57 protein-coding genes and 2 riboswitches (1 of these 59 only partly in view) are annotated in these 55,659 nt (G+C 73.7%); of the genes, 44 read left to right on the top strand and 13 right to left on the bottom strand.

The genetic code is table 11. The annotated features are described in order from the left end of the window. The 5 genes from QQZ14_RS05890 to QQZ14_RS05870 form a co-directional block, all read left to right on the top strand. On the top strand, positions 1–2,535 hold the 3' portion of the coding sequence (locus tag QQZ14_RS05890) for a bifunctional [glutamine synthetase] adenylyltransferase/[glutamine synthetase]-adenylyl-L-tyrosine phosphorylase (RefSeq protein WP_284533295.1). The gene continues 453 nt to the left of window position 1, outside the view; only the last 2,535 of its 2,988 coding nucleotides appear in the window; the start codon falls outside the window, past its left edge; the stop codon is at positions 2,533–2,535. Positions 2,536–2,551: 16 nt separating this feature from the next. Beyond that, on the top strand, positions 2,552–3,334 hold the full coding sequence (locus tag QQZ14_RS05885; protein ID WP_284533294.1) for an isocitrate lyase/PEP mutase family protein: 783 nt from the start codon (positions 2,552–2,554) through the stop codon (positions 3,332–3,334). 152 nt (positions 3,335–3,486) lie between these two features. Further along, the gene (locus QQZ14_RS05880; protein WP_284533293.1) at positions 3,487–4,101 is read left to right on the top strand and encodes a TasA family protein; all 615 of its coding nucleotides are present in this window, start codon (positions 3,487–3,489) and stop codon (positions 4,099–4,101) included. Positions 4,102–4,183: 82 nt separating this feature from the next. After that, positions 4,184–4,798: a signal peptidase I gene (locus QQZ14_RS05875; RefSeq protein ID WP_284533292.1), complete on the top strand. Its 615-nt coding sequence runs from the start codon at positions 4,184–4,186 to the stop codon at positions 4,796–4,798. Then, positions 4,795–5,160 carry an Hpt domain-containing protein gene (locus QQZ14_RS05870; protein WP_284533291.1) on the top strand — a complete coding sequence of 122 codons (366 nt, stop codon included), beginning with the start codon at positions 4,795–4,797 and terminating at the stop codon, positions 5,158–5,160. The genes QQZ14_RS05875 and QQZ14_RS05870 overlap by 4 nt, the downstream gene beginning before the upstream one ends. Before the next feature lie 20 nt (positions 5,161–5,180). Here QQZ14_RS05870 and QQZ14_RS05865 read toward each other — a convergent pair whose 3' ends face one another. Next, complete coding sequence (locus QQZ14_RS05865) at positions 5,181–5,927, bottom strand: response regulator transcription factor (RefSeq protein WP_284533290.1); 747 nt, start codon at positions 5,925–5,927, stop codon at positions 5,181–5,183. A gap of 111 nt (positions 5,928–6,038) precedes the next feature. Between QQZ14_RS05865 and QQZ14_RS05860 the strand changes: the two genes are divergently transcribed. From QQZ14_RS05860 to QQZ14_RS05770, 19 genes are all read left to right on the top strand, one after another. Further along, on the top strand, positions 6,039–6,497 hold the full coding sequence (locus tag QQZ14_RS05860) for a hypothetical protein (RefSeq protein ID WP_284533289.1): 459 nt from the start codon (positions 6,039–6,041) through the stop codon (positions 6,495–6,497). Between the two features lie 111 nt (positions 6,498–6,608). Then, complete coding sequence (locus QQZ14_RS05855) at positions 6,609–7,778, top strand: 4Fe-4S dicluster domain-containing protein (protein WP_284533288.1); 1,170 nt, start codon at positions 6,609–6,611, stop codon at positions 7,776–7,778. Continuing rightward, entirely contained in the window at positions 7,775–8,239 is a 465-nt protein-coding gene (locus tag QQZ14_RS05850; RefSeq protein ID WP_284533287.1) for a cyclic nucleotide-binding domain-containing protein, read from the top strand. Before QQZ14_RS05855 ends, QQZ14_RS05850 begins: the two co-directional genes overlap by 4 nt. Beyond that, positions 8,236–9,072 (top strand): FAD/NAD(P)-binding protein, encoded by an 837-nt coding sequence (locus QQZ14_RS05845; RefSeq protein WP_284533286.1) that lies wholly within the window; start codon positions 8,236–8,238, stop codon positions 9,070–9,072. The genes QQZ14_RS05850 and QQZ14_RS05845 overlap by 4 nt, the downstream gene beginning before the upstream one ends. Position 9,073: 1 nt before the next feature. Next, entirely contained in the window at positions 9,074–9,904 is an 831-nt protein-coding gene (locus QQZ14_RS05840) for an NADH-quinone oxidoreductase subunit B family protein (RefSeq protein ID WP_284533285.1), read from the top strand. Further along, on the top strand, positions 9,901–11,211 hold the full coding sequence (locus QQZ14_RS05835; protein WP_284533284.1) for a Ni/Fe hydrogenase subunit alpha: 1,311 nt from the start codon (positions 9,901–9,903) through the stop codon (positions 11,209–11,211). The genes QQZ14_RS05840 and QQZ14_RS05835 overlap by 4 nt, the downstream gene beginning before the upstream one ends. Further along, positions 11,208–11,693, top strand: a complete 486-nt coding sequence (locus QQZ14_RS05830) for a hydrogenase maturation protease (protein WP_284533283.1) — start codon at positions 11,208–11,210, stop codon at positions 11,691–11,693. Before QQZ14_RS05835 ends, QQZ14_RS05830 begins: the two co-directional genes overlap by 4 nt. Next, the gene (locus tag QQZ14_RS05825; RefSeq protein WP_284533282.1) at positions 11,680–11,904 is read left to right on the top strand and encodes a HypC/HybG/HupF family hydrogenase formation chaperone; all 225 of its coding nucleotides are present in this window, start codon (positions 11,680–11,682) and stop codon (positions 11,902–11,904) included. The genes QQZ14_RS05830 and QQZ14_RS05825 overlap by 14 nt, the downstream gene beginning before the upstream one ends. Next, positions 11,901–12,806 (top strand): DMT family transporter, encoded by a 906-nt coding sequence (locus tag QQZ14_RS05820; protein WP_284533281.1) that lies wholly within the window; start codon positions 11,901–11,903, stop codon positions 12,804–12,806. Before QQZ14_RS05825 ends, QQZ14_RS05820 begins: the two co-directional genes overlap by 4 nt. After that, positions 12,799–13,578 carry a DUF6390 family protein gene (locus QQZ14_RS05815; protein WP_284533280.1) on the top strand — a complete coding sequence of 260 codons (780 nt, stop codon included), beginning with the start codon at positions 12,799–12,801 and terminating at the stop codon, positions 13,576–13,578. Before QQZ14_RS05820 ends, QQZ14_RS05815 begins: the two co-directional genes overlap by 8 nt. A gap of 118 nt (positions 13,579–13,696) precedes the next feature. Then, positions 13,697–14,311: a phosphatase PAP2 family protein gene (locus QQZ14_RS05810; RefSeq protein ID WP_284533279.1), complete on the top strand. Its 615-nt coding sequence runs from the start codon at positions 13,697–13,699 to the stop codon at positions 14,309–14,311. Next, complete coding sequence (locus QQZ14_RS05805; protein WP_284533278.1) at positions 14,308–15,018, top strand: DedA family protein; 711 nt, start codon at positions 14,308–14,310, stop codon at positions 15,016–15,018. The genes QQZ14_RS05810 and QQZ14_RS05805 overlap by 4 nt, the downstream gene beginning before the upstream one ends. Then, positions 14,951–16,483 (top strand): hypothetical protein, encoded by a 1,533-nt coding sequence (locus QQZ14_RS05800; RefSeq protein WP_284533277.1) that lies wholly within the window; start codon positions 14,951–14,953, stop codon positions 16,481–16,483. The genes QQZ14_RS05805 and QQZ14_RS05800 overlap by 68 nt, the downstream gene beginning before the upstream one ends. Further along, positions 16,480–17,166 (top strand): response regulator transcription factor, encoded by a 687-nt coding sequence (locus QQZ14_RS05795; protein WP_284533276.1) that lies wholly within the window; start codon positions 16,480–16,482, stop codon positions 17,164–17,166. The genes QQZ14_RS05800 and QQZ14_RS05795 overlap by 4 nt, the downstream gene beginning before the upstream one ends. Further along, positions 17,163–18,605, top strand: a complete 1,443-nt coding sequence (locus QQZ14_RS05790; RefSeq protein ID WP_284533275.1) for a sensor histidine kinase — start codon at positions 17,163–17,165, stop codon at positions 18,603–18,605. The genes QQZ14_RS05795 and QQZ14_RS05790 overlap by 4 nt, the downstream gene beginning before the upstream one ends. Before the next feature lie 66 nt (positions 18,606–18,671). After that, positions 18,672–19,742, top strand: a complete 1,071-nt coding sequence (locus QQZ14_RS05785) for a phosphatase PAP2 family protein (protein ID WP_284533274.1) — start codon at positions 18,672–18,674, stop codon at positions 19,740–19,742. A 32-nt stretch (positions 19,743–19,774) separates the two neighbouring features. After that, positions 19,775–21,949, top strand: coding sequence for a glycosyltransferase (locus QQZ14_RS05780; protein ID WP_284533273.1), 2,175 nt, complete (start codon positions 19,775–19,777; stop codon positions 21,947–21,949). 4 nt (positions 21,950–21,953) lie between these two features. After that, complete coding sequence (locus QQZ14_RS05775) at positions 21,954–22,706, top strand: PIG-L family deacetylase (RefSeq protein ID WP_284533272.1); 753 nt, start codon at positions 21,954–21,956, stop codon at positions 22,704–22,706. Between the two features lie 97 nt (positions 22,707–22,803). Then, positions 22,804–23,550: a hypothetical protein gene (locus QQZ14_RS05770; RefSeq protein ID WP_284533271.1), complete on the top strand. Its 747-nt coding sequence runs from the start codon at positions 22,804–22,806 to the stop codon at positions 23,548–23,550. Positions 23,551–23,613: 63 nt separating this feature from the next. On the opposite strand, the gene QQZ14_RS05765 is transcribed toward QQZ14_RS05770, so the two are convergent. The 4 genes from QQZ14_RS05765 to QQZ14_RS05750 all read right to left on the bottom strand — a co-directional run bounded on the left by QQZ14_RS05765 (position 23,614) and on the right by QQZ14_RS05750 (position 28,497). Further along, positions 23,614–23,850 carry a DUF2249 domain-containing protein gene (locus tag QQZ14_RS05765; protein WP_284533270.1) on the bottom strand — a complete coding sequence of 79 codons (237 nt, stop codon included), beginning with the start codon at positions 23,848–23,850 and terminating at the stop codon, positions 23,614–23,616. Between the two features lie 63 nt (positions 23,851–23,913). Then, positions 23,914–26,658, bottom strand: a complete 2,745-nt coding sequence (locus QQZ14_RS05760; protein WP_284533269.1) for a multicopper oxidase domain-containing protein — start codon at positions 26,656–26,658, stop codon at positions 23,914–23,916. Beyond that, positions 26,655–27,779 carry a hypothetical protein gene (locus QQZ14_RS05755; RefSeq protein WP_284533268.1) on the bottom strand — a complete coding sequence of 375 codons (1,125 nt, stop codon included), beginning with the start codon at positions 27,777–27,779 and terminating at the stop codon, positions 26,655–26,657. The genes QQZ14_RS05760 and QQZ14_RS05755 overlap by 4 nt, the downstream gene beginning before the upstream one ends. A gap of 37 nt (positions 27,780–27,816) precedes the next feature. Next, entirely contained in the window at positions 27,817–28,497 is a 681-nt protein-coding gene (locus QQZ14_RS05750) for a helix-turn-helix transcriptional regulator (RefSeq protein WP_284533267.1), read from the bottom strand. Positions 28,498–28,635: 138 nt separating this feature from the next. On the opposite strand from QQZ14_RS05750, the gene QQZ14_RS05745 reads away from it, so the two are divergent. The 8 genes from QQZ14_RS05745 (at position 28,636) to bluB (ending at position 37,284) form a co-directional block, all read left to right on the top strand. Further along, positions 28,636–29,766, top strand: a complete 1,131-nt coding sequence (locus QQZ14_RS05745) for a TIGR04053 family radical SAM/SPASM domain-containing protein (protein ID WP_284533266.1) — start codon at positions 28,636–28,638, stop codon at positions 29,764–29,766. A 30-nt stretch (positions 29,767–29,796) separates the two neighbouring features. Then, positions 29,797–30,282: a VOC family protein gene (locus tag QQZ14_RS05740; RefSeq protein ID WP_284533265.1), complete on the top strand. Its 486-nt coding sequence runs from the start codon at positions 29,797–29,799 to the stop codon at positions 30,280–30,282. A gap of 123 nt (positions 30,283–30,405) precedes the next feature. Further along, positions 30,406–32,637, top strand: a complete 2,232-nt coding sequence (locus QQZ14_RS05735) for a glycoside hydrolase family 3 C-terminal domain-containing protein (protein WP_284533264.1) — start codon at positions 30,406–30,408, stop codon at positions 32,635–32,637. A gap of 12 nt (positions 32,638–32,649) precedes the next feature. Then, positions 32,650–32,843: riboswitch (cobalamin riboswitch) on the top strand. Positions 32,844–32,900: 57 nt separating this feature from the next. Further along, the gene (locus tag QQZ14_RS05730; protein WP_284533263.1) at positions 32,901–33,749 is read left to right on the top strand and encodes a nitrite reductase; all 849 of its coding nucleotides are present in this window, start codon (positions 32,901–32,903) and stop codon (positions 33,747–33,749) included. Further along, the gene (locus tag QQZ14_RS05725; protein WP_284533262.1) at positions 33,746–34,411 is read left to right on the top strand and encodes a precorrin-8X methylmutase; all 666 of its coding nucleotides are present in this window, start codon (positions 33,746–33,748) and stop codon (positions 34,409–34,411) included. The genes QQZ14_RS05730 and QQZ14_RS05725 overlap by 4 nt, the downstream gene beginning before the upstream one ends. Continuing rightward, positions 34,408–35,913 carry a precorrin-2 C(20)-methyltransferase gene (locus QQZ14_RS05720; RefSeq protein ID WP_284533261.1) on the top strand — a complete coding sequence of 502 codons (1,506 nt, stop codon included), beginning with the start codon at positions 34,408–34,410 and terminating at the stop codon, positions 35,911–35,913. Before QQZ14_RS05725 ends, QQZ14_RS05720 begins: the two co-directional genes overlap by 4 nt. Next, positions 35,910–36,656: a cobalt-precorrin-4/precorrin-4 C(11)-methyltransferase gene (locus QQZ14_RS05715; protein WP_284533260.1), complete on the top strand. Its 747-nt coding sequence runs from the start codon at positions 35,910–35,912 to the stop codon at positions 36,654–36,656. The genes QQZ14_RS05720 and QQZ14_RS05715 overlap by 4 nt, the downstream gene beginning before the upstream one ends. Before the next feature lie 7 nt (positions 36,657–36,663). Beyond that, positions 36,664–37,284, top strand: coding sequence for a 5,6-dimethylbenzimidazole synthase (gene bluB / locus QQZ14_RS05710; RefSeq protein WP_284533259.1), 621 nt, complete (start codon positions 36,664–36,666; stop codon positions 37,282–37,284). A gap of 30 nt (positions 37,285–37,314) precedes the next feature. Here bluB and QQZ14_RS05705 read toward each other — a convergent pair whose 3' ends face one another. The 3 genes from QQZ14_RS05705 to cbiE form a co-directional block, all read right to left on the bottom strand. Beyond that, the gene (locus QQZ14_RS05705) at positions 37,315–37,932 is read right to left on the bottom strand and encodes a hypothetical protein (protein ID WP_284533258.1); all 618 of its coding nucleotides are present in this window, start codon (positions 37,930–37,932) and stop codon (positions 37,315–37,317) included. Next, the gene (locus QQZ14_RS05700) at positions 37,920–38,951 is read right to left on the bottom strand and encodes a hypothetical protein (RefSeq protein ID WP_284533257.1); all 1,032 of its coding nucleotides are present in this window, start codon (positions 38,949–38,951) and stop codon (positions 37,920–37,922) included. Before QQZ14_RS05700 ends, QQZ14_RS05705 begins: the two co-directional genes overlap by 13 nt. A gap of 299 nt (positions 38,952–39,250) precedes the next feature. Further along, positions 39,251–40,486 (bottom strand): precorrin-6y C5,15-methyltransferase (decarboxylating) subunit CbiE, encoded by a 1,236-nt coding sequence (gene cbiE / locus QQZ14_RS05695; protein WP_284533256.1) that lies wholly within the window; start codon positions 40,484–40,486, stop codon positions 39,251–39,253. A gap of 27 nt (positions 40,487–40,513) precedes the next feature. Further along, a riboswitch (cobalamin riboswitch) is annotated at positions 40,514–40,668 on the top strand. A gap of 103 nt (positions 40,669–40,771) precedes the next feature. Between cbiE and QQZ14_RS05690 the strand changes: the two genes are divergently transcribed. The 5 genes from QQZ14_RS05690 to QQZ14_RS05670 are packed head-to-tail and all read left to right on the top strand — an operon-like array spanning position 40,772 to position 47,418. Then, positions 40,772–42,721, top strand: coding sequence for a VWA domain-containing protein (locus tag QQZ14_RS05690; protein WP_284533255.1), 1,950 nt, complete (start codon positions 40,772–40,774; stop codon positions 42,719–42,721). After that, positions 42,721–43,488, top strand: coding sequence for a uroporphyrinogen-III C-methyltransferase (cobA, locus tag QQZ14_RS05685; protein WP_284533254.1), 768 nt, complete (start codon positions 42,721–42,723; stop codon positions 43,486–43,488). The genes QQZ14_RS05690 and cobA overlap by 1 nt, the downstream gene beginning before the upstream one ends. Further along, positions 43,488–44,102 (top strand): cob(I)yrinic acid a,c-diamide adenosyltransferase, encoded by a 615-nt coding sequence (cobO, locus tag QQZ14_RS05680; RefSeq protein ID WP_284533253.1) that lies wholly within the window; start codon positions 43,488–43,490, stop codon positions 44,100–44,102. Before cobA ends, cobO begins: the two co-directional genes overlap by 1 nt. Further along, positions 44,099–46,495, top strand: coding sequence for a cobyrinate a,c-diamide synthase (locus tag QQZ14_RS05675; RefSeq protein ID WP_284533252.1), 2,397 nt, complete (start codon positions 44,099–44,101; stop codon positions 46,493–46,495). Before cobO ends, QQZ14_RS05675 begins: the two co-directional genes overlap by 4 nt. Then, positions 46,492–47,418: a cobalamin biosynthesis protein gene (locus QQZ14_RS05670; protein ID WP_284533251.1), complete on the top strand. Its 927-nt coding sequence runs from the start codon at positions 46,492–46,494 to the stop codon at positions 47,416–47,418. The genes QQZ14_RS05675 and QQZ14_RS05670 overlap by 4 nt, the downstream gene beginning before the upstream one ends. 126 nt (positions 47,419–47,544) lie before the next feature. On the opposite strand, the gene QQZ14_RS05665 is transcribed toward QQZ14_RS05670, so the two are convergent. Continuing rightward, positions 47,545–47,823: a hypothetical protein gene (locus QQZ14_RS05665; protein ID WP_284533250.1), complete on the bottom strand. Its 279-nt coding sequence runs from the start codon at positions 47,821–47,823 to the stop codon at positions 47,545–47,547. Positions 47,824–48,117: 294 nt separating this feature from the next. Between QQZ14_RS05665 and QQZ14_RS05660 the strand changes: the two genes are divergently transcribed. Continuing rightward, on the top strand, positions 48,118–49,188 hold the full coding sequence (locus QQZ14_RS05660) for an alkene reductase (protein WP_284533249.1): 1,071 nt from the start codon (positions 48,118–48,120) through the stop codon (positions 49,186–49,188). A gap of 515 nt (positions 49,189–49,703) precedes the next feature. Then, positions 49,704–50,270 carry a hypothetical protein gene (locus QQZ14_RS05655; RefSeq protein ID WP_284533248.1) on the top strand — a complete coding sequence of 189 codons (567 nt, stop codon included), beginning with the start codon at positions 49,704–49,706 and terminating at the stop codon, positions 50,268–50,270. A gap of 38 nt (positions 50,271–50,308) precedes the next feature. Here the strand turns inward: QQZ14_RS05655 and QQZ14_RS05650 are convergent, their stop codons facing one another. Beyond that, complete coding sequence (locus QQZ14_RS05650; protein WP_284533247.1) at positions 50,309–51,226, bottom strand: DUF427 domain-containing protein; 918 nt, start codon at positions 51,224–51,226, stop codon at positions 50,309–50,311. Positions 51,227–51,302: 76 nt separating this feature from the next. Here QQZ14_RS05650 and QQZ14_RS05645 point away from each other — a divergent pair, with 76 nt between their 5' ends. Next, positions 51,303–51,707, top strand: a complete 405-nt coding sequence (locus tag QQZ14_RS05645) for a hypothetical protein (RefSeq protein ID WP_284533246.1) — start codon at positions 51,303–51,305, stop codon at positions 51,705–51,707. Positions 51,708–51,720: 13 nt separating this feature from the next. Here the strand turns inward: QQZ14_RS05645 and QQZ14_RS05640 are convergent, their stop codons facing one another. Further along, complete coding sequence (locus QQZ14_RS05640; protein WP_284533245.1) at positions 51,721–52,413, bottom strand: (2Fe-2S) ferredoxin domain-containing protein; 693 nt, start codon at positions 52,411–52,413, stop codon at positions 51,721–51,723. A 462-nt stretch (positions 52,414–52,875) separates the two neighbouring features. Here QQZ14_RS05640 and QQZ14_RS05635 point away from each other — a divergent pair, with 462 nt between their 5' ends. From QQZ14_RS05635 to QQZ14_RS05625, 3 genes are all read left to right on the top strand, one after another. Next, a complete protein-coding gene (locus QQZ14_RS05635; RefSeq protein WP_284533244.1) occupies positions 52,876–53,094 on the top strand; it encodes a CbtB domain-containing protein in 219 nt (72 codons plus the stop codon). A gap of 10 nt (positions 53,095–53,104) precedes the next feature. Beyond that, positions 53,105–53,869: a CbtA family protein gene (locus QQZ14_RS05630; protein ID WP_284533243.1), complete on the top strand. Its 765-nt coding sequence runs from the start codon at positions 53,105–53,107 to the stop codon at positions 53,867–53,869. 134 nt (positions 53,870–54,003) lie between these two features. Beyond that, the gene (locus tag QQZ14_RS05625) at positions 54,004–54,390 is read left to right on the top strand and encodes a VOC family protein (protein ID WP_284533242.1); all 387 of its coding nucleotides are present in this window, start codon (positions 54,004–54,006) and stop codon (positions 54,388–54,390) included. Positions 54,391–54,444: 54 nt separating this feature from the next. On the opposite strand, the gene QQZ14_RS05620 is transcribed toward QQZ14_RS05625, so the two are convergent. Next, the gene (locus QQZ14_RS05620; protein WP_284533240.1) at positions 54,445–54,636 is read right to left on the bottom strand and encodes a hypothetical protein; all 192 of its coding nucleotides are present in this window, start codon (positions 54,634–54,636) and stop codon (positions 54,445–54,447) included. Positions 54,637–54,777: 141 nt separating this feature from the next. Between QQZ14_RS05620 and QQZ14_RS05615 the strand changes: the two genes are divergently transcribed. Next, positions 54,778–54,981, top strand: coding sequence for a hypothetical protein (locus QQZ14_RS05615; protein ID WP_284533239.1), 204 nt, complete (start codon positions 54,778–54,780; stop codon positions 54,979–54,981). Here the strand turns inward: QQZ14_RS05615 and QQZ14_RS05610 are convergent. After that, on the bottom strand, positions 54,978–55,658 hold the full coding sequence (locus tag QQZ14_RS05610) for a cobalt-precorrin-6A reductase (protein ID WP_284533238.1): 681 nt from the start codon (positions 55,656–55,658) through the stop codon (positions 54,978–54,980). The genes QQZ14_RS05615 and QQZ14_RS05610 overlap by 4 nt on opposite strands. Position 55,659: the final 1 nt, after the last annotated feature.

The raw sequence follows: 55,659 nt of genomic DNA, 5'->3' as shown, positions 1-55,659 counted from the left end.
GAGTACCGCCGGGTGCTGCTGCGCCTGGCCGCCCGCGACCTCTCCCACCACCTCGGCGTCGACGACGTCGCCGCCGAGCTGTCCGACCTCGCGGCCGGCACCCTCGACGCCGCACTCGCCGTGGCCCGCGCGCGGGTCGGCGCCGACGCCGCCCTGGCCCGGCTCGCGGTCATCGCCATGGGCAAGTGCGGCGGCCACGAGCTCAACTACGTCTCCGACGTCGACGTGATCTTCGCGTGGGCGCCGGCCGACGGCGTGCCCGACACCGCCGTCGAGAACACCGCGCTCCGCGCGGCGACCCAGCTCGCCAGCCACCTCATCCGGGTCTGCTCCGACCACACCGGCGAGGGCACCATCTGGCCCGTCGACGCGGCGCTGCGGCCCGAGGGCAAGGCCGGCCCGCTGGTCCGCACGCTCGCCAGCCACCGCGGCTACTACGAGCGCTGGGCCAGCACGTGGGAGTACCAGGCGCTGCTCAAGGCCCGCCCGGTCGCGGGCGACCTCGCGCTCGGCCGCGAGTTCGTCGAGCTGACCCGGCCGATGGTGTGGAGCGCCGCCGAGCGCGACGGCTTCGTCGAGGACACCCAGGCGATGCGCCGCCGGGTGGTCGACCACATCCCCGCCCGCGAGGCCGAGCGGCAGCTCAAGCTCGGCTCCGGTGGGCTGCGCGACGTCGAGTTCGCCGTGCAGCTCATGCAGCTGGTGCACGGGCGCGCCGACGAGAACGTGCGCGCGCCCGCCACGCTGAGCGCGCTCGACGAGCTCACCCGTGGTGGGTACGTCGGCCGCGACGACGGTGTCTCGCTGCACGAGGCCTACGCGTTCCTGCGCACCCTCGAGCACCGCATCCAGCTGCACCGGCTGCGGCGTACCCACGTCGTGCCGGACGACGAGGCGTCGCTGCGCCGGCTCGGCCGGAGCATGGGGTTCCTCAAGGACCCGGTCGGCATCCTCGACAAGACCTGGCAGCACCACCGGCTCGAGGTGCGCCGCCTGCACGAGAAGCTGTTCTACCGCCCGCTGCTCACGGCGGTCGCCAAGATCCCCGGCGACGAGGCGCGCCTCTCGCCCGAGGCCGCCGTCAAGCGGCTGGCGGCGCTCGGCTTCGTCGACCCGCAGGCGGCGCTGCGCCACCTCGAGGCGCTCACCTCGGGGGTCACCCGGGCGGCGCAGATCCAGCGCACGCTGCTGCCGGTGATGCTCGGCTGGTTCGCCGACGCCCCCGACCCCGACGCCGGCCTGTTCGGCTTCCGCCGGATCAGCGAGTCGCTGGGCGCCACGCCGTGGTACCTCTCCACGCTGCGCGACGAGGGCGAGGTCGCCGAGCGGCTGGCCCGGATCCTCGCGACCTCCCGCTACGCCACCGGCCTGCTCGAGCGCGAGCCGCAGGGCGTCCGGATGCTCGGCGGCGACCTCACCCCGCTCTCCTCGGAGGTGCTCACCGAGGAGATGCTGTCCCTCGCCGGGCGGCACGAGCAGCCCGAGTCCGCGGTGCTCGCGATCCGGGGCGTCCGCCGCCGCGAGCTGCTGCGGATCGCCGCCGGGGACCTGCTGGGCCTCACCGACGTCGCCGTCGTGGGCGCCGGGCTGTCCCGGCTCACCGACGCCACCCTCGAGGCGACGCTCGACGTCGCGGGCCGCGCGGTGCGTCGGCAGCGCGGGCTCGACGTCGCACCGACCCGGATGGCGATGGTGGCGATGGGCCGGTACGGCGGCTTCGAGCTCTCCTACGGCAGCGACGCCGACGTGCTGTTCGTGCACGAGCCGGAGCCCGGTGCCGACCCGCAGGCGGCGTCGTCGTACGCCCAGGCGGTCGCCAACGAGCTGCGCCGGCTGCTCGCGCTGCCCGGGCCTGACCCGGCCCTGGAGGTCGACGCCGACCTGCGCCCCGAGGGCAAGCAGGGTGCGCTGGTGCGCACGCTCGACTCCTACGCCGCCTACTACGCCCGCTGGTCGAAGGTCTGGGAGGCGCAGGCGCTGCTGCGCGCCGACGCCGTCGTCGGCGACCCGGACCTGCGCCGTCGCTTCGAGGAGCTCATCGACCCGCTGCGCTACCCGGCCGACGGGCTCAGCGACGACGACGTGGTCGAGGTACGCCGCATCAAGGCCCGCGTCGACGAGGAGCGGCTGCCACGCGGCGCCGACCCGCACACCCACCTCAAGCTCGGCCGCGGTGGCCTCGCCGACATCGAGTGGACCGTGCAGCTGCTGCAGATGAGGTACGCCGGTGCGGTGCCCGCCCTGCGCACCTCGCGCACCCTCGAGGCGCTCGCCGCCGCCCGCGAGGCCGGCCTGGTGTCCGAGGAGGACGCCGCGGTCCTCCAGCAGACCTGGCGGCGGGTCAGCCGGGTCCGCAACGCGGTGACGCTCGTGCGCGGCAAGCCCGCCGAGGAGCTGCCCCGCGACATCCGGGAGCGCGCGGCGGTCGCCGCGGTGCTCGGCTACCCGGCCGGGTCCTCCGACGCGATGGTCAACGACCAGCTGCGCTACACCCGGCTCGCGAGGGCGGTCGTCGACCGGGTCTTCTGGGAGTGACCCCTAGGCTCGCTCCATGAGTGACGACCAGACCACGGCCAAGGCCAGCACCCTCCTCCGCCTCCACCAGGACCCCGAGCTGCTCACGGTGGTGAACGTCTGGGACGTGATCTCGGCCACGGTGGTCGCCGACGTCCCCGGCACCCTCGCGCTCGCCACGGCCAGCCACTCGATCGCGGCGTCGTACGGCTACCCCGACGGCGAGCAGATCCCGGTCGACCTGATGCTCGAGGCCGCGGGCCGGATTGCGGCGTCGACCGAGCTGCCGGTCACCGCCGACCTCGAGGGCGGGTACGGCGACCCCGCCGAGACCGTGCGCCGCGCGATCGGTCTGGGCATCGTCGGCGCCAACATCGAGGACCAGATGCGTCCCGTGGCGGAGGCCGCCGCCAACGTCGAGAAGATCATGCGCGTGGCCGAGCAGGAGGGCGTGGACTTCGTGCTCAACGCCCGCACGGACGCCTTCGTGAGGGGCCGCGACCGCGACCAGGGCGAGGTGCTCGCCGACGCCGTCGAGCGCGGCCGTGCCTTCCTCGACGCGGGCGCCCCGGTGGTGTTCGTCCCCGCCAAGCTCGACGAGGAGCAGGTCCGCACGCTCGTCGAGGCCTACGGCCCCCAGCGGCTGACGATGATCGGCATCCCCGGCGTCCCCTCACTGGCCCGGCTCGAGGAGCTCGGCGTGGCCCGCGTGTCCTACGGGCCGATGTCCCAGAACGTCGCGCTCACCGCGCTCCAGGAGCTCGTCGAGGAGGTGCACCGCGGCGGGGGAGTCCCGTCGACGATGCGCATGCTCAACTGAACGCGCGCCGCTCAGGATCCTTGCTGGTTCCTTGAGCAAACCTCGCGCCTTGCCTGGTAGTGGCTTGAACCTGGCGGAGCAGAGTGCTGGTCATCGAAGCAATCGACCAGCAGCGAGACCCGCGGAGCTGGTCCTCAGCAAAGGATGCAGCAATGCGTATCGGTACCCGCAAGACCACCGGCAAGATCCTGGCCTCCGTCGTCCTGGTCGGCGCCGCTGCATCGGTCGCGGGGCTCGGCACCTACGGTTCGTTCACGTCCTCCACCACAGCCAGCGAGGACGTCAGCAGCGGCAAGGTGGTCCTGTCGGCCGCCGAGGGTTCCCACGGACTCTCCATCGACGCCACCAACCTGGTGCCCGGCGACACCGTGCAGCGCTCGATCGTGCTCACCCGCTCCGGCGACTCCGAGCGCTTCGGCTCGGTCACGCTCACCACGACCGGGTCCGCCGCGAACCTGCTGACCTCCGACGTCGCCAACGGCCTCCAGCTCAAGCTCGACCAGTGCTCTGTCCCGTGGACCCAGGGCGCCACGGCCCACGACCTGAAGTGCACGGGCACCACCGCGACGGTGCTCGCCCAGCGTGCGGTGATCGGCGCCGACCTCGATCTCCCGGTCGCGACGACCGCTCTCAACAGTGACGCGGCGACCTCGAACCTCCGGGCGACGGTGACCCTGCCGACGTCGGCCGACAACGACTTCCAGGGCCTGTCGAACACCGTGTCGTTCGCGTTCCTGGCCACCCAGCGCGCCGCCGAGTCCCGCTGACCCAGACACCGCTGCGGCCGCTCGCGGAGCGAGCGGCCGCAGCGGTTCACCACGACAGGCCGCAGCACAGAAGGGCACCGCGATGAGCAGCATCGACGTCGGCCGGCACCGGGCGGTCGCCGTGACAGCGCCGCCGGCGGCGGCCCGGCCCCGCGCTCGGCGGGTCGTCGCGGTGCTGGCCGACCTGGTGCTGGTCCTCTGTCTGCTCGCGTTCGCGCTGATCGCGGTCGGCCCGCACCTGCTGGGCTACCGCACCTCGACGATGCTCACCGGCAGCATGGAGCCCGGCATCTCGCCCGGTGACGTCGTGGTGACCGCGGCCAAGCCGGTCTCCGAGGTCGAGGTCGGCGACGTGATCACCTACCAGATCCCGGTCGAGGACCACCGGGTCGAGACCCACCGGGTGATCGAGGTGCTGCACCAGCGCGACGGATCGGTCGCGGTCCGCACCCAGGGCGACAACAACGCCGACCCGGACCCGTGGACCGCGACCCTGCAAGGCGACCAGGTCTGGGAGATGCAGGCGGTCGTGCCGGAGCTCGGCTCCGTCATTCGCGCCTTCCGGGCTCCGGCGGTCCAGCACGGTATCTTCTGGGTGGCCCTCGCGGGCCTGCTGCTGCTCGGCCTCAGCACGATCTGGGCCAAGGACCGGGACGGCGACGTGCCGTCCGAGCAGGAGGGGACCCCCCCGTCATGAGCGACGTCATCGAGACGCCACCCGTGTTCGACCCGGCAGTGCTCGTCAGCCTGACGGGGCACGCGAGCGACGACGAGTTCGCGCTCGTCCTGGCTGGCCGCTACCGCCGACTGCTGCCGGGGCGGGTACGCCGGGTCCTCACGGCGCTCCACGGCGAGGACCGGGACGAGGCGATGGACGCCGTGCTCAGCCTCAAGGCCTCCTCCCACACCCTGGGCGCCCGCGAGATCGCCACGCTGGGCGCCGCGATCGAGCGGCACCTGCGGATGTCAGACCTGTCGGCCGCGCACCGCGTCGCCGGCGGCCTCGCCCCCGCGGCCGAGCGGCTCGAGAGCGAGCTCGCGGCGTACCTCGAGGTCTGAGCCGAACGCACCGCGGAGGGCTACGCCGGCAGCTCCATGCGGTAGCCGACGCCCCGCACGGTCCGGATGAACCGGGTGGCGCCGTCGGTGCCGTCGGCGAGCTTGCGGCGCAGGTTGCCGACGTGGACCTCGACCAGGTGGGTGTCCGAGGCCCAGTCGGTGCCCCACACGGTGCGCAGCAGCGCCTCCCGGGTCCAGACCCGCGACGGCGTGCGCATCAGCTCGGTCAGCAGGTCGAACTCCGTCCGGGTCAGCACCAGCTCGTCGTCCCCGCGGAACGCACGGCGGCTCTCGACGTCGACGCGCAGCGGCCCGAGGACGAGCACCTCGTGCCGGTCCTCGGCCGCGTGCTCCGGCACGTGCACCCCGCCGACGGTGCGCGGGCGGCGGAACATCGCGTTCACGCGGGCCTTGAGCTCGCGTGCGCTGAACGGCTTGGCGATGAAGTCGTCGGCGCCGGTCTCCAGGCCCAGCAGTCGGTCGATCTCGTCGTCGCGGGCGGTGATCATGACGATGTAGGCGTCGCTGATCTCACGGATCCGCCGGCAGGCCTCGATGCCGTCGATGCCGGGGAGACCCAGGTCGAGCGTGATCAGGTCGGGATGTCGCTCCCGCACCGCCTCGACCCCGTCGAGACCGGAGGCGGCCGCGACGACCTCGAAGCCCTGGGTCTCGAGCGTGAACTCGATGAGGGCCCGGATGTCCTCGTCGTCCTCGACCACGAGCGCGAGCCGCCCCTCCGAGACGGGTCCCGCGTGGGTGTCCATGGGGCCGATGATGTCATTTCTTGAGGGAGTCTTGAGACGGGTCGGCGGTCGCCTTGAACCCCCCGCGGCATCGTCAGTGGTGCAGGACCCACTCATGCACCGGAGCAGCTCATGAACACGCTCGACCACGGCCGCCGCCTCTCGGTGCTGCTGCTCGTGGTCGCCACGCTGCTGCTGGTGCCGTCGGTGGCGACCGCGCGGTTCACCGCCACCCGGTCGCCCACCCTCGCGGTCGGCACCGACCGGATGGAGACCCCGGCCGCCGTGACCGGCACCTACCGGTGCGCGCTGCCCGTCTTCACCGAGGGGATCGATGTCACGATCACCTCCTTCGCGGACGGCGGACCGGCCGGCGCGGTCTACGACTACCGGCTCACGGGACCACAGGTCGACAAGACCGCCTCCTCGGCCGGACACAGCGTGTCGATGACGTCCGGGGGCATCCTCAACGACCGGAAGGCCACCCACTGGACGTTGACGATCCAGTCGCGGCTCGGCTCCTGGACCGGGACGCCGTACACCCGCACGATCACCTGCCCCGCCAAGTGGTCGAGCTCCGGGCAGCTCTGACCTGACGCCCCAGGTCCCAAAGGGCCCGAGTCTTGTGACCTGCGCCCCTGGTGGCCGAGGGAGTCGGGTCACGAGACTGACCTCGAGGCCCGTAGGCCCCGAGGAGACCCGATGGACACCCGGATCCTGACTACGGATGGACTGCAGGCGCTGGTCGACGCCCTGCAAACCCGCGGCTTCCACGTGCTCGGGCCCGCGGTCCGCGACGGTGCGATCGGCTTCGGACCGGTCCGCGAGGTCGCCGACCTGCCGGCGGGCTGGGGCGACGAGCAGGAGGCCGGGCACTACCGCCTCCGCCGGCGTGACGACCCGCTGCTGTTCGCCTACGCCGCGGGCGCCCAGTCCGCCAAGCCGTTGTTCTTCCCGGCCCAGGAGGTGCTCTGGCGGGCGCGACACGACGCCAACGGTGTGCACCCGACGCCGCCCGACCCCGAGGCCGGCGCGGACGGTCCGGTCGCGGTCCTGGGCGTGCGCTCCTGCGACCTGGCCGCGGTCGGCATCCAGGACGAGGTGCTCCTCGGCCGTCGGTACGGCGACGCCGCCTACGCGCTGCGCCGGGAGGGCACGTTCGTGGTCGCCGTGACCTGCAGCCACCCGGCGGCCACCTGCTTCTGCGGGTCCATGGGCACCGGGCCCCGCCCGGGCGCCGGGACCGCCCCGGCCGCGCCGTACGACCTGGCGATGACCGAGGTGCTCGACGAGCACGGCCACCGGTTCGTCGTCGAGGTGGCGACCGAGCGCGGCGGACATGTGCTCGACGAGGCGGTGCGCGCCGGGGCCGCCGTGCCCGCGGCCGGGCCGGAGGACCTCGCGGCCGCAGACGACGTGGCCGCGCGGGCCGCGCAGGCGATGGGGCGGCAGCTGGACACCAGCGGCCTGAAGGAGCTCCTCTACGCCTCGGCGGAGAGCCCGGTCTGGGACGAGGTCGCCACCCGCTGCCTGGCCTGCGCCAACTGCACCCAGGTCTGCCCGACCTGCTTCTGCACGGACGTCCGTGACGTCACCGACCTGACGGGGGCGCTGGTCGAGCGCGACCGGGTCTGGGACTCCTGCTTCGGCGCCGAGTACTCCTACATCCACGGCGGCTCCGTGCGGGCGTCCACCCGGGCCCGCTACCGCCAGTGGCTGACGCACAAGCTCGCCTCGTGGGAGGACCAGTTCGGGATGTCCGGCTGCGTCGGGTGCGGCCGCTGCATCACCTGGTGCCCCGCCGCCATCGACCTCACCGCCGAGGTCGCGGCCCTGCGACACGACGGAGGGGGGAGGAGGGATGGGCCATGACCCGGCTCACGATCGAGCAGTACCTGCCGCACCACCCGTTCTTCGCCGGGCTCGACGAGGACGACCTGGCGTTCGTGGCGAGGTGCGCAACGCTCGTGCACTTCCATCCGGGGGAGTACCTCTTCCGCGAGGGTGAGCCCGCCGACGCGTTCTACGTCCTGCGCACGGGACGGGTCGCGCTCGAGACCCGGCTCGGCACCGGCTCGCAGGTCCTCGACACCGCCGACGCCGACGACGTGGTCGGCTGGTCCTGGCTGGTGCCGCCGTACCGCTGGACGTTCGACGCCCGCGCCGTCGCCGAGACCAGCGCGGTCGCCTTCGACGGCGCGTGCCTGCGGGAGCGGTGCGAGAACGACCCCGGCCTCGGCTACCTCCTGCTGCGCCGCGTCGTCGACGTGATGGCGACCCGGCTGCACTCGGCCCGGGTGCGGCTGCTCGACCTCTACGGCGGCCAGTCGTGAGCGCCGCGCCGAGCTTCCCGATGCTGCCGCGGCGGTTCCGGGTCGCGAGCACGCGGCACGACAACCACGACACGCTGACCGTCCACCTCGAGCCGTGCGACGGCGCGCCTCTCGCGTTCGCGGCCGGCCAGTTCACGATGCTGCAGGTGTTCGGCGTCGGCGAGGTACCGATCTCGATCAGCGGGGACCCGCGTGGCTCGGGCCCGCTCCAGCACACGATCCGCGACGTCGGGTCGGTCTCCCACGCGTTGGCGTTCGCCGCGCCCGGCGAGGTGCTCGGCGTCCGGGGGCCGTTCGGCACCGGCTGGGACGTCGCCGACGGCAAGGGCGGCGACGTGGTGCTGGTCGCCGGCGGCATCGGGCTCGCCCCGCTCCGGCCCGCGCTGCTGGAGATCTGCGCGGAGCGCGACGACTACCAGCGGGTCTCGCTGCTGTACGGCGCGCGCACCCCCTCCGACGTGCTGTTCGGCGACGACCTGCGCACCTGGGCCGAGCGGCACCGGATCACCGTCGAGGTGATCGTGGACCGCGGCGAGGCGGGTTGGACGGGCCGGATCGGGCTGGTCACCCAGCTGATCGGGAAGGTCGCCTTCGGTGCCGACCGGCGGCTGGCGCTGGTCTGCGGGCCCGAGGTGATGATGCGCCAGTCGGCGGTGGCCCTCGTCGCCCGCGGGGTCGACCCCTCCCGCATCCGGCTGTCGATGGAGCGCAACATGAAGTGCGGCATCGGCCTGTGCGGCCACTGCCAGCTGCGCGAGCTGTTCCTGTGCCTGGACGGCCCGGTGCTCGCGTTCGACCGGCTGGAGCCCCTCATGGCCCGAGCGGAGCTGTGACATGACCGCCCGGCCCAAGCTCGCCGTGTGGAAGTTCGCGTCCTGCGACGGCTGCCAGCTCACGCTGCTCAACTGCGAGGACGAGCTGGTCCCGCTCGCCGGCGAGATCGAGATCGCCTACTTCCCCGAGGCCACGCGGGCCGTGGTCGAGGGGCCGTACGACGTGTCGCTCGTCGAGGGGTCGATCACCACACCGGGCGACCTCGAGCGGATCCACCAGGTGCGGGCGGTGTCCCGGCGGCTGGTCACGATCGGGGCGTGCGCGACCAGCGGCGGCATCCAGGCGCTGCGCAACTTCGCCGACGTCGCGGAGTTCCGCTCCGTGGTCTACGCCCACCCGGAGTACCTCTCCACGCTGGACCGGTCCACGCCGATCGCGGCCCACGTGACCGTGGACTTCGAGCTGCGCGGCTGCCCGATCGACCGCCGCCAGCTGCTCGAGCTGCTGGCCGCCGAGCTCACCGGGCGCCGGCCCCGGATCCCGACGTACAGCGTCTGCGTGGAGTGCAAGCGGCGCGGCTCGGTGTGCGTGATGGTCGCCGACGGCACCCCGTGCCTCGGCCCGGTCACCCAGGCGGGGTGCGGCGCGCTGTGCCCGGCGTTCTCCCGCGGCTGCTACGGCTGCTTCGGCCCGCAGGACACCCCGAACACCCGGTCCGAGGCCGACCGCCTGCGTGCGCTGGGCATGGGCGAGGACCAGGTGCTGCGGGTGTTCCGCACGTTCAACGCCGGCTCCGAGCCGTTCCGGCAGGAGAGCCGGCGCCACGAACCCCAGGAGCAGCCCCAGGAGCAGCCCCAGGAGCAGCCCCAGGAGCAGGAGGTGACCTCGTGACGCACAAGCTCACCGACGGCGGCCGGGTGCTGCAGGTCGGCACCCTGGCCCGGGTCGAGGGCGAGGGGGCGATGCGGATCGCCTTCGAGGGCGGCGACGTGGCCGACGTGCACCTGCGCATCTACGAGCCGCCCCGGTTCTACGAGGCGTTCCTGCGCGGTCGCGCCCACACCGAGCCGCCGGACATCACCGCCCGCATCTGCGGCATCTGTCCGGTCGCCTACCAGACGAGCGCGTGCTGGGCGATCGAGGACGCGTGCGGGGTGGTCGTGCCCGAGGAGGTCCGGCTGATGCGCCGGCTCCTCTACTGCGGTGAGTGGATCGAGAGCCACGCCCTGCATGTGTTCCTGCTGCACGCGCCGGACTTCCTCGGCTACGACGGTGCCATCGAGATGGCGACCGACCACCCCGACGTGGTCGAGCTCGGGCTCCGGTTGAAGAAGGCCGGCAACGCGCTGATGGAGCTCGTGGGCGGGCGCTCCGTGCACCCCGTCAACGTCCGGGTCGGCGGTTTCTACCGGTTCCCGGCGGCCGCCGAGCTGCGCGCGTTCCGCCCGGAGCTCGAACGGGCCCTCGCCGACGCGCTCACCGCGGTGTCGGTGGTGTCGGGCTTCGAGTTCCCCGAGTTCGAGCAGCCCTACGAGTACGTCTCGCTGCGGGCCGAGACGGGCTACCCGATCGAGGTGGGGTCCGTGGTGACGTCCGCCGGCACGGCGTTCCCGGTCTCGGAGTTCGCGGAGCGGATCGAGGAGCGGCACGTGCCGCACAGCAACGCGCTGCACGCCCGGCTCGTCGGGGGCGACGCGCCGTACGCCGTGGGGCCGCTGGCCCGCTACAGCCTGAACTCCGACCGGCTCTCCGCGGTGGCGCGCGAGGCGGCGCGGGACGCCGGGCTCGGCGACACCTGCCGCAACCCGTTCCGGTCGATCGTGGTGCGGGCGGTCGAGCTCGTGGAGGCCTGCCACGAGGCGCTGCGGATCATCGACGGCTGGACCGACGGCACCGCGCCGAGCGTCGAGGTCCCGCCCCGGGCGGGGGAGGGGTACGGCGCCAGCGAAGCCCCACGCGGCACGCTCTTCCACCGCTACGTGCTCGACGCCGCCGGCATCATCCGCGACGCGCAGATCGTGCCGCCGACATCGCAGAACCAGGCGAGCGTGGAGGCCGACCTGCGGGCGATGGCCGCGACCTGGTCGGACCTCGACGACCACGCACTCCAGCACCGGTGCGAGCACGCGATCCGCAACTACGACCCGTGCATCTCCTGCGCCACCCACTTCCTCGACCTGACCGTGGAGCGGTCGTGACCGCCCTGGTCGTCGGGCTGGGCGACCCGGCACGCGGCGACGACGGGGTCGGGTTCGCGATCGCGCGGGCGGTGGCCGCCCGGGCGCTGCCGGGGGTGTCGGTCCTCGTGCGTCGGGACCCGGCGACCCTCCTCGACCTGTGGTGCGGGCACGCGCCGGTCGTCGTGGTCGACGCGGTCCGGTCCGGTGCGGCCCCCGGCACGACGCACCGGCTGGTCGTCGGCCCCGGGCAGCCACCGCTGCCGGCCGGGTCGTGGGCGTCGAGCGGCCGCGGCACCCACGCCTTCGGGCTCGCCGCCGTGGTCGAGCTGGCCCGTGCCCTGCACCGGCTGCCGGAGCAGCTCGTGGTGATCGGCGTCGAGGCCGCGTCGTTCGGCCACGGTGACCCGCTGTCCGACCCGGTGCGGCAGGCCGTGCCCGCCGTCGCCGACCTGGTGGTCGAGCTGCTGTCGGAGGAGGTGCCCAGCCATGTGCCTCGGTGAGCTCGGCGTGGTGCAGCGGGTGCTGGCGTCCGGGGTGGTCGAGGTGCGCGTCGGCCCCCGGACCCTGACCGCGTCCCTGCTGACGCTGACCGGACCCGAGCCGCTCGCGCCGGGGGACTGGCTGCTCGTGCACTGCGGTTACGCCCTGGCTCGCCTCACCCCACAGGAGGCGGCCGACGCCCGACGGATCAGGGAAGGGAGTCCATCATGACCACGAGGAGGCTCGGCATGCTGCTCGCGCTGGGGACCGCCCTGGTGAGCGGCGTCTCGGTCTGGGTGAACGCCTCCGGCGTCCGCGAGTTCGGCGACCCGGGCGCCTACACGACGGCGAAGAACCTGGTCGCCGCCGCCGTCCTGGTCACGATCGTCGCGGCCGGACGGCGGACCGGGGCCCGGCTGACCAGGCCGGAGGGAGCGCGACAGTGGCTGGGGCTCGCGGTCGTCGGCGTCGTCGGCGGCAGCGTCCCGTTCCTGCTGTTCTTCGAGGGGCTGTCCCGGGCCGGGTCGACGCAGGCGGCGTTCCTGCACAAGACACTCGTGCTGTGGGTCGCGCTGCTCGCGGTCGCGCTGCTGCACGAGCGGCTCCAGTGGGGCCACTGGCTCGCGATCGCCGTGATCCTGGTCGGCCAGGTCGGGGTGCAAGGTGGCCTCCCCGGGTCGCTCGGCAGCCCCGAGCTGCTGATCCTCGGCGCCACGCTCCTGTGGTCGGTCGAGGTCGTGGTGGCCAAGCGGCTGCTGTCGTCGCTCTCGTCGTGGACGGTCGGGGTGGCCCGGATGACGGTCGGTTCCGTCGTCCTCGTGGGCTGGCTCGCGGTGCGCGGCGAGCTCGGCGTGCTCGGCTCGCTGAGCCGCGTCCAGGTCGGGTGGGTGCTGCTGACCGGCCTGCTGCTCTCGGCGTACGTCGCGACCTGGCTGGCCGCCCTGGCCCGCGCCAAGGCGGTCGACGTGACCGCGGTGCTGGTCCTCGCCGCCCCGGTGACGGCCGTCCTCGGGGCGGTCGTGGACGGTGCGGCCCTGGGCACCCAGGACGGCTGGCAGCTGCTGCTGGTCGCCGGCGGCGCGCTGGTGTGCTGGCTGGGCATGCGGCCGCGGGCGGTCACGGCTCGTGCCTGACCGGGGCGTGGGGACGGCGGCCGACAGCGGACCGCTGCGGTTCGCCCGCTACGCCTACCCGCCGAACGCGCTCGGGTACTGCGGCCCGGACGCGGCACCGCTGCTCCTCGAGCACACCGCCCGCGGCGCCGACGACGCCGACCTGCGCCGGCTGCTCCGGGGCTTCGAGGGAGCGTGGCCCTACCTCGAGCTGATCGCGACCGCGAACGGGCTGCGGGACCCGCTCGACGCCCGGGTCGTCGAGGCCTACTGGGTCGGCAACGTGCTGCTCGACCGGGTCGGACCCCGGCTGATGGGCGACTCGGTGGAGAGCCGGTTCCGGGGCCGGACCTCCCTGCGGTCGTGGTCCCGCCTCGCCGAGGTCCTCCCGACGGGCGCCGTGCCGCACCACTCGTTCCACGTGCTCGCGGTGTACCCGTGGGTCGGGCTGCTGCGCGGCGGCCACGCCGGCGACGAGCCGCTGCGGGTGATGGACCGGTGCCGGGTGCGCTGGGGGCAGGTGCTGACGATCGCCGGACCGGTCGCGGTGGTGCGCTCCCGGCCGCTGGCCTGGGACGGCCGGCGCCTCACGCTGGCCGCGCCGGTCGACGAGCCGGCGGTGCTGCGGGTCGGCGACCGCGGCCTGGCCGGTGCCCTCCGTCCGGGGGACTGGTGCTCGCTGCACTGGGACTGGGTCTGCGAGCGGCTCGACGGCTGGCAGGTGGCCACGCTGCGACGCCGTACCCTCGACCAGCTCGCGGCCGTGAACGGGACGGCCGACTGCCCCGTGTGAGCCCGCGGCCGGGCACGCGGTCAGCGACGGTGACGCCGGCGCCTTCATCCGGGGTTCATCCGCGGCGGCCTACGGTCCGCTCGAGGCGGGTGCGTCACCCGTCCGGCGAGGAGGACCCGTGGGATCCGTGGTGTGGCCGCAGCTGCAGGTGGACTGGTTCACCGACGTCAACCGGTTCTCCGGCGAGACGCCGTGGCTGCACGCGCCGCTGCGGCTCTTCACCGAGTACGGCGTCGTGCTGTTCGCGGCGCTGCTGGTGCTGTCCTGGTGGCTGGCCCGGGGCGAGCGCGACCTGTCGCGGACCGCGATCACGCTCTGGGCGCCGGTCGGGGCGCTGCTGGCCATCGGCGTGAACCAGTTGGTGGCGGGCGACGTCGCGGAGCCCCGTCCCTACGCGGTGCTCCCGCACGTGCTGCTGCTGGTGCCGCGCACCCAGGACTACGCGTTCCCCAGCGACCACGCGGTGCTGGCCGGTGCGGTGGCCGCCGGCGTCGTGCTGGCGCACCGCAGGCTCGGACTGGTCGCGGTCGCGCTCGCCTGCCTGATGGCCTTCAGCCGCGTCTACGTCGGCGCGCACTTCCCGCTCGACGTGCTCGCCGGCCTGGCGTTCGGCGCCGCGGTCGTGGGGACGACGTACCTGCTCACCCGTCCGCTCGTGCGGCCGGCGGTCGCCTGGCTGGCGCGCACCCCGCTGCGTCCGCTCGTCACCGCGGCGCCGGGAGCGGCGCGATGACCGGGGTCGTGGAGCACCTGCTCGCGCTGCCGCTCTGGGTCGGGCTGCTGGTGGTCTTCGCCCTGCCCGCTCTGGAGTCCTCGGCGTTCGTGGGCTTCGTGTTCCCCGGCGAGGTCGCGGTGCTGCTCGGCGGCGTGGCCGCGAGCCAGGGGCACCTCCCGCTCGCGGCCGTCCTGGCCGCGGCGATCGGTGGCGCGGTCGCCGGCGACGCCGTCGGCTACCTGGTCGGACGCCGGTGGGGACGTCGCGTCCTCGACTCCGTGGCGGGACGTCTCGTCAAGGCCGAGCACCTCGACCGGGCCCAGGCCGCGCTCGCTCGCCGAGGTGGGCCGGCGGTGCTGATCGGCCGGTTCACGGTGGCGCTGCGGGTGCTGGTGCCGGGCCTGGCCGGCATGGCCCGGATGCCGTACCGGACGTTCGCGGTCTTCAACCTCGCCGGTGCCGTGGCCTGGGGGAGCGCCGTCGTCCTCGCGGGGTACCTCGCCGGCGACAGCTGGCACGTCGTCGCGCACGTCCTCTCGGGCGTGGGCGTCGGCCTCGCCGTCGCGGTGGTCGCCGGTGTGCTCGGCGTACGGCTGCTGCGACGCCGGGGGATCGCTCTTCATCGGCCCTTCATGCGCGGCGACCTACGGTCGCGCCGTGTCCATCCCCGGGTCCGTCACCGCAGCACCGCCCGCCACGCGGCGGCCCGGTCCTCGGCCGGGTGAGTCGCCGCCCGGCTGGAGCCGGGCCGGTGCCGGCGCGCTCCTCCTGGCGGCGGCCGTGGCGTTCGCCGCGTGGCTGCCGTTCCTGCACCAGCCGCTGAGGCCCGACGAGAGCGGGTTCCTCCTGCTCAGCCGGCACTGGCAGCCGGGCACGTCGCTGTACGGCGACTACTGGGTCGACCGGCCCCCGCTGCTGCTGTGGCTGTTCTCGATCGCCGGCCACCTCACCCCGGCCGGCGCGGTGGTGGCCGCGCCGGCGGTCAAGCTGATGGCGGCCACCGCGAGCGCGGCGTCGGTGCTGCTGGCCGGCGTGCTGGCCGGGCTGCTGGGCCGGGGGCGGGTGTGGCCGCGGGTGGCCGGGCCGGCGGTCGCCCTGGCCCTGCTCTCCAGCCCGTACTTCGGCCTCCCCGAGACCGACGGCGAGGTCCTCGCCGTGCCGTTCGTGCTGCTGGGCGTCGTGCTGCTCGTGAGCGCGCTGCGCCACCCCTCGGGGCGGCGCGGACTCGCCCTGGCCGCGGGCGCCGGGGCCGCGGCGATGGCCGCGGCCCTCGTGAAGCAGAACGAGGTCGACGTCTTCGTGCTCGCCGCGGCCCTGCCGCTCACCCGGCGTGGCCGGGCGGCCGGCCTGGCCGGGCGCGCCGCCGCGTTCGCCGGCGGGAGCCTGGCGATGCTCGGCGTGGGTCTCGCCGGGGCGGCCGCCCGCGGGACCTCGCCGAGCGGGATCTGGGACGCGGTCGTGGTCTTCCGGCTCGAGGCCGCCGCGGTGATCGGCACCTCGGCCTCGCCGGCGACACCGGAGCGGATGAGCCACCTGACGACGGTGTCCGTCCTCAGCGGTGGCGTGCTGCTGCTGGTGCTGGCCGCCCTGCTGGTCGTGCTCGACCGCTCGTCCCTCCTGACCTGGCCGGCGCTGTGCCTGGCCGGCTGGGAGGTCCTCGGCGTGGCGATGGGCGGCAGCTACTGGTGGCACTACCTCACCGGGCTGGTGCCCGGGCTCGTGCTGCTGGTCGTGCTGGCGGCCCCGGCACGACGGCGCGCCCTGGTCGCCGCCTGCCTGGCGTACGTGCTGGTCGTCAACGCGTTCGCCTGGGTGCACTGGAGCCGGCAGCCGGTCGAGGTGTCGCCGGAGGCGCGGGTCTCGTCGTACCTGCGCTCCCACGCCCGGCCCACCGACGGGGTGGTGGTGGCCTTCGGCCACGCCGAGATCGTGGCGGCCAGCGGCCTGAGCAGCCCGTACCCGTACCTCTGGAGCCTGCCCGTGCGGGTCCGCGACCCGCGGCTCCGCCAGCTCGAGGACGTGCTGGCCGGACCGTCGGCCCCGCGGTGGCTGGTCGTCGACGGCGACACGGTCGGCTCGTGGGGTCTGGACGCGCGGGACGCGCAGGACTACGTCGTGCGTCACTACGGTGAGCAGAGGACGTACGGCGAGTGGCACGTGTGGGAGCGACAGGTGGGAGCGGACGGATGAGGATCCTGGTGGCCGAGGACGACGTGCGCCTCGCCGACGTCCTCGAGGAGTCCCTCGCCGAGGCCGGCTGGCAGGTCGACGTGGTGCACGACGGCCGCGCGGCGTACGAGCGCCTGCTCTCCGACTCCGGCCTCGACGTGGCGCTGCTCGACTGGATGCTGCCCGGCATGGACGGGGTGACGGTGGCGCGGCGGCTCCGCGACCTCGGGATCGCGCTGCCGATCCTCATGCTCACCGCCCGGGGCGACGTCCGCGACCGGATCAGCGGCCTGGACGCCGGCGCCGACGACTACCTGCCCAAGCCCTTCGACCTCGATGAGCTGCTGGCGCGGCTGCGCGCGCTCTACCGGCGCGGCAGCCTGGTCGGGGAGGCGCCGGTCCAGCTCGGCGACCTGGTCGTCGACCCGGTGGCCCGCCGGGTCACCCGCCGCGGCAGCGAGATCGTGCTGTCCGCACGCGAGTTCGACATCCTGCACCTGCTGGTCTCCAACGCGGGCCGGGTGGTCAGCCGGCTGATGATCCTCGACGAGGTCTGGGACGGTGAGACCGACCTGCGCAGCAACGTGATCGACGTCCACCTGGCCGCGATCCGGGCCAAGATCGACAAGCCGTTCGGCACCGAGACCATCACGACGCTGCGCGGCGTCGGCTACCGGGTCGACACGCCCGCGGCGGCCCGATGACCTCGCTGCGGGACCGGGCGTCCCGCCTGCCGCTGCGGATCCGGCTCGTCGCGGGGTTCTCCGCGGCGATGTTCGTGGTGCTCCTCGCGGCCGGGACGTTCGTCTACTGGCGGGTGGGCTACGCCCTGGACCGCGGGCTGGACACCGAGCTCGTGCAGGCGACCGGTGCCCTGGCCCCGCTCGTCGGGGCCGGCGGCCGGGTGACCGACCGGTCCGCGGCGGACGCCACCGGCGTCGCCTGGCAGGTCCTCGACCCCGCCGGGTCGGTGCTCGACCACGGCGGTGCGAGCGGGACCGTGGGGCTGGTCAGCGAGCGCCAGCTCGACCGGGTCGGCACCACCCCTCGGACGTTCAACGTCGGCGACTTCCTGCCGATCTCCCACGATCCCTACCGACTGCGTGTCGCCCCGCTCGACGACGGCAGCGGTCGCTTCCTCCTGGCCGCCGTACGCCGCGACCACCGCGACGAGGCGCTCCGCGAGCTGCTCGTGCAGCTCGTCGTGGCAGGCCTGGGCGCGCTCGCGCTCACGGCCTGGGTCGGCGAGCGGCTCGCGCGTGCGGCGCTCCGCCCGGTGGAGCGCTACCGCCGGCGTGCGGCCGCGATCGCCGCCGGTGCGTCCGACCTGCGCCTGGACGTGTCGCCGTCCAGGGACGACGAGGTCACCCGTCTCGGCCACACCCTCAACGACATGCTCAGCTCGCTCGAGCGGGCACTCGACCGCGAGCGCCAGTTCGTCAACGAGGCCAGCCACGAGCTGCGCACGCCGATCACGCTGCTCACCAGCCGGGTGCAGCTGGCCCGTCGGCGCCCGCGCACCCAGGCCGAGCACGAGCGGGTCCTCGAGGAGCTCCAGGTGGACCTGGACCGGCTCGCCCGGCTCGCCGAGCAGCTGCTCGAGCTCGGCAGCGTCGCCGGCCGGACGGGGCACGAGTCGTGCGACCTGGCGGCCGTGACCGCGCGGGTGGTCAACCAGCGCCGGCTCGCCGCCCCGGCCGACGCCGGCGACACCTCGACCGAGGTGCCGGGCGAGCCGGTGCCGGTGGCGGTGGCCGACTTCGAGGTCGAGCGGATGCTGACCAACCTGCTCGACAACGCGGCCCTCCACGGCGCGGCGCCGTACGCCGTCACCGTCGACCGCCCCGACCCGGGCTGGGCCCGGCTGGTCGTCGCCGACGCCGGTCCCGGGCTGCCGCCGGAGATCCTCGACACGGCGACCCGGCGCTTCGTGCGCTCCGAGGAGGCCCGCAGCCGTCCCGGCTCCGGTCTCGGTCTGGCCCTCGTCCAGGCCATGGTCGCGCAGGCGGGCGGCGAGCTGCGGCTGTGCCACGCCGGCCACCACGCCTCGCACGGTGGCCGGGCCCCGGTCGCATGCACCCACGGCCACGAGATGACCGTCAGCATCCTGCTCCCGACCGGAGCGCCCGCAGCGGCGGAGTGACGCGCGCGTCCCCTTCACCACGTCGCCTTCACGTCGCCTTCATGCGGTCCGGCCTAGGTTCCGGCCGTGCCCGAGGAGACGACCAGCGTGCAGGAACCGGCCGCGCCGGCGACCACCACCGCAGCGAGCCCCGCGATCACGGGAGAGCCCGACGCGACCTGGGGGACCGCCGCCCGGCTGTGGCTCGTGGTCCTCTGCTTCGTCGCCGTCGGGGTGGCGCGGTCGGCCCAGGTGGGCGTCCCGTTCCGCGACCCGCACGGGGCGATCCTGCTCAGCCGGGTCGCGCTCACCGCAGCGGTCGCGACCGGGCTGGTGCTCCTCGACGGGCTGGTCCGCGCGGGCCGGCCGGTCGCCGTACGCCGGGTCCTCGGCGTCGTCCGGGAGCGCTGGACGCCCCGGCGTACCGCGCTCGCGACCGCGGCGCTGCTCGCCTACCACCTGACCTACTTCACCTACCACAACCTGAAGAGCTGGAACGCCTTCAACCGGCCCCGTGACCCGATGCTGCTGGCCTGGGACCGGTGGCTCTTCCTCGGCCACAGCCCCGCGGTGCTCCTGCACGACCTGCTCGGCCAGCAGGTCGCCGCGCGGGTGCTGATGGTCTGGTACGAGACGTTCCCGACGCTGGTCGTGGTCGCGTTCCCGGCCGCGGTCGTGCTGGCGCCCCGGATGCGCGACGCCTACGCGGGCATCGCCGCGCTGGTGTGGGTCTGGATCCTCGGCACGGCGTCCTACTACGCGATCCCGTCGCTCGGGCCGTTCCATGCCGCACCGCAGGACTTCGCGGGCCTGCCCCACCTGATGATCCAGGACACCCAGGCGCGGTACCTGGCCCAGCGCGCCCACCTGCTCGCCGACCCCAGCGCCTCCGGTGCGTTCGCGCAGGTCGCGGCGTTCGCCAGCCTGCACGTCGCGATGACCGCGGGCATCCTCGGCATCGCCTGGTGGCACCGGCTGCGCCGCACCACGGCGCTGCTGACGGTCTTCCTGGGCGGGACGATGCTGGCGACGGTCTACCTCGGCTGGCACTTCGCGGTCGACGACGTGGCCGGGCTCGTCATCGCGGCCGCCGCCTGGTGGCTCGGCCCGCACACGGTCGGCGCCCGCCGGCGCCCCGCGCGACCGAGCGCTTCATGAAGCCTTCATCCGGCCCTCCCTACGGTCCGGCTATGCACGAGGTCACCGACGAGCAGGCCCGGTCACAGACCTGGCGACGGCTGCGCTTCGTGGGCTCCTGGGCCCTGGCGGTCGGCCTGCTCGCGGTCGGGGTCCCGCGGGCCGTCGACGTGTCCTGGCACGGCGTGCTGCCGGTGCTGCAGTCGCTGCACTGGCCGGCGGTGCTCGCGATGGCGGGTCTGTGGTTTCTCGGGCTCGTCGTCCACTCCAGCGTGCTCGCCGCCGCGGCACCCAGCCTCACCCACCGGCGGGCGCTGGCCCTGAACCTCACCGGGAGCGCGGTCGCGAACGTCGTCCCTCTCGGAGGGGCGGCCGGCGTCGAGCTCAACCGCCGGATGATGCGGGCCTGGGGCATCGACGGGCGCCGGTTCGCCGGTTACACCTTCCTCACCAACCTCGTCGACGTCGGCTCCAAGCTCGTGCTCCCCGTGATCGCGGTGATCGCTCTGGCCCACGCGGGCGAGTCGGTGACCGCGCCGCTGCGCTACGCCGCCGTGCTGGCGGGCGTCGCCTTCGTCGGGCTCGCGGCGTGCGGGGCGGCGGTGCTGGTCAGCCCCCGGTGCACGGTCGGGCTGGGCCGGGCGGCCGAGGCGGTCCTGCGCCCGCTGCTGCGCGCCGCCCGGCGGCCCGGCGCGCCCGACTTGGTCGGCCCGCTGCTCGACGTACGCCGCGAGTGCGCACGGGTGGTCGCCGACGGCTGGCTGCGGATGTCGGCGGGCATCACCGGGTACGTCGCGCTCCAGGGGCTGCTGCTCGGGCTCTGCCTGCACCTGACCCACAGCGGCAACACCTGGCCGGAGGTCCTGGCGGCCTTCGCGCTCGAACGCACCCTCACGGTCCTGCCGGTCACCCCCGGGGGCGTCGGCATCGCCGACGTCGGCCTGGTCGGCGTGCTGATGGCGCTCGGGGGCGACCCGGCCGGCGCGGCGGCGGGCGCCGTCCTCTACCGCGGCTTCGTCTTCGCCCTCGAGATCCCGGTGGGTGGTGGCACCCTCGGCGTCTGGCTGCTGGGCCGGCGCCGTGCCGCCCGCCGACTGCCCCCGGTGGTCCGCCTGGCCGGGGAGACCCGCCGGATCGCCCACGTCACCGACGTGTTCCTGCCGCGGCTCGGCGGCATCGAGACCCACGTCGACGACCTGGTCCGCCACCAGCGGGCCCGGGGCCTGGACGCCGAGGTGCTCACCCCGACCGAGCACGACGGCGCCGATCCGGCCTGGGTGCGCCGGCTGCCGGCAGGTGCGGCACGACAGGCGGTCGGCGGGTACGACGTGGTCCACGTGCACGTGTCGATGCTCTCGCCGTACGGCATCGGCGTCGCGCGGGCCGCGATGGCCGCAGGTGTCCCCACCCTCGTGACCGTGCACTCGATGTGGGCGGGCGCAGGCGGCTTCCTCCGGCTCGCGGCCGTCGCCGGGCTGCGGCGCTGGCCGGTCGTCTGGTCCGCGGTGAGCACCGCGGCGGCGGAGACCTTCCGACGCTCGCTCCCCGGCGGCGAGGTCGCGGTGCTCCCCAACGCGATCGACGTCGCGGAGTGGCGCCGGCCGGGGACCGCCGCCCTTTTCGACCCCCACGACGACGGCCCGGTGACGATCGTGAGCGTGATGCGGCTGATGCCGCGCAAGCGGCCACTGCAGCTGGTCCGGGTGTTCGAGCAGGTGCGCGCACTCACGCCCGGACGCGACGTGCGGCTGCTCGTCGTCGGCGACGGCCCGCTGCGCGGTCGCGTGGAGCGGCACCTCCGGCGCCGGGGCCTCACGGGGTGCGTCCGGGTGACCGGCCGGATCCCGCGGTCCGAGGTGCTCGGTCACCTGCTGTCCGCGTCCGTGTACGTCGCTCCCGCACCGCGGGAGTCCTTCGGCCTGGCCGCGCTGGAGGCCCGCTGCGCCGGCCTGCCGGTGGTCGCGAGCCGGCGCAGCGGGGTCGGCGAGTTCATCCGCGACCGGGTCGACGGGATCCTGGTCGCCGACGACGCCGAGATGGCCGTGGCGCTGGCGGACCTCGTGCTCGACGCGCCGCTGCGGTCCCGGATCACCGAGCACAACCGCCGGGTGGCCCCAGCCTGCGACTGGGCCGACGCGCTCGACCGGACCGACGCGCTCTACCTGCTGGCCGGGGAGCGGACGCCCGCCCTCGCCGCATCGCTCGTGCCGTCGCTCCTGGAGGCATGACGCGATGGCGACGGTCGTCTCGTTCCACGCCCACCCCGACGACGAGGCGCTGCTCACCGGCGGGTGGCTCGCCCAGCGGGCCGCGGCCGGGGACCGGGTGGTGCTGGTCTTCGCCACCGACGGGGGAGCGGGCCTCACCGGCGCCGACGCCGGCGGACTCGCCGTCCGCCGGCGTGCCGAGGCCGCCGCCTCCGCACACGCCCTGGGCGCCGCCGCCGTCGAATGGCTCGGGTACGCCGACTCCGGGATGGCTGCGATGCCCAGCCAGGGTGCGGACCGGTTCACGGACGCGCCGGTCGACGCCGCGGCCCGGCGGCTGGCGGCACTCCTCGACGCGGAGGACGCCGACGTCCTCACCGGCTACGACGCCAACGGCGGCTACGGCCACCCCGACCACGTCCGGGTGCACCACGTCGCACGGCGTGCGCGGGCTCTCACCGTCCGGCCACCCCAGCTGCTGGAGGCGACCCGGGACCGCACCTGGCTGGTCCGCGGGCTCGCCCTGGTCCGGCCGTTCGCCCGGGTGCTCCCGGGGCTCACGCTGCCGGCCGGCGAGATCTACTCGACCGCCGATCAGGTGACGCTGCGCGTCGACGTCCGCGACCAGCTCACGGCGAAGCGGGCCGCCCTGGCCGCCCACGCCTCCCAGGCGACCGGCGGCGTCCGGACGCTGGCGCTGCTCCGGCTCCTCCCGGCGCCGGTGGCCCGTCGGGTGCTCGGCACGGAGTGGTTCGTGGAGGCGCCTCCGGCAGCGTGACCGGCCACTCGCCTTCGAGAGTATTCACGAGTATTCTCGTGACAAATATGCTAGTGGTGGCCGGCCCCGGGCCGGCAACGGACGGGGAGGACATGACATGGGACTGGTGATCTACGCCGACTTCGGCTCCGCGGCGTGCCGGCTGGCGAGCAGCAGGGCCGACGCCCTGGGCGCCGCGGGCGTGCAGGTGGAGTGGCGAGCGGTGGAGCCCGAGCCGCGGCTGCCGGTGACCGGGGCTCGCGTGGGTGCCGCCGAGCGCGACGTCCTGACAGCGGAGCTCGAGGCACTCTCGCGGCTGCTGCTGCCCGGCGAGGACCTGCCCGGCCCGCCGGCGTTCCGCCCCAACATGCGCGGCGCCGTCGCCGCCTACGCCGAGGCCTACGGCGCCGGTGTCGCCGACGACGTGCGACGCCTGCTGTTCTCCGCCTACTGGGACCGGAGCCTCGACATCGGGAGTCCGGAGACGCTGCGCCGCCTGCTGGCCGGCGCCCTGCTGCGCGGCCACTCCAGCTCGGTCCCGCTGAGCGAGTTCGGGCTGGCGGTGAGCCCGAGCCGGGGGCCGATCACCATGGGTGCCCACCGCAGGATCCGGTCCTGGGCGGCGGACTGGCGAAGCCTGCGGGTCGCGCCGCTGCCCGTCCTGGTCGTCGACGGGTCGCTGCCGGTGGCCGGCGAGACCGCGCTGCGCCGGCTCGAGAAGGAGATCCAGCGGGTGGACGCCGCGGTGGCGGTCCCGCTGCCGGACCCGGGTCGGTACCCACCGGTGGGCGATCCGCCGTCGCTCCCGTGGGTCTCGTCCAACGGCGGACACTGGCGACACGCCTGGATGGCCGCCGGCGCCTGAGCCTCGGACACGAACGGCGCGGCCACCGGAGGGTGGTCGCGCCGTTCGTGTCGCTGGCCGGGGCTACGCCGTGGCGACGCGGCCGATCCGGACCCGCCAGACCTCGGGACCCTCCTCGAGGTAGTCCCAGGCGAACTGTCCCTCGTGCTCGGCGGCGAACTGGTAGTAGAGCGGCTTGGGGTCGTGGTCGTTGACGAGCACGAAGCCCTCGCCCGGAGTCAGGGCGTGGTAGGTGCTGAAGATCAGCTCGTGCCGGCGTGCCGGGATCTCCTCGCGGACGTCCAGCTGGCGATCGGTCATGCTCATCTCTCCTCGGTCGACGGTGCGGTGATTGAAACAATACTATCGGTTAAATGAGTGCGGTCACCGGGTGACGTTGATGACCCCGTGCGCACCGCGCTCGGCGTCGACCATCAGGTGCGACACGAACGGGTAGTGCCCGGGCTCGCGGAAGGAGAGCTCGACGAAGCCGCCCTGGGCGGGGCCGAGCGAGAGCACCTGGCTGCCTCCGTGCTCCGCGTTGCCGCGGCGCAGCAGGTACGCGCCCTCCTGGAAGACGGTGTCGAACTGCCCTCCGACGACGTGGAACGCCGTGCTCCGGTTGGGACCGGCGTCGAGGACCCAGATCCGGACCCGTTCGCCGACCTTCACGTCGAGCTGGTCGTGGTCGTACTGGTTGGCGTAGCCGTTGAAGACCACCGCGTCCGGCTGCTCGGCCATCACCTTCGTGGCGCCGGCGGGGCCGTCCTGGTCGCCGAGGTAGAGCTCGGACTGGACCATCAGGAAGCTCTTGTCGACCCGGGGCAGGTCCGGCGGGTCGATCACCACCGCGCCGAACATGCCGTTCGCGATGTGCACGGACATCGGCATCGTGGAGCAGTGGTAGAGCCAGATGCCGGAGTGGGTGGCCGTGAACCGGTAGACCAGCGACTCGCCGGGCGCGATCGTGCGCATCCTCTGGTCCGGCGCGGTCTCGCCGGCGTGGAAGTCGATGGAGTGCCCCATCTGCGTGTCGTTGACGAGCCGGATCACGAACCGGTCGCCGACCCGTCCGTGCAGGGTGGGACCGGGCAGCGTGCCGTTGTAGGTCCACAGCTGCTGGCGCACGCCCGGCGCGACCTCGGCCCGCAGGTCGGTGACGGTGAACGTACGCCGGTGCACCCGTGAACCCTCCAGGGGCGGGAGTGTGGGGTCGTGCGCCTGGAAGCCCGGCCCGGGGGAGGCGGTGAGGTCGAGGTCGGCCGCGGCGCCGCCGTCCTGGCCCTGCGCGTCGTGGCCCTGCGCGTCCTGGCCCTGCGCGTCCTGGCCGGTGGCGTCCGCACCGGTGTGGTCCATGCCGGGCATCGCGCCCATCGACGGATCGGCGTCCGCCGCCGCCTCGGCCTGGGCCAGCCCGGTGACCTGGACGTGGAAGACCATGCCCATCTGCCGGTGCCCGACCACCGAGCACCAGCCTTCGATGTCCCGACCGACGACCCCGACGTCGACGAGCGTGCTCTCGCTGGGGGAGAGCCGGCCGCTGTCGACCCCGGAGTCGAGGACCAGGTCGTGCACGTCCGTGTCGTCGGTGTTCGTCAGCTCGATCACCAGCCGGTTGCCGGCCGGCACCTTCACCGTGTCGGGGCTGAACCGCATGTTCGCGGCGCTGACCTCCACGCGGGTGGTCTCGCCGGTGGCCGCGATACCGGCGGCCGACGACTCGTGCCTCGTGCCGGCCAGCGCGCTCGGGTCGATGGCCACGCCGGCGGCGACGGCGAGGACGACCAGCGCGACCCCGGTCGCGGCGAGGCCGGTGACCTGTCCGCGCGGCCGGTCGGCGGCGACCGCCGCGGGCCCGGTCCGCTCGCTCTTGGGGACCGACGCCACCGGCTGCTGCCGGGCCAGGCGGGCCGCGCGCAGGGCCCGGAACATCAGCGGCAGGAAGGCCGCGAACGCCACGAGCACGACCGCCGACACCACCACCCGCACCGGGCTGGGCGCGGGCAGCAGGAAGACCAGCAGGCCGACGTTGGTGACCGCGACGCGGAGCGCGCCGCCTCGGTCCATCTCGATGTTCGCCGCCCGGGCACCGGACGGGCCGCCTCCGACGACGACCGGCACCAGATAGGACATGGCGCCGAGGAGCACCTGGGCGCCGAAGCCGGCGGCCAGGCCCGGGGTGATGGCGTCGGCGAGCTCGTGCGCGTCCATCCAGCTCGGGGAGACCAGGACGCCCAGGCCGAGGATCGTGACGAGCCCGGTCAGCCACGCGACCGCCGCCGCGACGGACCAGGTGGCGAAGTGCGTCGGGGGCTTGGCGCGGGCGACGGTCACGAACGGGCGGGCCAGGACGCCGAGACCGGCGGCGTAAGCCAGGAGGCCCACGCCGGTCAGCGGCCGCAGGTCGAGGAGGCAGCCGGCGACGCCGACCAGGAGGCCGGCGACCAGCACCGGCAGCGCGCGCCGGGCCGTGTGCTCCGCGCCCTCGGCGATGCGGGTGCGCAGCATCGTGGGCCAGAGCGTCACCACGGTGCCGAGCACCGTGAGGCCCATCCAGCCGAGCACGTTGACGATCACGTGGGCGACCATGATCCGCACGTGCCACTGCTCGGACAGCCCGCGCGCCATCAGGACGCCGAACAGGGCGCCGAGCGGCAGCAGCGCCGCCGAGGCGACGTAGTAGCGGACGGTGACCGCGAAGCGCGAGCCGAGGCCGTGCCGGAGCTGGTCGACCAGCGACACCGCGTGCCACCCGACCGCGAGAGCCACGGACGACGCGCCGACGGCCGCGAGCACCCAGCGGTCGGTGGGCACCGCGACCAGGACGAGCGCGGCCCCGGCGTTGCAGAGGAACAGTCGCGCCGAGCGGGTGCGGTACGCCGTGGTCGTCGGCGCGTTGTGCAGGAGGGCGTCGGTGAAGTGCTGGCTCCAGACCAGGATGGAGTGGGTGACCGCCCCGAGCAGGAGCAGGTGGATCAGCAGCCATCGGGGTGCGGGGAGCTCGCGGTGCACCAGCGACACCACGACGACGGCCACGAGCCACAGCAGGGCGGGAAGGTCGCGCAGTGGCGAGAACCCCCGGCGCGACCCCGAGCCGGGCCGACGGCCCCTGGTGTCGATGACGGTCATGCGGCCTTCTCCTTGACGACGACGGTGCTCGGTCGCCGGGCGGCGGTGAGGACGGACCATGCGGCCAGGGCGAAGAAGGACAGCAGCGCGAGCACGTTCGCGGCCCCGCCGACCTGCCAGGCGACGTGCACGTCGAGGGCGTCCCCGAGCCACAGCCGCAGTGCCAGCGAGGTGTGCAGCAGCACCAGGGGCGCCCACAGGACGGTCCGGTACGGCAGCGGGCGGCGCAGCACCGCCGGCAGGATCACCGGCGCGTGGGCCATGATCATCGAGATCGTGAAGCCGAGGAAGGTCGCGTGGATGACCACGTCGTACGCCGCTCCCGACAGCGCGCTGCCGTGCAGCATCCAGGTGCCCGCGGCGACCAGCAGCCAGAAGTACCCGGCCAGCATGCTGGCCGCCATGAACCGGGTCAGCCCGGCCCGCCGTACCGTCCGCCAGGCGACGTCGTGCGCGACCAGCCACCCGGTGAGCGTCGCCAGCGCGAGGCCGAGCAGTGGGTAGCCGGCGTCGGGCCACAGCAGCGAGGCGACCGTGGCGACGATCAGGCCGACCGACAGCAGCACCAGCGTCGGGCCGGCGGTCGGTCCCATCGCGAGCCGGGCCAGCTCCAGCCGCTCACCGGCGATGGTGAGCACCAGGAACCCGGCCAGCCACGGCACGAGCAGCGCCATGTCGGCCCCACCGAGCCACATCGCCGCGGCACCGGCCCCGAGCACGGCACCGAGGGCCTGCACGAGCACGGCGTCGTCGCGCTGTCGCCGCCACAGGGGCACGTACAGCAGCGTCATCGCCAGCATCCCGAGCAGGAGGCCGGTGCGCCCGACGGCGAGCGGGACCGGTGCGAGCAGCAGTAGACCACCGGCGCCGAGCAGCCCGGGCGCGAGGTAGCCGAGCGGCCGGGCGAGCGCGACGGCCCGCTCGAGGCAGACCAGCGTGCCCACGAAGCCGAGCACCATCAGCATGCCGTGCACGTCGGGCAGCCGGTCCGTCGTGACCGGGGCCGGGACGCCGATCAGCAGCAGCGCGGCGTCGAGTCCGGCCAGCATCGCCACGCCGGCCGGGACCAGCAGGACACCCCGTCGGGTGGCGGGCCGGGCCGAGAAGCCAGTATTTGTCACAAACGGAGTGTAATAAAATACCGCCCGCTCGGCGAGTTCAGGCCGCCGGCTCCGTCCGGGGCTGCAGGCGCGCAACGCACAGGTGCGGGGTGACGAAGGGCTGCAGCGACGTCGCGACCACCGGGGCGTCGAGCTCCTCGAGCGCGCCCTGCATCAGCCCCAGGTGGATGGCGCACACCACGTCGGTGTGCTTCTCGGCGATCTCCCGGAACGGGCAGCGCTGCAGCCGCACCTCGACGCCCGACTCGGTCGCGCGCGAGTCGGGCCGGAACCCGACCGCGTCCAGCATCCGGTCGAGCCGGGCGACGGCCTCGTCGGCGTCCACGCGCTCCGACGGCGCGGCGCGTTCGATCAGGTGGCGACCCCAGGCCTTGCCCAGCTCGACGGTCCCGGGGCCGGAGTCCTCCAGGGAGGAGACGAAGCCGGTGAGCATCTCGGCGAGCAGCTCATAGCTGCGCGGCCCGACCGTGGGGCCCTCGGAGGAGTAGAGGATCCGCGGCCGGCCGGGTGTCTCGCGGGGCTCGGTGGTGCGCTCCGCCAGGCCGTCCTCGACCAGCCCGTCGAGATGGAACCGGGCGGTGTTCACGTGCAGGGCCATCGACTCGGCCACCTCGGCCACGGACATCGGCTGGTCCGCCTGGCGCAGCAGGGCGAGCACCTCGGCGCGCCGGTTGCCCGGCAGCTGGGTGGGAGCGTCCGCGAGGGTCGGGCCGGTCATCCCGCAATTGTCACATGACCGATTGTGAGAAACAACCGCGCCGCACGGTGCCCGGTCCGGGACGTTCGTCCCCTGTTTTTCCCGGGCCGGCACGGGCGAGGGTGGACCGTCCGTGATCCCTGCCTGGAAGGTCGGCCGATGGCTCCCGAGAACGTCCACCGGCAAGCGGTGCTCGAGCGCCGGACCCGCGACGGCTGGCTGGCCGGCACCGACTTCGACCGGGCGCCGTTCACGATCGCCTGGGAGATCACCCGGGCGTGCGCCTTCTCCTGCGTGCACTGCCGGGCCGACGCGCAGCACCGCCGCAACCCCCAGGAGCTCTCGACCGAGGAGGGGTTCGCGCTGATCGACCGGCTGACGGAGTTCGGCTCCCCGATCCTGGTCTTCACCGGCGGCGACCCGATGATGCGGCGCGACCTGTTCGACCTGATCGAGTACGCCGACCGGGCCGGCCTGCGCTGCTCGCTCACGCCGACCGCCACCGCGCTGCCCACGGTCGCCCGGCTGCGCCGAGCTCAGGAGGCGGGCATCCGCCGGATCGCGCTCAGCCTGGACGCTCCCTCACCCGAGGTGCACGACGACTTCCGCAAGGTGGCGGGGTCCTGGGAGCGCACGATGACGATCCTGCGCAATGCCCGCTCCCTGGGGATCAGCACGCAGATCAACACCACGGTCACCAGCCACAACGTGGACCTGCTCCCGGAGATGGTGACGTTCGTCCAGGAGGTGGGGGCGGTCCAGTGGAGCGTGTTCTTCCTGGTGCCGATGGGCCGGGGCCAGCAGCTGAGCATGATCTCGCCGGAGCGGCACGAGGAGGTCTTCGCCTGGCTGCACGACCTGTCGCTGGCGGGGGAGTTCGACGTGAAGGCGACCGCCGCGCCGATGTACCGGCGCGTGGCCGCGCAGCGCAGCGCGGGTGGGTCCGCGGCCGGTGCCGGGTTCGCGTTCCACGACGGACTCGACCGGCCTGCGCAGGGTGTCAACGACGGCCGCGGCTTCCTGTTCATCTCCCATCTCGGCGACGTCATGCCCTCGGGCTTCCTCCCGATCACCGCCGGCAACGTGCGGCACGACGACGTGGTCGACCTCTACCGCCACCACCCGCTGTTCCGCGGGCTGCGGGACCCCGAGCGGCTGACCGGCAAGTGCGGCGTCTGCGAGTTCCGGGAGGTGTGCGGCGGCCAGCGCGGGCGTGCCTACGCCATCACCGGCGACCCGTTCGCCTCCGACCCCGCCTGCGCCTACGTGCCCAGCGGCTGGACGGGCTGAGCAGTCGCCGGCCGTCGTATCTTGGCCGGCATGAGCGATCAGCACCCCACATCCGGCCCCGTCCCGCCCGTGCTCCAGCTCCGCCTCGTCGTGGAGGCCGAGGACTACGAGGAGGCGGTCCGGTTCTACCGCGACGTCCTCGGGCTCGCGGAGCAGGCGTCGTTCGAGGGCGAGGGCGACGCCCGGGTCTGCATCCTCGACGCCGGCCGGGCGACGCTCGAGCTCGCCAACCCCGCGCAGCGTCGGATGATCGACGAGGTGGAGGTCGGGCACCCGACCGCCGGTCAGATCCGGGTCGCGTTCGAGGTCGAGGACACCGAGTCCCGCACGAGGCGCCTGGTCGAGCACGGCGCTCGCCTGGTCGCGGAGCCCACCGTCACCCCGTGGCGCTCGCTCAACTCGCGGATGGAGGCGCCCGCGGGGCTCCAGATCACGCTCTTCCAGGAGCAGCTCGACCTCGCCGAGCGGGAGGGCCTCGACGGCTTCGGCACCGACGGGGAGCGCAGCGCGGAGTAGTGCCGGCCGGTCGCCGGCTGCTGTGAGCACCGACACCGTGACCCGGGTGGACCACCGCCGTTACGACGGTGAGAGCCGCCTCCGCCGTTCGGGCGGGACGCCATCACCACCGGGAGCCCCGAGATGCGCCGCAGCCGTGGCCGACAGATCCTCGCGCTGGTCGCAGCGCTGACCGTGGTGGGCACGCCCACCGCCCTGGTCGCCGGCGCCGCGGACGGGGCCGCGGCGAGCGCCGACCCGTGTGCGGCGTGGATGGACCCGTCCGACTCCGCGGCACGGCGCGCCGACGCGCTGGTCGCCGCGATGACGCAGGACCAGAAGCTGCACATGCTGACCTTCGGTGACCCGCCGTGGTTCGCCTACTGGGGTACGGCGGGCCACGTCGACGGCATCCCGGAGCTGTGCATCCCGGACCTGGTGCTGAGCGACGCCGGGTCCGGTGTCGCGGGTCTGCAGATCGCCACCACGGTCTTCCCGTCCGGGGTCGCGCAGGCCGCCACGTGGGACCGGGGCCTGCAGCGGCGGATCGGCAGCACGATCGGCGCCGAGGCGTTCGCCAAGGGCATCAACGTGATGCTCGGGCCGGGCATGAACATCGCCCGCACGCCGTACAACGGCCGCAACTTCGAGTACTTCGGCGAGGACCCCTACCTCGCGTCCCGCACCGCCGTGTCGGTGATCGAGGGCATCCAGTCGCACCCGGTGCTCGCCGACGCCAAGCACTACGCGTTCAACAACCAGGAGACCGACCGGATGACCGTCGACGTGCGCGTCGACGAGCGCACCCGGCGCGAGATCTACCTGCCGGCGTTCGAGGCCGCGGTGAAGAAGGCCGACGTCGGCTCGGTCATGTGCTCCTACAACAGGGTCGGCGGCACCTACGCCTGCGAGAACCCCGAGCTCCTGACCGGCTACCTGCGCGACGACTGGGGTTTCGACGGGTTCGTGGTCTCCGACTGGGGCGCGGTCCACTCGACCGCCCCGTCGGCGCGCGCCGGTCTCGACCTGGAGATGCACGCGTTCGCCGCCGGGGTGCCGGCGACGCCGGTGACGGGCAGCGCGGGCCGCTACTTCGGCGCCGACCAGCTCCAGGCCGCCGTCGATGACGGGCAGCTGCGCCAGGCCCGGATCGACGGCATGGTCCGCAACATCGTGCGCCCGATGTTCGAGCACGGGCTCTTCGACGACCCGGTGTCGCCCGGGGCGGAGCCGTTCCTCTCCGACGTCTCCACTCCCGAGCACCTCGCGGTCGCGCGCCGCGCCGCCGCGGACGCGACGGTGATGCTGAAGAACCGCGACCGGCTGCTCCCGCTCCGGCCGGTCGAGGGCGGCCGCACGATCGCGGTGATCGGCTGGGCGGCCAACCCCGTCGGTGCCGCCAACGCCGTGTCCGGCGGCGGCTCCTCGCACGGCAGCGGCCTGCCGCCGCGCGTCGTCTCCCCGCTCGAGGGCATCACCAGCGCCGCGCTCGAGCGCGGTGACCGGGTGGTGTACGTCGAGGGCTCCAACGTCGTCGACGCCCGGGCCGCCGCGGCCGCCGCCGACGTCGTGGTCGTGGTCGCCACCGACGGCTCCAGCGAGGGAACCGACCGCGCGGACCTCGGGCTGCGACCGGCCGCGTGCCTGACCGTCTTCTGCCAGGCCATCCCGATCGAGCAGGAGGACATGATCGCCGCGGCCACCGCCGCCAACCCCGACACGGTGGTCGTGCTCGACGTCGGCGCCCCGGTGCGGATGCCGTGGCTGCCGGACGCGGGTGCGGTGCTCGTGCCGTGGTACGGCGGCCTCCAGCACGGCAACGCCCTGGCCGACGTGCTCTACGGCGTCCGCGAGCCCGGCGGCCGGCTGCCGCAGACGTTCCCGGTCGACGAGGCCCAGCACCCGTTCAAGCCCGAGGAGTACCCGGGTGTCGGTGGCAAGGAGAGCTACGACGAGGGCCTGCTGGTCGGCTACCGCTGGTACGACGCCACCGGCACCAGGCCGCTGTTCCCGTTCGGCTACGGCCTCGGCTACACCACGTTCGGCTTCCGCGACCTCGCCGTGCGCCCCACGGCCGGCGGCGCACGCGTCAGCTTCGTGGTGCGCAACACCGGCCGTCGTACCGGCGCCGTCGTGCCGCAGCTCTACCTCTCGGCGCCGAAGCGGGCCGGCGAGCCGCCGCGACAGCTCAAGGGCTTCACCAAGCTGACGCTGAAGCCGGGGGAGTCGCGCCGGGTGAGCCTGGCCCTCGACCGTCGGGCCTTCTCGGTGTGGAGCACGCGCCGCGACCGGTGGGTCGTCGTGCCCGGCACGTACGGCGTCGCCGTCGGCACCTCGTCGCGCGACCTGGTGCTGCGCGGGCGCCTCGCCCGCTGAGGACCGGGGCGCGGTACTCTCCCTGCAGCCAGTCGTACTCCGCCACACGGAGTCAGGGAATCCGGTGCGAATCCGGAGCTGACGCGCAGCGGTGAGGGGACGGGAAGGACACGCCGGCAACGGCAGCCACTGGGGCATCCGCCCTGGGAAGGCGTCCTCGCCCGGATGATCCGAGTCCGAAGACCTGCTGGCCCTGGCGACGCCCGTCGCCGGGTCGCTGTGGGTCCCGCGAACGGACCCGGACTCAGAACGTGGTGACTCCCGTGGACCGTCTCCGTCCCGACCGATGCCCCGGCGCACTGCGCCCCTGGACCGCCGACGACGGGCTGCTGGTGCGGCTCCGGCTCCCCGGCGGGCACGTCCCCTCGCCGTCCCTGCGGGCGCTCGTCGACCTCGCCGAGGAGTACGGCGACGGGCACGTGCACGTGACCGGCCGCGCCAACCTGCAGGTGCGGGCCCTGCCCGGCACCGACGACCATCCCGGACACCTGCCCGACCACGTGCTGGCGGCCGTGGAGGCCACCGGTCTGCTGCCGAGCCGTGCCCACGACCTGGCCCGCAACATCATGGCCTCGCCGCAGACGGGCCTCGCCGCCGGCAGGTGCGACCTCCGGCCGGCCGTCGCGGCGCTGGACCGCGAGCTGTGCGCCGACCCCCAGCTCGGCCGGCTCCCGGGACGCTTCCTGTTCGTGCTCGACGACGGCCGCGGCGACCTCGTCGACCGACCCTGCGACCTCGGGCTCGTGGTGCTCGACGGCGATCGCGCCCAGCTGCGGGTCGGCGGCGGGTGGGGGCCGGTGGTCCTGCTGGCCGACGCACCCCGGCGGCTGGCCGACCTGGCCCGGCGCTTCCTGCAGGTGCGGGGCGAGGGCGAGCAGGTGCCGTGGCACGTCCGGGAGCTGCCGGTGCCCCTCGCGCCGGCGTACCCACGCCACCCGGACCTGCCGCCACCGCTGCCGGCGCTCGCGTTCGGCCCGGTGCCGGGAGGGACCCACGTCCCCGTGCCCGAGGCCGGGCTCGGCCGCGGCGCGGTGGAGCGGCTGACCGCCGCCGCGCCGGAGCTGGTCGTCACGCCCTGGCACGGGGTGCTGGTCCCGGAGCAGGCCCGGTGAGCGCGCCGCGCCGGCCGCGCCGGTACTACCCGTACGCCGACCGCGGCGCCGACATCTACCTCGAGTCGTTCGCGACCATCCGCCGCGAGGCCGACCTCACCGCGGTGCCGGCCGGCGCCGAGCGGCTCGCGGTGCGGATGATCCACGGCAGCGGCCAGGTCGACCTCGTCGACGACCTCGTCGTCCACCCCGAGGTCGTGACCGCCGCCCGGTCCGCGCTCGAGGCGGGCGCGCCGATCCTGTGCGACGCGACCATGGTCGTCACCGGCGTCACGCGGAGCCGGCTGCCGGGTGACAACCAGGTGCTCTGCACCCTCAACGACCCGCGGGTGCCCGGGCTCGCCCAGGAGTGGGGGACGACGCGCACCGCCGCCGCGGTCTCGTTGTGGGAGCCGCTGCTGGAGGGCGCTGTGGTCGCCGTCGGCAACGCACCGACCGCGCTGTTCCACCTCCTCGAGATGCTGATCGACGGGGCGCCGCGACCGGCCGCGATCGTCGGCTGCCCGGTGGGGTTCATCGGCGCCACCGAGTCCAAGCAGGCCCTGGTCGACCTCGCTGCCACCCACGGCATCGACCTCCCCTACGTCACCGTCCGGGGCCGCCGCGGTGGGTCCGCGATGACGTCCTCGGCCCTCAACGCGCTCGCCCAGGAGGAGGAGTGACCGGCCGGTTCAGCGGGGTCGGCGTCGGTCCCGGCGACCCCGAGCTGATCACCCGCAAGGCCGCCCGGCTGATCGCGGCGGCCGACGTCGTCGCGTACCACGCTGCCGCGGGCAAGCGGTCCAACGCGCGCCGGATCGCCGCCGACCTGCTCCCGGCCGGCGTCGTCGAGGAGGAGCTGACCTACCCGGTCACCACCGGGACCACCGACCACCCGGGCGGCTACGCCGGCGCGATGGCGGAGTTCTACGAGCAGGCGGCCGCGCGGCTGGCCGCGCACCTGGACGCCGGCCGCGACGTGGTGCTGCTCGCCGAGGGCGACCCGCTGTTCTACGGGTCCTACATGTACATGCACGACCGGCTCTCGGCGCGCTACGAGACCGAGATCGTGCCAGGCGTGCCGGCTTTCCTGGCGGCGACGGCGTACGTCGCGAGCCCGCTGGTGCGGCAGGACGACGTGCTCACCGTGCTGCCCGGCACCCTGCCCGAGCCGGAGCTCGCGCGACGGCTGGCCGGCACCGACGGCGCGATCATCATGAAGCTCGGCCGGACGTTCCCGGCGGTGCGGCGGGCCCTGGCCGCGGCCGGCCGGCTCGACCACGCGCTGTACGTCGAGCGCGCCTCGATGCCCGAGCAGCGGTGGCGGCCGGTGGCCGAGGTCGACGCCGACACCGTGCCGTACTTCTCGCTCGTGGTGGTCACCGGCGACAGCCTCAACGGGGCCCGCTCGCGCGACGCGGTGCCGGCGCCCGTGGCCGAGCGCCCCGCGGCGGATGCCGCGGAGCTGCTCGTGGTCGGGCTCGGCCCGGGCCCCGACGGCTGGCTGACCCCCGAGGTCAGCGCGGCGCTCGACGAGGTCGACCACGTCGTGGGCTACGGGCCCTACGTCGACCGGGTGCCGCAGCGGGCCGGCCTGACCCGGCACGCGTCGGGCAACACCGTCGAGGTCGACCGGGCCCGGCACGCGCTGGACCTCGCGCGGCGCGGCGAGCGGGTCGCGGTGGTCTCGGGCGGGGACGCCGGCGTGTTCGGGATGGCGGCCGCGGTGTTCGAGGCCGCCGAGGACCCGGCGTACGCCGAGGTCCGCCTGCGGGTGCTGCCCGGCGTCAGTGCCGTGCAGGCGGTGGCGGCGCGGGCCGGTGCGCCGATCGGCGCGGACTTCGCCGTATTGAGCCTCTCGGACCGGCTCAAGCCGTGGGAGGTCGTCGAGCGCCGGCTGCGCGCGGTCGCCGAGGCCGACCTTGTGCTCGCGATCTACAACCCGGCCTCGCGGTCGCGCACCGAGCAGGTGGCGACGGCTCGCGACGTGCTGCTCGAGCACCGCAAGCCCGACACCGTGGTCGTCGTGGGTCGCGACGTCGGGCGACCCGGCGAGGCGCTCGAGGTCACCACGCTGGGCGAGCTCGACCCGGCGACGATCGACATGCGCTGCCTGCTGATCGTCGGCTCCTCGGCGACCCGGGTGTCGGCGGCGGGCGTGTGGACCCCGCGGTACGTCCGGTGAGCGTCCACTTCGTCGGCGGCGGCCCGGGCGCCGCCGACCTGCTCACCGTCCGGGCCACGCGGCTGCTGGCCGCCGCGGACGTCGTGCTCTACCCGGGCACCTACCTCGACCCCGCGGTCCTGGAGCACTGCGGCCCGAAAGCCCGCCTCGTCGACACCCAGCACCTCGACCTCGACCAGATCACCGCAGAGCTCGTGGCCGCGGCGCGGGCAGGGGAGCAGGTGGTGCGGCTGACGTCCGGCGACCCGTCGCTGTACTCGGCGCTGCACGAGCAGACCCGACGGCTCGACGCCGCGGGCGTCGGCTGGCAGGTGACGCCGGGCGTGCCGGCGTACGCCGCCGCCGCGGCGCTCGTCGGCCGCGAGCTGACGGTGCCCGAGGTCGCGCAGTCGGTGGTGCTCACCCGCACCCGGGCCCGGTCGACGTCGATGGGCGCGGGGGAGTCGCTCACGGCGTTCGCCGCGACCGGGGCGACGCTGGTCTTGCACCTGGCGATCACCCGCGTCCGCGAGCTGATGGCCGAGCTGGCCGACGTCGTCGGCGCGGACTGCCCGGTGGTCGTCGTGCACCGGGCCAGCCAGCCCGAGGAGCTCGTCCTCCGCGGCTCTGTCGGCTCGATCGCGGACCTCGTGGAGGACGCCGGGCTCCGGCAGGCCGCGCTGATCCTGGTCGGCCGCGCGCTGGCGGACGACGCGGCCGCGGGCGAGTCGTTCCTCTACAGCCCGGCCCGTCACAGAGCCTGAGGACGCCATGGATCTGTACGACGCCATCGCCCGCCGCCGCGACACCCGCGCCGAGTTCACCGGGCCACCGCAGCCCGACATCCTCGAGCGTGTGCTAGGTGCGGCGCACCGGGCGCCGAGCGTGGGTATGTCGCAGCCGTGGGTGTTCGTGACCGTCCGCGACCCCGGGACGCTGCGCGCCTTCCACGCACACGTGGAGACCGAGCGCCAGGTCTTCGCCTCGTCGCTCGAGGGCGAGCGGGCCGAGACGTTCTCCCGCATCAAGGTCGAGGGCATCGTCGAGTCCGGTCTCGGGGTGGTCGTCGGCTACGACCCGACGACCGCGGGGCAGCAGGTGCTGGGGCGGCACGCGATCGCGGACACCGGGCTCTACTCGGTGTGTCTGGCGATCCAGAACCTCTGGCTGGCCGCGACCGCCGAGGGGCTCGGCGTGGGCTGGGTGAGCTTCTACCGCGAGGAGTTCCTGCGCGACCTGGTCGGCTTCCCCAAGCACGTGCGGCCGGTGGCGTGGCTCTGCGTGGGCGAGGTCGACGCGCTGCCCGACGTACCGGACCTCGAGCGCTTCGGCTGGCGCGGCCGCAGCCCGTTGTCGGCGGTGGTGCACGACGAGCGCTACGGAGTTACCTGACTCCGCACCGGGCAGGCACGCCTGCGATCCCTAGTCGTCGTGGTTGGGGTACTGGAATCTCGTCGGGTAGACGGCGACGTAGCGCTGCCCGTCTGGCGTTGTGTAGTGCACATTCACGCTGTTGTTCTGGCTGTACTTGGCGCCACCGGGGTTCCTTGAGGGCCCGATCCGGAGCACCAACACGTCGGGACGGTCGTTCTCGCCGGTGGGGTGAACGCAGTAGCCCCGGGCGGGCTTGTAGGAGCTGCGGTTCCGTGGCTTCAGGAACTCCAGGTATCCGTAGCTGGCCCGCACGAAGGCCCCCTTGAAGGCGAGCGGCGATGACGGGGGTTGCGGCACCAGGTCGACGTCGGTGATGAGCGCCGGGGTGTTGCTCTTGTTGAGGAGTTGAACGATCCCGGCGTCTTGAAAGGTCCCCGGCTTGACATAGGTCCGAGCGAGGGTGATTCCGCTCGTGGCGTACTGAAGCGGGCCGCCAGCCTTCTCAGGCCCGGATCCCGGTGCGAAGTCGCATTCGTGGGCGTCTGCAGACGACGCTGTCGTCGGCGGCGGAGACGGGGTGGGGTCGTGGTCGCTAGTCCGACAGCCTCCCAACGCGACCGATGCAGCGACCGTGATCGCCGCCGCCAGGGGCGTCAGTCGCGGCACGGTGTGTGCGGCTGGCAGGGTTCGGCCCTTGGGAGGTAGTCGACGTAGAAGGCCGACGACGAGGACACCGCTTCACCGTTTCCACCAGAGCAGAACCGGTTGACCCTGCGCTCTTGATCGAACTCCAGGTCCACACGTGTAGCGCCGCCGTAGGTTGCGCTGACCGTCATCGAGGTCCCCAGAGCGCCGGCCGACACGCTCGAACTGTACTTCACACCGTCCGAGGTCTTGAGGCCCTTCTGGTCGTGGTTGGTGAACCTGATGGGATCGGCTTTACCGGACCCGCAGCCCCGAAATCGGGTTGCCTCTTTTCGCACGTCGCCGGTCCAGTGCCCTGACGACTCTGTAACGCATTTGCTGGTTCGGAGATGAGGGAAGTACGGGTTGGTCTTGTAGCAGGTGTACTGGCTGGTCGCCGCGAGTACGGGATGGATCAGGAGTGCGCGTTTGGGGTGCTTCTTGGTGGACAGCAGTTGCTTGTCGGACTCGAACGTGCCCGAACCTTCGATGGCCAACTCGCCAGCCGACTTGAAGACGCCTGACTCCACCCCGATCACAGCTTTGAAGGTTCCAATGTTCGACGAGCTCAGGGTGTAGTTCGCGACCATGTGCGGCACCACCTGAACGAACATCAACTCCGGGTAGAGCGTGCTCGTCTCGGTCGCAGCGACGCCTGTCGCGATCGTTCCTCCTCCCTTGGCGGCAGGGCGAGCATCGACTGTCTCGTCGGTCGTCTTCGCAGCAACGAAGCGCTTTGAGATCGCAATGACAGGCCTCGCATACCGACCTGATCCGATCCGGACGTACCAGGGCTTGTCCTCGGTTCCACGGTGGACCACGACATCGAGGTTCACGCGGCCGGTGTGTCGCTTCGCGGCGGTGGCGAGGGCGCTGGAGCGGCAGATCGTGATGTCGTAAGCGCCGAGCCTGTTTGTCTTTCCGCCGCCTAGAGCTCGATCGTGGTCGTGCAAGAAGACGGCAACGTTGTGAGCGCGCAGCACCTTGCCGGAGTTCGACACGGCTTTACCGCGGACGTGAATGGGCGAGCACGCGGCTTCGGCAGGTTCCTGAAGGGCTAGCGGCGACAGCCCAACTAGGGCGAGAACCAGTGCGGCGAGTAGGGCCGATGGGCGCGAGAGTGAGTTTCGCGCGGCAGAGACCGGCATCGAATGAGTCCTTCCCCCGAGAGATCCGACGGCGTCCCTTGCCCGCCAGTCGCCGCACCTAAACCTGCCCGAACAGCCAGGAAGGCGGCCATGGCTCCCTACTTAGCTGTGCGCCGGCGAGGGCCAACCCAGACGCCGTGAGATAGCGATGGTCACCGCTCCAGGCACCACTGGGTGACGGTGCGCGCCGGCGTCCAGCCGGTGAAGCCACCCACGGGGGCGGCCGTCTCGACGGCGAGGCGGGTGAGCTCGCCGCCGTGGGTGCGGTAGGCGTCGGCGAGCAGCTGCTCGGTCTCGAGCGTGACGCCGTGGACGACCAGCCGGCCGCCGGGGCGCAGCGCCGCCAGGCACGCGCCGAGCACGCCGGGGCGGGTCGCCCCGCCGCCGACGAACACCGCGTCAGGAGTGGGCAGCCCGGCCAGCGCGTCGGGCGCGCGACCTTCGACGACCGTGAGGTCCGGGACGCCCAGAGCCCTGGCATTGCGGGCGATCCGGGCCGCGCGGGTGGGGTCGGCCTCGACCGCGGTCGTGCGGCAGGTGGGGTGCGCGCGCATCCACTCGACGCCGATCGAGCCGGCGCCGGCGCCGACGTCCCACAGGTGCTGTCCGGGAGCTGGCTGGAGCCGGGCGAGCGCGGACGCGCGGAGGTCGCGCTTGGTGAGCTGGCCGTCGTGCTCGAAGGCGTCGTCCGGCAGCCCGGCCACCCACGCCGAGCGCCAGGGGCCCGTGCTGACAGGGATCTGCACCGCCAGCACGTGCAGCGCCGGCACGTCGGAGACCGGTACGTCGAGCCACTGCGCGGCCGGCCGGGCTGCCCCGGTCTCGCGCTCGCTCCCCAGGTCGGCCAGCAGCGTGACCTCGGCGTCCGGGTGGCCGGACTCCACGAGCAGCTCGGCGACGACCGCGGGTGTCTCGGCACCTGAGGTGAGCAGCAGGATGCGACGCCCCGGCGCAATCTCGCGCAGCAGCCGCGCCTCGTGGCGGCCGACCAGCGTGACGACCACGGACTCCTCGGCCGACCAGCCCATGCGTGCGCGGGCCAGCGCGACCGACGACACCGCCGGGAGCACCCGCACCGCGTCGGCACCCCACGCCCGCACCAGCGTGCTACCGATGCCCGAGAGCATCGGGTCGCCGGAGGCCAGCGCCACGGCCCGCCGGCCGCGCAGCTCCTCACGCAGCGCGGGGAGCCCGTCCGTCAAGGGGGACGGCCACGTCCGGCGTACCTGGCCTGCGACCTCGGGTGCTGCCGCCAGGTGCCGGGCGCCTCCGATCAGCACCTCGGCCTGCCTCACCAGGTCGGCCGCGGCCCCGTCGAGCCGGCCGTCCGCCCCGACACCCACGACGGTGATCTCGGGTCCAGGGAGCGGATGTGTCGGGTCGGCCACGGACGGGACGCTATCGTGACGCCCACACACGTGAGGTGCCCCTGCGGCCCAGCCACCGGAGACGGTGGGGACGGACAACGGGGAGAATCTGGGAAGCCGGTGAGAGTCCGGCACAGGCCCGCTGCGGTGAACCGAGCACTCCTCTGGAGTGACCCGGCAAGTCCGAAGACCGGCCTCGCGTGGCCAGCACCACCCATGGCCTAGCGAGCGGGAGCCTCACACGTGCCAACGACGTACCCCTTTTCTGCTGTTCTCGGCTGCGGCCACGACGCCCGCCTCGACAGCATGGGCCTCGATGACATGGGCCTCGCGCTGGTGTTGACCGCGATCAGCCCCGACATCGGGGGCGTGCTGGTGCGCGGCGAGAAGGGCACCGCGAAGTCGACGACCGTGCGCGCCCTGGCCGACGTGCTGCCGTGGATCGAGGTGCACGACGGCGACCGGTTCTCGGTCGACCCGCGCGACCCCAGCGCGACGTCGCCCGACGGGCCGTTCGAGCCCGGCACCGAGACCCGCCGCCCGGTGCGGCTGGTGGAGCTGCCGGTCGGCGCCACCGAGGACCGGGTGCTCGGCTCGCTGCACCTCGAGAAGGCGCTGACCACCGGCGCCGTGGAGTTCGAGCCGGGCCTGCTGGCCCGCGCGCACCGCGGGGTCCTGTACGTCGACGAGGTCAACCTCCTCCACGACCACCTCGTCGACCTGCTGCTCGACGCCGCCGCCACCGGCTCGGTCAGCGTGGAGCGCGACGGCGTCTCGCTGAGCCACGCGGCGCGGTTCGTGCTGATCGGCACGATGAACCCCGAGGAGGGCGAGCTGCGTCCGCAGCTGCTCGACCGGTTCGGCCTGACCGTCGAGGTGGCGGCGCCGCGCGACCCCGCGCTGCGGGTCGAGGTCGTCCGCCGCCGGCTCGCCTTCGACCGCGACCCGTCTGCCTTCGTCGCGCAGTACGCCGGCTCGCAGGAGGACCTGACCCACCGCATCGCCGATGCCCGCGCGCGGCTCGACCACGTGGTGCTCAGTGAGGCCGCCCTGCTCAAGGTCGCGGAGGTCTGCGCGGCCTTCGAGGTCGACGGGCTGCGCGCCGACATCGTCACCGCCCGGGCCGCGGTCGCCCACGCCGCGTGGGTGGGTCGCGACCGCGTCACCCGCGAGGACATCCGCGTGGCCGCGCTGCTGGCGCTGCCGCATCGCCGTCGCCGCGACCCGTTCGACGCGCCCGGGCTCGACGAGGACCTGCTCGATCAGGTGCTGGGCGACGACGAGCCCCAGCCGCCCGAGCCACCCGAGCCGCCGACACCACCATCGCCGCCCGACCCCGAGCCCGAGCCCGCACCGGAGGGCGAGGACGCGTCGGACGCCCCGGAGGCCCCGCCCGCGCCGGCACCCGCGCCGTCGGGTCCGGGCGGAGCGGATGCCACCGAGCGCGCCCGGGCGGCCTACCGCCCGCGGCTGTTCACCGTCGACGGCGTCGGCCAGGGCAGCCCCGGCCGCCGCAGCCGGGCCCTCGGAGCGAGCGGTCGTCGGGTCGGCAGCGGCACCGGTCCCGGACCCGTGCACCTGGTCGAGACGCTGCGCGCCGCGGCCGAGCGGTGCGCCACTCGCCCGGCCGCCGGTGTCGGTCGGGTCGTGCTCGAGCCGGCCGACCTCCGCACCGCCGTACGCGAGGGCCGCGAGGCCAACCTGCTGCTGTTCTGCGTCGACGCGTCCGGCTCGATGGCCGCGCGCCGCCGGATGGTCGCGGTGAAGACCGCGATCCTCTCGCTGCTCACCGACGCCTACCGCCGTCGCGACAAGGTGGCGCTGATCAGCTTCCGCGGCGACGGCGCCCGGCTCGCGCTGCCGCCGACCGGGTCGGTCGAGGTGGCCGCCGCGCTGCTCGACGACCTGCCGGCCGGAGGGCGTACGCCGCTCGCCGAGGCGCTGGTCGAGTCCCACCGGGTGCTCACCCGCGAACGGCTCCGCGACGCCCGGCTGCGGCCGCTGCTGATCGTCGTCACCGACGGCCGCGCCACGGCCGGGCCCGACGCCGTGCCGCGCGCCCAGCAGGCGGCCCGGCACCTCGCCGGACTGCGCGTGCCGTCCGTGGTGGTCGACTGCGAGCAGGGACCGTTGCGCCTGGGCCTGGCCCGCACCCTCGCCGGCCACCTGCGCGCCGAGCACGTGCCGATGGAGCGGGTCGACGCCCGCGGCCTGGTCGGTGTCGTGGCCAGTCGCGCGCAGGGCCGGGTCGCCTGATGGGCACCCTCGAGACCCTCCGACCCGGCTCGGTCGTGCTGGTCGGCGGCGGGCCGGGCGATGCCGGGCTGATGACGGTGGCCGGCCGGGCCGCGGTCGAGCAGGCCGACGTACTCCTCGTCGACCACCTCGCGCCGGCCGATGCCCTGGCCTGGGCCCGGCCCGACGCACAGGTCGTCGACGTGGCCAAGCTGCCCCGCGGGACGTTCACCCCGCAGGAGCGGATCAACGAGCTGCTGGTGACCCACGCGCGCGCCGGCCACCGGGTGGTCCGGCTCAAGGGCGGCGACGGGTTCGTGTTCGGCCGCGGGATGGAGGAGCTGCTGGCCTGCACCGAGGCCGGCATCCCGGTGCGCGTGGTGCCGGGGGTGAGCTCGTCGGTCGCCGTACCCGCCCTGGCCGGCATCCCGGTGACGCACCGCGGGCTGGTGCAGGGGTTCAGCGTGATCTCGGGCCACGTGCCGCCGGGGCACCCGGACAACCGGCTCGACTACGCGGGACTCGTGGCCAGCCGCACGACGCTGGTGGTGCTGATGGGCGTGAAGCACCTGCCCGAGATCACCGCCGAGCTGCTCGCCCACGGCCTGGACGCCGACACCCCGGCCGCCGTCGTCGCACGCGGCGGCCACCCCGACCAGCAGGTGCACAGCGCGCCGCTGGCCGACATCGCCACCGTCGCCCTGGCCACGGTCGCGCCGGCCGTCACCGTCATCGGCGAGGTCGCCCGCTTCGCCGCCGTACTCGCGCCACTACAGGAGACCCACTGATGCCCCAGGGACAGCCGCTCACCGTGCCCGACGACGGGCTCACCACCCGCCAGCGCCGCAACCGGCCGCTGCTGATGGTCCACACCGGCGACGGCAAGGGGAAGTCGACCGCGGCCTTCGGCCTGGCGCTGCGCGGCTGGAACCAGGGCTGGAGCATCGGGGTCTTCCAGTTCGTGAAGTCCGCGAAGTGGCGCATCGGCGAGCAGACCGTGCTCGAGCGCCTCGGCGAGCTGCACGCCGACACCGGCGAGGGCGGGCCCGTGGAGTGGCACAAGATGGGCTCCGGCTGGTCGTGGAGCAAGCGCCAGGGTGACGAGGAGGACCACGCCCGCGCCGCCGCGGAGGGCTGGGCGGAGATCAAGCGCCGGCTGGCCGCGGAGACCCACGACCTGTACGTGCTCGACGAGTTCACCTACCCGATCGGCTGGGGCTGGGTCGACCTCGACGACGTCGTCACCACGCTGCGCGACCGGCCCGGCCACCAGCACGTCGTGGTCACCGGGCGCCGCGCACCGGAGGAGCTGATGGCGGTGAGCGATCTGGTCACCGAGATGACGAAGGTCAAGCACCCGATGGACGCCGGCCAGAAGGGCCAGCGAGGCATCGAGTGGTGAGCCTGCCCCGGGTCGTCATCGGGGCGCCGGGCACGGGCCAGGGCAAGACCACGGTCGCCACCGGCCTGATGGCCGCGCTGCGCTCGCGCGGGCTGGCGGTGTCCGGTCACAAAGTCGGCCCCGACTACATCGACCCCGGCTACCACGCGCTCGCCACCGGCCGGCCGGGTCGCAACCTCGACCCGCACCTGGTCGGCGAGGAGCGCGTGGCGCCGCTGCTGCTGCACGGCGCCCGCGGCGCCGACGTCGCCGTGGTCGAGGGCGTGATGGGGCTGCACGACGGCCGCATCGGCGCCGACGGGTTCGCCTCGACCGCGCACGTCGCCCGGCTCACGCGTACGCCGGTGGTGCTGGTGGTCGACATCGCTCGGATGTCGCGGTCGGTCGGTGCGGTGGTCGCCGGCATGGCGGCGTACGACCCGGCGGTCGAGGTGGTCGGCGTCGTGCTCAACCGGGCCGGCTCGGCCCGCAACGTCACCGAGGTGACGCGCTCGCTGGGCATCCCGGTGGTGGGCGTGCTGCCCCGCGACGAGGCGATCTCCTCACCCTCGCGGCACCTCGGGCTGGTGCCGGTGGGGGAGCGCGACGGCGCGGCGGAGGTCGTGGCCCGGCTGGGGGAGCAGGTCGCGGGCCACGTCGACCTCGACGCGGTGCTCGCGCTGGCGGCGTCCGCGCCCGACCTCGACGTCGCGCCCTGGGACCCGGCCGCCGAGGTGCGGCCCGTCGCCGGTGAGCCGGTGGTCGCGGTGGCCGCCGGGCGCGCGTTCACGTTCGCGTACGCCGAGACCGCGGAGCTGCTCACCGCCGCCGGCTGTCGGGTCGTGCCGTTCGACCCGTTGACCGACCGGGCGCTGCCCGACGGCACGCAGGCGCTGCTGCTCGGCGGCGGCTTCCCCGAGGTGCACGTGCGCCAGCTCGGCCGCAACGCGCCGTTGCTCGCGCAGGTGCGCGAGGCGGTGGTCGCCGGTCTGCCGACCGTGGCCGAGTGCGCGGGGCTCCTCTACCTGCTCGACGCGCTCGACGGCACCCCGATGGCCGGCGTGGTCGGGGCCGACGCGGCGATGACCCACCGGCTGACGCTGCGCTACCCGGTCGCCGGGGCGGCGAGCGACAACCTGCTGAGCCGCGCGGGGGAGGAGGTGCGCGGGCACGAGTTCCACCGCACCGCGCTGACCCGGCCGGCCCGCGGGTGGACGCCGGCGTGGGAGATCGACGGCGAGCTGATCGGCGTCGCGTCGTCGACTCTCCACGCGTCGTACCTCCACCTGCACTGGGCGGGGAGTCCGGTCCTGGCGCAGCGGTTCGCGGATGCCGCGGCCGCTGCCTCGCCCGTGGCTGCGGCGTCGCCACCCGTCGCGCCGGTCGTGGCGGTCGTCGAGCAGCCGCCGGTCGAGCCGCTGCAGCATCATGGCGACCGCGAGACCGGACCGGGGCTGGTGGACTTCGCGGTCAACGTGCACCCGGAGCCGCGGCCGGCCTGGCTGGAGGCCGCGCTGCTCGACGGCGTACGCGACTCGGTGCGCTACCCGGACCCGGCTCCGGCGCGGGCCGCGATCGCGGAGCTGCACCGCCGGCGTACCGACGAGGTTCTGGTCACCGCGGGCGCGGCCGAGGCCTTCGAGCTGGTCGCGCGGTGGAAGCAGTGGCGCCACGTCGTGGTGGTGCACCCGCAGTTCACCGAGCCGCACGCCGCGCTCGAGCGGGCCGGGCACCGGGTGACGGTGGTGCCGTGCCGCGCGGAGGACGGCTATCGCCTCGACCCCGACGCGGTGCCCGACGACGCCGACCTCGTCGTGCTCGGCAACCCGACGAACCCGACCGGCGTGCTGCACCCCGCCGCCGACGTGCTGCGGCTGCGGCGGCCCAAGCGGGTGGTGGTCGTCGACGAGGCGTTCATGGACACGGTGGTGGGGGAGCGCGAGTCGTTGGCGCGCGACCGGCGCCGCGGGCTGCTGGTGATCCGCAGCCTCACCAAGCACTGGTCGATGCCGGGCATCCGCGCGGGCTACGTCCTCGGCAGCGAGCGCAGCATCGCCGGCCTCGCGGCCCGCCAGGTGCCGTGGTCGGTGTCGGCGCCGGCGATCACCGCCGCGGTCGCGTGCACCGCCCCGGCCGCGCTCGCCGAGGCCACCCGCCGCGCGGAGCGCATCACGACCTGGCGCTCGAAGCTGGTGGCCGGGCTGGAGGAGCGCGGGGTCGAGGTGCTGCCGTCGGAGACGTCATTCGTGCTGGCGCGGCTTGGTCTTGGCACTCGCGAGGCCCTGCGGGAGCGGGGCGTCGCCGTGCGCCGGGCGGACACGTTCCCCGGCCTCGACGCCACCTGGGCCCGCATCGCCGTCCGCCCGCCCGAGACCTGTGCGCGGCTGTTCGCCGAGCTGGACGCGATCTCGTGAGCCGTTCGCGTGCAGTCGGGCTGCTCCTTGGCTTCGTGGCGGACCGGGTCTTCGGGGATCCAGGGCGCGGGCATCCGGTCGCGGTGTTCGGGTCGGTCGCGTCGCGGCTGGAGGCCAGGCTGTACGCCGACTCCCGCGCCCGCGGCGTCCTGCACAACGCCGTGCTGGTCGGGGGCTGTGCGCTGCTCGGCGTGGGCGCCGAGCGAGCCACCCGCGGCCGCCCGCTGCTGCACGCCGGCGCCACGGCGCTGGCCACCTGGACGGTGCTGGGCGGGAAGAGCCTCGAGCGCGAGGCGATGGCGGTCCACTCTCTCCTTGTTGCGGGCGACCTCCCGGGCGCCCGCCACCGCCTGACCTACCTCGTCGGCCGCGACACCACCTCGCTGTCTGAGAACGAGATCGCCCGAGCGGTGGTCGAGTCGGTCGCCGAGAACACCTCCGACGCCGTCACCGCACCCCTCTTCTGGGGAGCGGTCGCCGGCATCCCCGGGCTCTTGGCCCACCGCGCGGCGAACACGTTGGACGCGATGGTCGGCCACCACAACCCCCGCTACGAGCGCTTCGGCTGGGCCTCCGCCCGCCTCGACGACCTGCTCGGCCTGCCGGGCTCCCGGTACGCCGCCCTCGCGGTGATGGTCGCCAACCCCTCACGAGCCGGCGACGCATGGCGCACCTGGCGCCGCGACGCCCCCGCCCACCCCAGCCCCAACGCCGGCGTCATCGAGGCCGCCTTCGCCGGCTCCCTCGGCATCACCCTCGGCGGCACCAACCGCTACGGCGACCGCGTCGAGCACCGCCCCACGATGGGCCCCGGCCGGCCGGTCACACCCGGCGACATCCCGCGCGGCACCAACCTGGCGCAGCCGGTGGGCTGGGTCGCCGCGGGTGGTTCCGTGCTCGCGGCCGCGAACCGCCGATGCTGACCCACCGTCCTCGCTACCTCGACCCGGACGCCCTGGCATCAGCGGGACGGGTCAACTGAACCGAGGACAGACGCATTGACCCGGAGCAGACCCCGACGACCTCCACACCCGCTCTCCGCCGCGGACCTACTGGCGCTGGGCGCCGTCCATGAGGAGCGCTTGCGCCTCCGACGGCAGCACCATCTCGGTGACCTCGACTTCCGCGTAGTACGGCCGATAAGGGCTGAACTTCTTCACAAACTCGGCCTCGTCGGTAGTCTCCCAGAGGCTGTATCCGACTGCTGGATCGTCCTTCCGACAGTACGTCCACCTCGTACTGCTGTTGTCGAACTCCTGATTGGCGATCTTCGCGCCGAACTCGGCCAGCTTGGTCACGTCCACCCGGACCTTCACCAGGTACAACATCTCGATCCCTCCGTGAGCGACGGCTTTCCGTGCGATCGTGGTGCGCGCAGCCGAACGACGCCAGTGGCCAAGGTCCCCAGAGGGGCGGATGCGCCGGAGGAGCGGGACGATCTCCGCTCGAACACGTGGGTTTTGGGCGGTGTAGCACGGACGACAGGTCGCCGGGGAGCAGGCGGACAGACGCATTCCCGGTGGGAGGTCCGCCAGGGCGCGGCGATCCTGAACGTCAAACGGTGACAGTTCTCACCAGCGCGTCTCGGAACAGACCAGAGAGCCGCGAGCGCTGTGCCGGGTATGGCTGATCTCTTCGACTCCCTGACCGTTGGCGCGTGGACGCTGCCGAACCGGCTCGTCATGGCGCCCCTGACCCGCAACCGTGCCGAGGGCACCGTGCCCGGCGACCTGGCGGTGGAGTACTACTCCCAGCGCGCCTCCGCGGGCCTGATCATCACTGAGGGCAGCCAGCCCACCGCGGAGGGCCAGGGCTACCTGAACACCCCCGGGTTCCACTCCGCGGAGCAGCTCGCCGGGTGGCGCCGGGTGGCTGACGGCGTGCACGCCAACGGCGGCCGGATCGTCGCGCAGCTGATGCACGTCGGTCGCATCTCCCACCCCGACAACACCGGCGGCAGGGAGATCGTCGCGCCGAGCCCGATCGCGGCCCCGGGCGAGATGTTCACCGCCGGCGGGATGAAGCCCTTCCCGACGCCGCGCGAGATCACCGTCGAGGAGATCCCCGCGATCGTCGAGGGCTACGTCCAGGCCGCCCGCAACGCGGTCGAGGCCGGCCTCGACGGCGTCGAGGTGCACGGCGCCAACGGCTACCTCATCCACCAGTTCCTGGCGCCCGGCTCCAACCACCGCACCGACGAGTACGGCGGCCCGCCGGAGCACCGGGTCCGCTTCGCCCTCGAGGTCACCCGTGCGGTGGCCGAGGCGATCGGCCCCGACCGGGTCGGCATCCGCATCTCGCCCGCCCACAACATCCAGGGCGCCACCGAGGAGGACCCGGCCGATGTCGCGGCGACGTACCGCCTGCTGATCGAGGGCCTTGCCCCGCTCGGACTGGCCTACCTGAGCATCCTCGCCGACCCGAAGCAGGACCTGATCCAGGACCTGCGCCGCTCCTTCGGTGGCGTGGTCATCGCCAACGACGGCTTCGGTGAGATCACCACCCGCGAGTCGGCCCAGGAGATCCTCGACAAGGACCTCGCCGACGCGGTCGCCGTCGGTCGGCTCTTCCTGGCCAACCCGGACCTGCCCGCCCGGTGGCGCACCGGCGCGGACCTCAACGAGCCGGACGGCGACACCTTCTACGGCGGTGGCGCCGAGGGCTACACGGACTACCCGTTCCTCGACGACTGAGCAACGGGCCCGAAGCAGGGCGCGGGTCGTGTGCCTGTCAACGACCTGTAGTCCGGTCTCAGGCACACGACCCCAACGGACCCTCCGACCTCCACGCCCCGTGATGCTCACGGTGCGCCCCGGCGCTCGCTGGGCCACAGGGCTGCCGCAGCCACACAGCCGGACACTGGACCCCTGCTCGAGCTCGTCCGGAGTTGCCACGACCGTTGCGTCCAGGCACGCCGATGTCAGGATGTCGCCAGGAGCCGCGACTTGTACGGTGTTCCCGCGGTCATCTCAGCAGTAACGGAGGCTCAGGGGTTCTCGGCGCTGCCGGGAGCAGAGGCTGAGTGAAGTCCCGGCCTCGCTCTCACCAGGCCTCTTCCGGAGGGCGCCGCATTCCGGTCTGTCCAGCACGGCCGCACGGATCTGGCGCCCCTTGGTGTCAAAGAAGCAGCCACAACCCGTTCGTGCGCTCGTGCGGAGGTGAGGGCGTTCTCTCTCCAGTCGCGGCCCGTCGGGCCTACTCTCGGTGCGTGGCAGGGTCGTGGGGGCGCAGGACTGCGGGAGTCGCCGTCGCGACCTTGGGCGTGGCTGGAGTCGTGGCCTATGGCGTGGCGACCGACGATGGCCCGCAGGACGGCGGCCGGTACTCCGCATTGACCCGTTCGCAGCTCGCCTCGACCATCGAGCGCGGAGCCCGGCAAGACCCCTTGCTACTACCCGCACAGCTCCCGCCCGGAGCGGACGAGGAGGACGAGCCCGGGTTCTTCCTGCCCAGCAACCCGATCCCAGGGGCCAATCGCGACGGCACCGGCAAGATGTGGATGACGCTCTACTCCGTGGATGCCCTTCCGCCCGCGTTCGGCAACGTGACCGGCTACCTGGTGTACCAGGACTGGATGGGAGCGCCCGGCCGGCACCGCGCGCGATGCAACCGCCACGACACCCAGCAAGGCGTCCTTGTCCGGAAGGTCGGCGACGACCGGGTGACCGTCTGTCTCGGTCCGCACCCGACCGCAGCGGCCAGAGACTATTGGCGGACCGTCGGCTTCACCGACGACCTCGGCGACGTCGAGTGGCTTCGCGACGGAGCTGACTGACGCACGTCGCCGTCGGGCGTCGATCGACCGGCACGTGCCTACCAGCCGGAGGTGCCGGGTGCTCCCTTGAAGGGGCCGGTCACCTTGCTGGTGATCCAGCCGCCGTAGAAGTCACCAGGCTGCGCGACCACCGTCTCGCCGTCGACCGAGCATCGGTCGACCACTCCGGGATAGATGGCGACGTGCCCGACCAGCACCTCGAAGCCAGAAGTGGGATCTGGATAGTGCCAGGCTGCGCGAGCCAGCACCCGACCGCTTCGGCCCACGATGTCGAAGTACGACGCCACGCCCTTGAACTCGCACCACGTCGTCCCGGAGACCGGCCTGAGCAAGCCGCGATGGATGGCGTCGACCGGGAGGTAGTAGACCGGGGGATGGCTGGTCTCGAGCACGCGGAGCGATCGTCGGGTGTCGACCACCACCTCGCCGTCGAGCTCGACGACGACGTGCTCGTGCGAGGGGACGACGATCGGCGGCCGCGGATAGTCCCACACCGACTCTGTAGTCGCCCGGCCGGCATCATCGCTCATGACGCCATCGTCTCTCGGGCGCCAAGGCGCACGGGCTCGCATCGCGTCGACCACGGCAGCGCGCACGACGATGTGGGGAGGTGGCGGCAGCTCGCCCAGGCCGAACCACTCGACGCGGTCGTGTTCGTCGGGTGCCACGTTCGCCGGGGTGCCCTGCCACGTCCCCACCAACCAGGCGCTGACCGACACCGGATCGTCGTCGGGGCCTGCGATCACCCGAGCCAGCGGCGAGACCGAGTCGAGCAACACCTGGACGCCGAGCTCCTCACGCAACTCCCGGGCGAGCGCATCCAGCTCCGACTCGCCCCGCTCGACGACGCCGCCCGGCAGGTCCCACAGGGCCGGCCGAACTCGCTTGTCCTTGCTGCGCAGCACGAGGAGGACACGGCCCTCACGGAACAGCGCGCCGACGACGACCTCGTGCATGCCGGCATCGAAGCACGAAGGTCCGACGGCGCACGTGGCCCCGATCCCAGGGGGACGGTCGTGCGATCCTCAGGGCGTGAGCGTCGAGCCCGATCCGTGGTGGACCGAACTAGTCGAGACGTTGGGGTCGGTGGGGATGGTGGAGGAGCGCGAGCCGCATGGCCTGGTGGTTGACGCGCGGAAGCCTGACGAGACGTCGGCCGTGGTCGAGATCGTCATGACGCCGGACGAGTGGGACGACCTGGTCTCGATCACGTGGGGCTCCGTCGAGCTGGCCGCACACCACGTACGAGAGCTCGTCCTGGAGCAGCCCTCGGACCGGCGCTACCTCGTCTATGACCTCTACCGGTTGGTGCCCTGCGACGCCCCGGCTCTGCCGGTCGACCCCGGCCTGCTCCGGCTGCGGGAGATCGCGACGCAGTATCCGGACGGCGTCATCCCCGGCGCCGGGTGGTACGCGCACCCGCCCGAGGACAGGTAGCGATCACACCTGATCAGTGGTCGCGGACCTGCCGGCGCAGCCGCACCCGCTCGACCGACTGACCGTCCGCCAGGTGTCCGGCTACGATCTCCTCGGCAACGGCCGCGTCGACCGCGCCGTACCAGACGTCGTCGGGCTGGACGGTCATCACGGGTGCGTGGTTGCAGGGGAGCTGGCAGCCGGTGTGGGTGACGAGGACGTCGTCGTCGCCGAGGTCGTGGCGCATCAGCGCGAGCACGAGGGCGACCCAGGAGTCCTCCGCGCCCGAGGCGGTGCAGCGCGGGCCGCGGCAGACGAGGACCTGGCGGCGGTGGCGGGGCACGTCCTCCCAGGCGGGGGAGGTGAGGCCGGGGCCGCCGTGGGTGATCGGGCGGGCCTCGGCGACCAGGTCATCGAAGGACGCGTCGTCGGTCAGCGCGCCGGCCGTGGTGGCGAGCTCGGGCGCGCCCTCGCCGTACGCCCGCCACCAGTGCGCGGCGATCCGGCGCACCCAGGAGGGGCCCGGGCCGTCGTGGCCGCCGGCGACCGGCACCAGCACCACCCGCGAGGTGCCGGCGTCGGCGAGGCGGTCGAGCACGGTGATCAGCGACGGCGTCGCGAGCTGGAGGAACGCGAGCTCGGCGCCCAGGCGGTCGGCCTGCGAACGCAGCTCGTGGCGGCGGGTGGCGTCGGTCGGCGAGGTGCCGACCAGGACGTACGTCGTCATCGTGCCGGCAACGTACCAGCCGGTAAGATCCGCGGTCGCCGCCCTGCCTGCGCTGCCGGGGTCTCGACGAGCTCGACCAGCGGCGGTGGTTTCGAGGCTCGCTTCGCTCGCACCTCAACCACCGTGTTGCGCACGGCGCCCTGCCCAGGCTGCGGGGGGTCTCGACGAGCTCGACCACCGGTGGTGGTTTCGAGGCTCGCTCCGCTCGCACCTCAACCACCGGGACGGGGCGCTCGATCACCGGTGGTGGTTTCGAGGCTCGCTCCGCTCGCACCTCAACCACCGTGTTGCGCGCTCGACCACCGGACCCGGCACCCCGTAGGCTGCGTCCAGCGAACGCCAATGGAAGCCGGTGTGAATCCGGCACAGTCGCGCTGCTGTGACATCGCCTCGGCGGTGAAGTCAGACCCGGGCGTTCGTCCTCATCCACATCACCAGGGCGCAGAACCCTGAGGAGGAAACATGTCGCAGTCGACGACCGCTCCGGCCACCACCGCCGTCGAGGTTCCCACGATCCCGCTGGGCGAGCTCGCCCCCTGGGCACTGTTCTTCGGGCTGCTCGGGGCGCTGGTGCTCTTCTTCATCAGCGCCGACCAGGGAGCGGTCTCGCTCCCGGCCGGTACGGCGATCCACGAGTGGGTGCACGACGGGCGCCACCTGCTCGGGTACCCCTGCCACTGACGGGCATCGCATGAACGCCCGGGCCTTCCTCATCCGTGGCTTGCTGGCCGGCCTGGTCGCCGGTCTGGCCACGTTCTTCGTCGCCCACCAGGTCGGTGAGCCTCACGTCGAGGCCGCGATCGCCCTGGAGGACGGCGGCGAGCACACGCACTCCCACGACGGGGCGCACTCGCACGACGACGGTGTCCAGATCTCCCGTGACACCCAGCGCACCTGGGGCCTGCTCACCGGCTCGCTGGCCGTCGGCGTGGCCCTCGGCGGCATCGTCGCCCTGGTCTCGGCTTCGCTCGTCGGCCGGATCGGCCGGCTGCTGCCCGGCCAGACGGTCGCGCTCGTCTCGCTGCTGGGCTTCGTGTCCGTGGCGCTCGTGCCGTTCCTGAAGTACCCCGCCACACCCCCCGGCGTCGGCAGCGGCGACACGATCGGCGACCGGACCGCGCTCTACTTCGGCTTCCTGGCCGTCTCGGTGCTCGCGGCTGCCGTCACGACGTACGCCGCGGTCCGGCTGCGCGACCGGATCGGCACCTACGGGGGCACGGTCGCTGCTGTCGCTGGCTACGTGGTGGTGATGGTGGTCGCCGGTCACCTGTTCGGCACGGTCAACGAGGTGCGCGACTTCCCGGCCGACCTGCTCTGGTACTTCCGCCGGGCCTCGCTGATCACGCTCGCCACGACCTGGGGCGTCCTCGGGGTCGTGCTCACCGGCCTGGTCTCGAGGCTGTTCCGCCAGCAGACCGCCGAGATCGAACGACGGGCGCTGGCCGCCAGCCTCTGACCTGCCCCGGGACGTCGTACGGAAGGTGCAACCGCTTGCTCCGTCCGTATGACGTCCTTGGGGGCGGCCGGCCCACCTTCAGCCCCGCGCCCGCACCGGGCACCCTTCGAGCTCCCGCCCGATAGCGTCCAGGGGTGCCTCTGGAACTGTGCTCCCTCATCGTCGACGACTACGACTCTGCGATCGACTTCTTCACCCGGGTGCTGGGGTTCGAGCTCGCCGAGGACTCGCCGTCCCTGACCACCGACGGTCGCCCGAAGCGTTGGGTGGTCGTGCGCCCAGCCGATGGGGGACCGGGGCTCGTGCTTGCTCGCGCGGACGGGCCGGAGCAGGTCGCTGCCATCGGGCGCCAGTTCGCCGGACGGGTGGGGCTGTTCCTCCGCGTCCCCGACTTCGACAGCACCTTCGACCGCGTCATCGAGAGCGGGTGCGAGCTGGTGCGACCGCCGCGTTCGGAGAGCTACGGCAGGGTGTGCGTCTTCCGTGATCCCTGGGGCAACCTCTGGGATCTCCTCGGCTAGCACCGCTGCGGTCGCGTCGTGCCGATCGCAGCGGTGTCGGCTGCTTTCCGTGCGTCAGGCGTGGCGGGGACGAGGACGGCGCGAGAGGACGTACGCCGCGGCCGTCACCAGCGTCATCGCGATGTCGACCGCCACCCGCCACCGGAACGGCTCCCCGTCCGCGACGTCCCAGGCGGTGAAGGCGAGGTAGCCGAACGCAAAGGCGAGGAGCCACAGGTTGCCGTGGCTGTGGGAGCTGGCGGTCACGATCCCGACCATATCGGCGGATCCGCCGGCGGAGGTTCGGATTGGCACGTTCGGCCGACGCGAGACCCGGACGGCCGACGCGGAGCCTCGGTCAGGGGGAATCAGCCGCAAAGCGGCTGCCGAACGCCCTAGGTTGGGGTGGTGAGCACGGGGGACGAGGAGGCACGGGCGGAACCGAGCCCGTGGGAACTGATCGTGTACATCTGCTTCGTCATCTCAGCCGTGGTGAACCTGACGGATGGCGACGAGTCCGGCTGGCGGTTGTACCTCCACATCCTGATGTTGGTCTGGGGAGTGGGTGGTCTCGGGGTGACGTGCGTCCGCGTCTGGAGAGCCATGGTCTAGGACGGTCCGGAGCGCTGCACCCAGCCGGCGGCCTCCTCCGCAGACGGCACGGTCGCGACGCCCTCGGGAGCCGGCGGACGGCGTACGACGACGACCAGCAGACCCAGCTCGCCCGCAGCCTGCAGCTTCGGGAACGTCGCGGCGCCGCCGGAGTCCTTGGTGACGAGCACGTCGCTCTCGTGGCGCCACATCAGCTCGCGCTCGCCGTCGAGCGTGTAGGGCCCGCGGCTGAACAGGATCTCCCACGACGCCGGCAGCTCGATCTCCGGCGGGTCCACCACCCGGGCCAGCACCGCCCGGTCGGCCAGGGACGGGACGAACCGGGCGAGCTCCTGCCGCCCGACCGTGAGGAAGGGCCGCTGACCCAGAGCCGCCGCCAACGTCGCTGCCTCGTCGTGGCCGTCGGCCCAGCGCCAGGTCTGATCCGGGTCCCACCCGGGCCGTTCGAGACGGAGCAGCGGGACACCCTCGAGCCGGCAGGCTTCGGCGGCGTTCGCGGTGATCCCGGGCGCGAACGGGTGTGTCGCGTCGACCACGACGTCGTACGCCGCCAGCGCGGCCCGCAGCCCGGCCACGCCGCCGAACCCGCCGATCCGGGTCTCGCCGACCGGCATCCGCGGCCGGGCCACCCGGCCAGCGAGCGAGGTGGTGACGTCGACGCCGGCGTCGTCCAGCAGC

The organism is Nocardioides sp. T2.26MG-1 (genome assembly GCF_950101795.1).
In the GTDB taxonomy this organism is placed as follows: Bacteria; Actinomycetota; Actinomycetes; order Propionibacteriales; family Nocardioidaceae; genus Nocardioides.
The sequence above is the reverse complement of the archived record's forward strand: the minus strand, read 5'-3'. Positions and strand labels throughout refer to the sequence as shown.

Bases quoted from the DNA above. Each gene is read 5' to 3' on its own strand.
- QQZ14_RS05885 (WP_284533294.1), top strand. From the start codon at position 2,552: ATGAGTGACGACCAGACCACGGCCAAGGCCAGCACCCTCCTCCGCCTC.
- QQZ14_RS05880 (WP_284533293.1), top strand. From the start codon at position 3,487: ATGCGTATCGGTACCCGCAAGACCACCGGCAAGATCCTGGCCTCCGTC.
- QQZ14_RS05875 (WP_284533292.1), top strand. From the start codon at position 4,184: ATGAGCAGCATCGACGTCGGCCGGCACCGGGCGGTCGCCGTGACAGCG.
- QQZ14_RS05870 (WP_284533291.1), top strand. From the start codon at position 4,795: ATGAGCGACGTCATCGAGACGCCACCCGTGTTCGACCCGGCAGTGCTC.
- QQZ14_RS05865 (WP_284533290.1), bottom strand. From the start codon at position 5,927: ATGGACACCCACGCGGGACCCGTCTCGGAGGGGCGGCTCGCGCTCGTG.
- QQZ14_RS05860 (WP_284533289.1), top strand. From the start codon at position 6,039: ATGAACACGCTCGACCACGGCCGCCGCCTCTCGGTGCTGCTGCTCGTG.
- QQZ14_RS05855 (WP_284533288.1), top strand. From the start codon at position 6,609: ATGGACACCCGGATCCTGACTACGGATGGACTGCAGGCGCTGGTCGAC.
- QQZ14_RS05850 (WP_284533287.1), top strand. From the start codon at position 7,775: ATGACCCGGCTCACGATCGAGCAGTACCTGCCGCACCACCCGTTCTTC.
- QQZ14_RS05840 (WP_284533285.1), top strand. From the start codon at position 9,074: ATGACCGCCCGGCCCAAGCTCGCCGTGTGGAAGTTCGCGTCCTGCGAC.
- QQZ14_RS05825 (WP_284533282.1), top strand. From the start codon at position 11,680: ATGTGCCTCGGTGAGCTCGGCGTGGTGCAGCGGGTGCTGGCGTCCGGG.
- QQZ14_RS05820 (WP_284533281.1), top strand. From the start codon at position 11,901: ATGACCACGAGGAGGCTCGGCATGCTGCTCGCGCTGGGGACCGCCCTG.
- QQZ14_RS05805 (WP_284533278.1), top strand. From the start codon at position 14,308: ATGACCGGGGTCGTGGAGCACCTGCTCGCGCTGCCGCTCTGGGTCGGG.
- QQZ14_RS05795 (WP_284533276.1), top strand. From the start codon at position 16,480: ATGAGGATCCTGGTGGCCGAGGACGACGTGCGCCTCGCCGACGTCCTC.
- QQZ14_RS05790 (WP_284533275.1), top strand. From the start codon at position 17,163: ATGACCTCGCTGCGGGACCGGGCGTCCCGCCTGCCGCTGCGGATCCGG.
- QQZ14_RS05780 (WP_284533273.1), top strand. From the start codon at position 19,775: ATGCACGAGGTCACCGACGAGCAGGCCCGGTCACAGACCTGGCGACGG.
- QQZ14_RS05775 (WP_284533272.1), top strand. From the start codon at position 21,954: ATGGCGACGGTCGTCTCGTTCCACGCCCACCCCGACGACGAGGCGCTG.
- QQZ14_RS05770 (WP_284533271.1), top strand. From the start codon at position 22,804: ATGGGACTGGTGATCTACGCCGACTTCGGCTCCGCGGCGTGCCGGCTG.
- QQZ14_RS05765 (WP_284533270.1), bottom strand. From the start codon at position 23,850: ATGACCGATCGCCAGCTGGACGTCCGCGAGGAGATCCCGGCACGCCGG.
- QQZ14_RS05760 (WP_284533269.1), bottom strand. From the start codon at position 26,658: ATGACCGTCATCGACACCAGGGGCCGTCGGCCCGGCTCGGGGTCGCGC.
- QQZ14_RS05750 (WP_284533267.1), bottom strand. From the start codon at position 28,497: ATGACCGGCCCGACCCTCGCGGACGCTCCCACCCAGCTGCCGGGCAAC.
- QQZ14_RS05745 (WP_284533266.1), top strand. From the start codon at position 28,636: ATGGCTCCCGAGAACGTCCACCGGCAAGCGGTGCTCGAGCGCCGGACC.
- QQZ14_RS05740 (WP_284533265.1), top strand. From the start codon at position 29,797: ATGAGCGATCAGCACCCCACATCCGGCCCCGTCCCGCCCGTGCTCCAG.
- QQZ14_RS05735 (WP_284533264.1), top strand. From the start codon at position 30,406: ATGCGCCGCAGCCGTGGCCGACAGATCCTCGCGCTGGTCGCAGCGCTG.
- bluB (WP_284533259.1), top strand. From the start codon at position 36,664: ATGGATCTGTACGACGCCATCGCCCGCCGCCGCGACACCCGCGCCGAG.
- QQZ14_RS05690 (WP_284533255.1), top strand. From the start codon at position 40,772: ATGGGCCTCGATGACATGGGCCTCGCGCTGGTGTTGACCGCGATCAGC.
- cobA (WP_284533254.1), top strand. From the start codon at position 42,721: ATGGGCACCCTCGAGACCCTCCGACCCGGCTCGGTCGTGCTGGTCGGC.
- cobO (WP_284533253.1), top strand. From the start codon at position 43,488: ATGCCCCAGGGACAGCCGCTCACCGTGCCCGACGACGGGCTCACCACC.
- QQZ14_RS05665 (WP_284533250.1), bottom strand. From the start codon at position 47,823: ATGTTGTACCTGGTGAAGGTCCGGGTGGACGTGACCAAGCTGGCCGAG.
- QQZ14_RS05660 (WP_284533249.1), top strand. From the start codon at position 48,118: ATGGCTGATCTCTTCGACTCCCTGACCGTTGGCGCGTGGACGCTGCCG.
- QQZ14_RS05650 (WP_284533247.1), bottom strand. From the start codon at position 51,226: ATGCACGAGGTCGTCGTCGGCGCGCTGTTCCGTGAGGGCCGTGTCCTC.
- QQZ14_RS05640 (WP_284533245.1), bottom strand. From the start codon at position 52,413: ATGACGACGTACGTCCTGGTCGGCACCTCGCCGACCGACGCCACCCGC.
- QQZ14_RS05635 (WP_284533244.1), top strand. From the start codon at position 52,876: ATGTCGCAGTCGACGACCGCTCCGGCCACCACCGCCGTCGAGGTTCCC.
- QQZ14_RS05630 (WP_284533243.1), top strand. From the start codon at position 53,105: ATGAACGCCCGGGCCTTCCTCATCCGTGGCTTGCTGGCCGGCCTGGTC.